Raw genomic sequence first — 55,027 nt, forward strand, 5'->3', positions numbered from 1 at the left:
AATTGACTACTATATTTGGACATAAGAAAACCCCACAATCGTTAGATTTATCTGTCTAACAATTGTAGGGCACTTCAGCCGATCAGTCTTTTTATAATTGTCATTTATTTATGGTAGCGTTGTGCCAGAATTTTAACGCTGGCACCTTGCCAAGGACGGCCCACAATAAAGCGATTGACCTTAACCTTCATGGTGTTATCACCATCGCTGAGCATGAGGGTGTAACTGAGACCAAAACCCTTGAAGGTGATTTTTTCCAAGTCGGTAAACTTAACAAAGGCATTTTCACCGGTAAAGTGTGAAGTAATGTCCAAACCTAGGAAGAGAATCCCGTCGTCTTCAAAGCTAATCATATAATATTCGGTCGCTAGCACCCCGACGACGCCGACGAGCAGGGTCAGCCCGGTGTCGAGCATATAACCGTAAACGACGGGGTTATCGGCACTCGTGTAACCCAGTGCCTCACGGTAACGCTTAATATTTTCGAGGTTGGGGGCTTTACCAAAACTGCGGGGATCGGGGACTTGAGATGGATTTTGTGAGCCTGATTCGGGTGAGTTATTCATAGTAAGGTTTACTCCTAGATTAGATTAGTGAAGCTAATGAAGTAGTTCGATTAGTTTTTAGTATAGCATAAGCAGTCACGCTAGAACCGTGGCATTCATGAATGCCAGCAATAATTATGCTGTAACATAATGGGTTAATAGGATAACCGAATTGTAGACTTAACCGCAATACGTTGGATGGTGTTTCTCAAGGTTGCATGCCGCAAGATTATCGACGTTCGGGGCTGGCAGTGACTGAAAAAAGTCGCCGTGCGCGGGCCTACGATCTCATGGTAAGATAAGCAGTGAAAGCATTTCGGGGAAACGGAGTGTCAGGGTGACCCCGGCCCTTGTTTGGTAAATGTTGTAAAAGAGGTAATGATTCATGAAGAGATTGGCACCCTTGTTTGTTGCGGTTGGGGCGGTAAGTTTCGGGATTTCCGCATCGATTGTGAAGATGGCTGGAAATGCCGGCATCACCAACGGTCCCCTGCTATTCTGGACGTTCTTGAGTTCAGTGGTGTTACTGGGAATCGTTCACGTTGGTCGGCGAAATTGGCTCAGTCACCAACACACGAGTTGGCAACAGGTGGTCGCGGTAATTGCGGCCGGCACGACGTCAGGGATCACGGAAACCCTCTACATCGCGGCTCTCCATCATATTTCGGTAGCGATTGCGGCGGTGATGCTGATGCAATCGGTCTGGTTATCCGTTTTGATCGGAGCAGTGGTCCAGCGTAAATGGCCGTCTCGCCTGCAGGTCATTAGTATCATCTTGGTATTGGCCGGAACGGTCTTAGCGGCAGAACTCTTCCCAATGACCCAGGCCGTCTCACTGTGGGGGCTATTCCTCTGTTTTCTGTCGGCGGTTTCCTATGCTTTAACCATGCAGTTTACGGCCAGTCTCGGGAATAATTTGGACCCACTGACGAAGACTTGGCTGATGTGTATCGGGGCACTAGTTCTGGTCACGGTAGCCTGGGTACCACAGTTGTTAAGCACGCCAGTCACCTGGTCCGCTGTGGGTTGGGGCGCCTTGTCGTCAATCTTCTCGATGACGTTACCCCTGATGTGCTACTCGATCTTTATGCCGATGCTCAAGCTAGGTGTCGGCCCCATCCTATCCTCACTAGAACTACCGGCTTCGGTAGTCTTTGCCTTTCTCTTATTAGGTGAGGGCGTCACCTGGCTACAGATTGTGGGGGTTCTCGTGATTATCGGCGCGGTTATTCTGAGTAACGCTGGAGACAAGGCCGTCACCGAACGTGAACTAGAACAGGCCTCGAATGAACAATGATTGAGGAGACGATGTTTTGAAGAAATTAGCCCCATTTTTTGTCGCCATTGGGGCGATTAGTTATGGGATTCCGGCGTCCTTATTCAAATTAGCCGGACGAGATGGGGTGGCTAATGGGCCACTCCTCTTTTGGTCTTTTCTGACTTCGGCGGTGGTCCTGACCGTCATCCACTTGGTTCGCGGGCACCGCTTGTCGACTCAGGCCACGGGTTGGCGCCAGATCCTCTTGGTGACAGTGGCCGGAACCACTTCTGGATTGACCAATACCTTCTATATCACGGCGTTGCGATCGATCCCCGTGGCCGTGGCGGCGGTCATGTTGATGCAGTCCGTCTGGTTGTCGGTCTTATTGGGAGCGGTCATTCATCATCGCTGGCCGTCACGGTTACAAGTGATCAGTATTGTCTTAGTTCTTGGGGGTACGGTCCTGGCGGCCGGACTTTTGCCGATAACGGGAAGTTTGTCGTTAGCTGGTGTCCTACTGAGTTTCCTAGCCGCCGTGGCCTACGCTGCCACGTTGCAGGCCACAGCTAGTCTGGGCAATAACCTCGATCCCTTGAGTAAAACCTGGCTAATGGCCATTGGGGCCTTTATCCTGATTGCTATTGTCTGGGGGCCACAACTCTTACAGGTTCCCCTGACTGGGACAGCCATGGGGTGGGGTGCGTTGGTGGCGGTGTTCTCAATGATTCTGCCGCTGGCCTGCTATTCAATCTTTATGCCGCGGTTACTTCCGGGCGTGGGTCCCGTCCTATCTTCGTTGGAACTCCCAGCATCGATTGCCGTGGCCTTCCTGTTGCTCGGCGAACGGGTATCGATGAGCCAGTTACTCGGCGTCCTCGTGATTATTGGCGCGGTCACGCTCAGTAATGTTGGATCACGACTCTGGCACCATTAACCATAGAAAAAATAAAAAATGGCAGGCCAGGTGGTCTGTCATTTTGTTTAGAGCTGTATCAGCCAAAGTGGGAGTGCACTGGCGATCGTCCCCCAGTGGCGGAGGCAGATGCTGGCGGTGGCTCCCAGAATGATAATGGCCAAGATGATTTTAATCACCCGTTTGTTCACGACCAGGGCCTCCTTGGAAATTTTGTCTTCAGTATAGCATCTCTGTGGAATAGGGGCTAAATGAAAGGTGACTGACGAGCTGGGTTCACGCGTCAGTCACCTTGTTTTTAAAAGTTAACCACTGATCCCATCATAGCCGATAAATGTGTAGTATTGTTTACCATCAATCAAATACAGACTATTAAAAGTTCCGGCAATGCCGGCATCCTCGTTACCCCAAGTATGTTGTGGGGTATGCAGGTTCTTCAAGGTCAGCTTGTACTGCTGATTACCCGTCTGGGCCACGCGCTTGAGGCGGAGTCCAGTGATCGGTTCCTTGAAATACAGATCACGGTAGGGGTCATGAAAGTTTGTTCGAGTGATTTTAGCCATGCCAGTTGGCCGTTGCATGAAGCCTAGGCCCGGGTTGACTGTACCGTCATATGTGATGTATTCCAGGTAGCCATCCGGGGTAATCCGAATACTCTGGCTGTTGGGTTCTTGGGAACTGAGGGCCGATTTTGCCCCGCCTAAGTAGAGGTCGCCATGGCTATAGGCTGGCATGTAGCGGGGGGCTGGAACCCGTTTGAAGGCCGAGAGCTTATCCGTAGCCTTCAGGGTTACCTGAGCATCATAGGCGCCCGCACCCGGGTCAATCGTGTAGCCCATGGGGGCCTCGCGATGAACCAAGGGGTAGCTGATCCGTGCCAAGTAGAGTTGCAAAGTTGGCACGAGAAAGTCCCCGGACTTGGTCGTTGTGAGAGAACCAGCGACGATTGTGCCTTGGGGCAAGGTCAGAGTTCGCCGTAGCGGATGACCAACTTTGGTGGTCGGAACGTAGTTAACTTTGACCTGCAGTGGGCTGGTCAGCTGAAAGTATTGACTGAGATTAAGAAAATCGGTACTGGCGGCATATCGGCCGACTTTGACAATGGCACTCGGCTTCTCGGTTTGTGCCCGAGCGGCGGACCAGCTCCCAACGAGAGCGATCACGGCTACAATAAGACCGGTGCCAAAGCTGAACCATCGTCGTTTCGTTGTCAAAACCTCCCTTAAATAAGAATCGTTAATGTCTAGTATACCGAATTTTAGGGGCAAATGATCGGTAAAATTGAAAGGATTAGTTGCGGGTCCTCACCACTCACAACCCGGGTTATATTTTGGGAGAATATTTTCCAGTTCGGGAAATTTTCGGGTTAAGATGATTCGACCGTTCGGCTGTTGCAATTAAAGCCACAGATGATACACTGGATAAAATGAGTTGAGAGGAGCGGTTCCCATGAAGTATTCCTACAAGTTGAGTGATGCCGTCCACATTCTGGCATACATCGAGATTGCCCCAACGGTGGCGTTGGATAGCGTGACCATTGCCACAAGTGTGGAAGCCAATCCGAGTGTGGTTCGGCGACTAATGGCTAGCTTGAAGAAAGCCGGGCTGTTGGTCAGTCGAGCCGGAGCGGCGAAACCCCATCTCGCGCGGCCAGCGAGTGAGATTAGTTTACTCGATATTTTTAAAGCAGTAGAGGTGAACAACGACCTCTTACACGTTGATCCCAAAACGAATATGGCTTGCCCGGTTGGAGCGCATATCCAGCAGACGTTGGATCAAGCCTATGATCGGGTTCAACAGGCAGCGGAGGCCGAGATGGCCCAATTGACCTTACAGATGATGATTGATGACTTACGACAGCGGCAAGCAGACACGCCTGTCGTTTAAACCCAATAAAGGTCCACTTCGATTATGAAGTGGACCTTTACTGTTTGGAGGAGTTAGGGGGTCACAGCTAATTTAACGTAATATAGTAGCTAGGCTTCCAATTGGATTGACTGAAGACGCCGATACCATCATTTTCATTCTGTGCGGCGACGTAGGTGCCATTACCGAGAGAAATCCCATCATGGTATGGGGCACTGTCGGACCCCCAGAAGAGAATGGCGCCGTATGGGGCATTTGCCACGTCATAGTGGTGGGTACCCAAGTTGGTTTGTTGGTAAGTGGTTCGGGCACTCAGCCCAAAGACGTATTGAACCAGACCGGAACAGTCGAAACCGGACATTGACGTCCCACCATAGACGTAAGGAACGCCACTTTTGGCGATTGACAGGGCTTCAGTGACGCCACCGCCAGAGGTGCTAGTGGCACTTGAAGTCTGGCCAGTGGATTGGCTAGAACTTGATGAGGTGGCCGCAGAACTACTAGTCGTTTGGCTAGATTGACTGGCCTGCGATGGGGTTGTTCTTGAACTGTGGGCGTAGGAGTTGCTTGCTTGTGCCTGTGAGGTTTGAGTCGCACTAGATGAGCTAGCTTGGGTTGTGCTTGTCGCTGCCTGGGATTGGGTGGCTTGGGAACTAGCAGCTGATGAACTGGATTGACTCGTTGTTGACTGGGCAGTCGAGTCGTCAGAGTTAGTTTGGCTGGCTTCATTCGTCGTCGCAGTAGAAGCTCCTGTGTTGTTGGTAACCTTGGCTGTTGTTTGACCATTGGTTGGAATTTCTAACTTTTGATCGATGTAAATCAGGTTGGCGTCTGCCAGACTGTTGGCCTTCACGATGTCTTTGATGGACACGTGATAGTTTTGGGAGAAGCCCCAGACGGTATCGCCGGCCTGAACCTTAACGGTGTTGGCGGATGCCGTCTGCATGCCGCCTAGAAGTAGGGCAACCGCGCCGGCCGTCCCGAGTAAGAGTTTTGCTGTTGCTGATTGAATAGTGATCACTCGCATTCTTTATGTAATTTGTTTGGTGAACTCCTGAACACAAGATTTAGTATAGGGGTTCGGGATTACATGTCCTTGGCAGCACGGTGACAAATGGCAACGATTTGATGACCAACATGTCATTATTTACAGACTTTCAAGGTGGTTAATGGTGTGCCCACTACGATCCGAGTTGTGGCCTGATCGCGTCAGGTCACGGCGCGAGGGTTACACTAAACCGGGCAAGGGAGAGCGTGATTTTTAGCGGCGTATGTTTCACCCGAGACAATCTTGTAAAAATTGTGGGCTTAACATTATTGGCGATAAATAATTAAAAAAAGAGATGTTTAGGGCTTGCCTTGAAGTGTACATGAAGGTTTAACCTAGGGTCATTCAAGTCGTGAGTGACACAAACAAAGGAGAATAACTGATGACAAAGAAAGTTATGATTTTAGCTGCTAACGGGCAAATCGCCCGGATCGTTGAACACCGGATTTTAACGGAGGACACCTTCGCTGATGTCAACTTAACACTATTCTTGCGAGATGCGAGTCGCTTGGATCAGTTGCAAGATAATCCCCGTGTGACGTTAGTTGAAGGCGATATTACGGATCAGGCGGCAGTCACTGCCGCCATGGCTGGTCAAGACCTGGTCTTCGTTGCCGTGGTCGATCACGACCCACAAAACCGGTTGACGACGGCCGTGATGGCTGGCATGCAGGCTAACCACGTTGACCGCGTGCTCTTTACCAATGTCTTGGGACTCTATAATGAAGTTGGCGGCGAGTTCGGTCGTTGGAACCTTGAGATGATTGGGGCCGGCATGGCACCCGCCCGGAAGTCCGATACGTTATTGGCTGCGTCCGGCCTGGACTACACCACGTTACGGTTGCCTTGGTTGAATGACCGGGACATTAAGTACACGGTGACCACGAAGGACCAAGCCTATGATGGGGTCTCCGGATCGCGGGCTAGCGTGGCCGACGTGGTGTTGAGCATCATTGCTGACCCGAAGCGTTACAGTCGTGATAGTATTGGGATGGCGGACCCCGCAACTGAGGGTCAAGATCGACCAGTTTATTAAGCCAAAGGAGTTAAGCAACGATGAATATTAAAGAAGCCAGTGAAAAAACCGGAGTTTCCTCTGCGGCTATTCGGTACTACGAGAAGGAATCCTTAATTCCTGCGATTGACCGGACGCCAGTGGGAAACCGCGACATTGATGACCGAATCATTCGGCGGATTCGCTTTGTGACGCAAATGCGGGCGGCGGGGATGAGTATTGAAAACCTGCGTCGCTATATCGAACTCTTCGATGCCCAAGAAGACAATACCAAGGAACAAAAGGCATTGCTTCAGGAACAACTTGCTGTGATGGAAGAAAAGCGTGACGATCTCCAGGCTGCCATCGATCACCTGAACTACAAGTTGAATCACTTCTATGACCACATGGAGGCCACGGAAGAGGAGCTACGGCAGTTGGAAAAGGAACACGCCGACAAGATCACTCAGGAAGACGACACACCTGATGGATTTTAACATTTAATAGTATTGATTGTGGTAGTTATCATAGGGGTGGCTACCTTTCTACTTGCCTTCAACCCACTCTAACCCAGTATGATTAGGATGGAAGTTAAATCAAAGGAGATCTTCATATGGCAACAAAAGTTTTAATTGTCGATTATTCATGGTCCGGCACAACCGCTAAGCTGGCTACGGCCCTCCAACAGGTAACGGGGGGCACCAAGGTCGATCTGACCGTGGCCGCCGGAACTTTTCCCAATGACATGTACGCCACTAACGATGTGGCGGGCGAGCAGTTGGCGAGTGGCAAATTACCAGAATTAACCAACACGCTTCCTGATCTGACGGCGTTTGACGTCATTCTAGTTGGGGGTCCAGTCTGGTCGGCTCAGGTGGCGACACCGGTCCGGACATTTATGAAGCAGCTCCAAGGCTTCACGGGCACGGTCGCGCCATTCTACACGGATGCTGGGACGCCGGGGACCTACGAACAGGACTTCGCGAGCCTGATCACCTCGGCCACGGTGGCTCGAGGTGTGGGGATGACGGCTGGTGATCTGGCCAATGCGCAGGATCGTCTGTCCACTTGGTGGGAAAATTTTAAATAATCCCCTTGCCTTGAAGTGAACTTCAAGGGTTACACTCATCTCGAGTTAAAAATTGGAGGATGAATTTATGAAAACAGCTGTCTTTGTTGAACCAGGTAAGATTGACGTTCAAGACTTGCCGAAACCCGAGGTCAAGAACCCTACCGATGCCGTCCTAAAGATTGTGCGGGCCTGTGTCTGTGGCTCCGACCTGTGGTGGTACCGGGGAATCAATCAGCGGCAGGCCAACACCCCGGTCGGGCACGAAGCCATTGGGATCGTCGAAAGTGTCGGGAGTGCCGTAACTAACGTGAAACCCGGGGACTTTGTGATCGCGCCCTTTACCCATGGTTGTGGCCACTGTGCGGCTTGTTTAGCCGGCTTCGATGGCAACTGTGAGAATGCTCGGACCGATGACGAGATCGTCGGCTACCAAGGGGAATACTTACGGTTTAAGAATGCTGATTGGGCCTTGGTTAAGGTTCCTGGTCAACCTAGCGATTACACCGATGACCAACTCAACGACCTGTTAACGCTGGCCGATGTGATGGCTACCGGTTACCACGCTGCCGCTTCTGCCGAGGTTAAGTCAGGCGACACGGTGGTGGTTATGGGCGACGGTGCCGTGGGTCTGTGCGGGGTAATTTCCGCTAAATTACGTGGCGCCAAACGCATCATTGCCATGAGTCGTCACGCCGATCGGCAGGCCCTGGCCAAAGAATTTGGCGCGACCGACGTCGTCGCTGAACGCGGGGACGACGCCGTTAAACGGGTCCTTGAACTGACAAATGGTGCCGGTGCGGATGCCGTGCTGGAATGTGTCGGGACAACGCAGTCCGTGGACACCGCGGTTAAAGTCGCCCGTCCCGGAGCCGTCGTGGGCCGCGTCGGTGTGCCACAGAAGGCTGAAATGAACACCAACAACTTATTCTGGAAGAATATCGGGTTACGCGGTGGAATTGCCTCAGTGACGACGCATGACCGTGAAATCCTGTTGGATGCCGTTCTGAAGGGTGACATTCACCCTGGCAAGGTCTTTACCAAGCGTTTTGACCTCGACCATGTGGCGGAAGCTTACGACGCCATGGATAAGCGTGAAGCCATTAAGTCGTTGTTAGTTATTAGTGACTAATCACACTGAGAATTTAGATTTGAGCAAACGAAGGGGCCGTGACGTCATTGTCACGACCCCTTTTTATAATCTTAAGTGTCAGTTGAGGAGTGTTAAACCCTTAGTTCCCCGTGAAGCCGCGACATAGCGGCGGTTAGGACCGTGCTGGGGGTCGGTATAGAAGGCCGATTGCCAGTGGGTGACGGCAGCAAAGTCGAACTCTAAGCCCTTAGCCAAGGCGAGGGGCATGATATTTAACCCCGGACGAACGGTGTGAAGCGTCTGTTCTTCGAGGAGCTGGGCAGTGGGGTACTGGGTAGCCAATTCGGCGGCAATTTCAGCCGTGGGGGTGATGATCCCCAGACTTTGGGTCGCTGAGAGGGATTGCTTGGTCAGCATCTGTGAGAGCGTGCTAGTCGTCCCCATTTCTGGCGCCGAGCCTTCCTCCTGGACCGCCGAAATTTCATTTTGCCAGTCGCCAGCAAACTGGGCGAAGAACCGGGTGATTTGGCCGGTGGCACGGTAGCTGGTGGTGAGGCGCAACTGCGCGGTCTGGTCCGGGTCGAAGAAGTCTGAAATGGTCGTTGTCTGGCCACTTAGCCGCTGACGATGATCCCCGACGATGGTAATCGCCGTTTTCTGGAAGAGAGTCGCGATAAAGAGCCAGGCATCCGGGCCGTAGTCCTGCGCCTCGTCGACGAAGAGGGCCTGCGTGACGGTTTGCTGGTAAGCGGTGAAGTTCAGCAGGAGGTACAACCGATCGTAGGCCGTGAGGGGCGTGATTCCCAAATCGCGGCCAAATTGGTCCCAGTCTAGCCAGTCATTGAGATCTTCCGGAACTAGATTGACGGCATTTAGCCAGCGCCAAGCGGTCTGCATGCGGTTTAAGAGGGGCTCACGATCGTTGGATTGGTCGTAGGCCCGTTGGAACAGGCCGGCTGGTGTCTGGGGATAGGGTTGCTGGAGACGGGCGGCGAGTTCCACCAGATGATTGTCAGTCGTTGAAATTGTCAAGCCAAAGCGCTGACCCCAAGATTGGACTAAATTGAGATAGGTGGTGCTCAGTGGTTCAGCTTCACCCAAGGCTGGCAACACGCCACGAATGTAGCGACTGAAGGCGGTATTCGGGGTGAGAATCAGAATGTCCGCGGGGGTCCAGCTGTCGCGATGGCGATAGAGCTGGTAGGCCACGCGCTGGAGGAGCACGGAGGTCTTGCCACTCCCGGCGACCCCATCAACAATCACGATGGGGTGGCGGCTTTCTCGGATGATGGCGTTTTGCTCCTGTTGAATGGTGGCCGTGATTTCTTGTAAGCCACCGCTGCGGTTGCTAGCGAGAACTTCCAATAACAAGGGGTCGCCGATAGCGGCATCGGTGTCGACCACCTGGAGCAATTGGTCGTGGTCGATGACAAATTGTTGGCGTTGTTTGATGGTAACGGGGATGTCACGGCCATTGGCACGGTAAGTGGTGGCACCCGTTCGATTGGCGTAATAGGCATCGGCGACGGGCGACCGCCAGTCATAGACCAGATCGCGACTGATTTCGTCGGTGTAGCCCACCTTACCTAAATAGAGTTCTTCAAGGTCATCGTCGCCAAAGTCCAGTTTGAGTTTCGCAAAGTAGGCCTGTGGTAACAGTAATTTAGCGTGATTCAAGCGGGTCACCGCGGTATCATGGCGGGCATTCAGCGTGTCGATCTGCCGATTGTTGGCCTCGATACTGGCAAAAGTTTCCAACTGATCACTGAAAGTCCCGAGATCGAGGTGGCCCTCGCTATTGAGCTGTTGCTTCATGGACCGAGCGGATTGGGCGAGATCGTTCAGTTGTGTTGTGAGCCGGTCGATGTCGCGGGTTAAACGTTGGTAGATTACCTGTAGATGGTGTGCCTCATTTTGTCCCATCCAATCACCTCCGGATTCCCTAGTCTACGCGCTTTAGCAACAATAACCAGTCTGTTTTTAAGGCGCTAGGCATGCTATAATAGATATGGGAAAGAGTTAGTGCATCACAGATGATTTCGGAGTGATAGTAAAAAAGGGCACCGCGTTAACTGATGGTTGACGGGTGTCCTTTTGGGTCTAAAGCTTGAAGTTACGGAGAATCGCTTCCCGTTGGGCCAGGGTCTTCTTTTCCACCTGAGCGAAGTTATGCCATTTGAAGTGCCGGAGTCGGGTCTTGAGGAACGTTCCCCGGAAGAGGAGCTTGGCTAGGGGTGCCCCGAAGATCAGCCGATAAATCCAGTTGGGGGTACTCATGGTGGTTACGATATCGATTCGGGGTTGTTTCGTCAGTTTTGTTTTCATGGTATCGGCTTGGTACAGTTGCCCCTTAGCGTAAACCTTGTCGAGGAAGCCCTTCGTCATGGCCGGCATGACTTCCCACCAGACGGGAAACATGAAGATAATGCGGTCCGCGGCTAACAGGCGTTGCTGATAGTCGGCGACCATGGGATCGGTGCTCTGACCCCGGCGCCAGTTTGTGAGATCGGCGGCGGACATGACGGGATTAAAGCCATCGGCGTGGAGATCGATGAGGTCGACGTCGTTATTTTCCTGGCGCTGTTGGGCCATGACGGCCTTGAGTAAGGCGGCTAGGAAAGAGCGATGGTGTGGCACGTTGTCCCCGGCAGTGGCGGTGTATGGATGATCAAAGATAATAACTGTTTTCATTTTTAAGCCCTCGTTTTTTTAATTGATAAGGTGAGTATAGCCGAGGGTTGGTGGGGCGGCATTAACAAATGTTAATTGCGCGTCGAAGGAGGAGAAAAGATGGCATTGTCGGCCTATTTAGCACAGAAGTTTCCGGAAATTGCGGCGCATTGGGATGAACTGGGTCCACTATTTGTGACGAAGACCGTTCCGGCAGAGACCACGTTACTGGCGGAAGGGGATGTCGCCACGGCGATCTTCTTCGTGACGCAGGGTGCTCTGCGTCTGTGGCACAATAGCGAAGAGCGGGAAGTGACCCTGCAGTTCTTCTTCGAAAATCAGATTGTATCTTCATTTGAGAGTTTCTACCTCGACCAACCCAGTGCCTTTTCGATTGAAAGTTTTGAGGACACTCAGGTATTGATGCTGAGTAAGGCCGACTTCAATCGGCTACGGCAAGCTTATCCGTCGATTGAACCGGCCATCACCCGGTTTATTTGTGAGCGGTTCATTGCCTACCGAAATATCTTTTTTACGCAGCTTCAAGATTCACCAGAAGACCGGTATCGCCAACTAGCGGCCGACGAACCCGAGATTTTAGAGCGCGTGCCGTTGCGGCTAGTTGCCTCGTATTTGGGCATTACCCCGGTCTCGTTGAGTCGGATTCGGACGCGGTTGGGGGAAAATTAGGTTGTAAAATTGCGAGTCTTTGATTGCTAATTAACATCAAATGTATGGTATATTGATGTCACAAAGAGGTGATTTCAATGAGTTCAACGCCAACAACGATTCGACTGGATGATAATCTACGAAAAGAGCTAGATGCGCGACTAGAAGCCGCTGGTATCAGTTTAAATACCTACTTTACGATGGCTGCCAAGCAATTTGTGATTCAAAATCGGATTCCCTTTGATGTGATTACGCCAGAAAAAGAAGAGCCTAACGAAACGACTAAGCGGGCCATGGTTTTAGCGGAAGCGAAGGAACTAGGTTTAGTTCCAGAAGATTCACCACTATTCACTGATGTTGATAAGATGATGGCTTACTTAGATCGCGGGAAATAGGATGTATCGACTAAGTTTCGAACCACAGTTTGTAAAGGATTTTAGAGACTTGAAGCGACATCATCCAGAGTTAATTAGTGAGTTAAGGCGGGCTTTGCTGGAATTAGAAGTCTCAGGGCATGTGCCTGCTACATATTCGCCACATGTTTTACTTAATCGTGGCGGTAATTACAATGGTTACTTTGATTTTCATTTGTCGGATGGAAAAGTTGATGTTTTGGTCTTGTATTTGCCACATAAGTCCCATCCTAAAATTAGATTAGTCAGAATTGGAACACATGAAGATTTATTTCGTGGTGAACTAAAGTAGAGTTAATTATTCAGGACGCTAAAGCATGCCAATGAAGAGGACAATTAGTTTGAATTTACATAAAAATTTACAGTCGCAGGTCCCCACAGACCGCGACTTTTTAATTTCTCAAAAATTAATTCGAAAATCCCCTTGCCTTGAAGTGTAGATGAAGGTCTAAACTCCTAAGCATTCACTTAAAGACGAGGAGCAAATACACAAATGACAAAGAACAAACGCTTTGACTGGATTTTACTGGTCATTCTCATGAGTTACTTTATGATTCTACTAGACAATTCGATTATCTTTACCGGGACGGTCAAAATCGCCCAGGATCTGAACCTCAATCAGGCGACGTTATCTTGGGTCAGCAGTGCCTACTCACTGACATTTGGTGGGTTCCTGTTACTAGGTGGCCGTGCCGGCGATCTATTTGGCCGGCGGCGCGTCTTCCAGATTGGGCTGGTGATCTTCGGTTTGGGCTCACTGCTGGTGGGACTCGCGGTTAATGCGCCGATGATTATTGCTTCCCGGGCCTTTCAAGGAATTGGTTCTGCCATCCTAGCGCCAACCACGCTGGCAATTCTGATGGACACCTATGAGGGAGCCGATCGAACCAAAGCCATTGCTTACTATGGGGCGATGGCCGGTATCGGGGCCAGTGTGAGCCTGGTGATTGGCGGTATCTTTGCCAGTCTCCTGACTTGGCGGGTAGGATTTTTCATTAACGTGCCAATTAGTATCTGGATGTTCTATTTAGCGGTGAAGCATTTACGGACCGACGATGCGCAATCTGGTAAATTAGACTGGATTGGGACATTGACGTCCTTGATTGGTATGAGTGCTTTGGTTTACAGCATTATTGGAGATTGGGCCAAGCTGCCAGCCTTGATTTTGGCTGTCCTTTTCCTGGCAGGTTTCATCTATCAGGAACACCGGACGGGTCAACCCATTATGCCCTTGCGGATTTTCACCGATCGTGAACGTATCGGGGCCTACGTGGGCCGGTTCCTCTATATGGGCGCGATGATGGGCTTCTGGTTCATCACCCCGCAGCTAATGCAGAATCAACTCGGTTTTAGTGCCCTGATGGCCGGTATGGCCTTCTTCCCCTTAACTATCGTGAACTTCATCGTGGCCTTGCAAGTCGCCCGCTTAACGGCAAAATGGGGCAATGGTGGCCTGCTGGTCATTGGGATCGCCCTGACGGCGGCGGGGATGCTTTGGATGAGCTTCTTCACGCCATCCGTGGGCTATTGGTGGGGGATTGCCGCACCAATGGTTATCGTCGGAATTGGTCAAGGTTTCTCACTGAGTCCCTTCACGGCGGCCGGCGTGGCGCATACTCAAGGGGCCGACGCGGGTGCTGCGTCGGGGGTTGTCAACGTAATGCACCAGATTGGTGGATCGGTTGGGCTCTCAATTTTGGTCACTGTTCAAGGCCTCTTTAGTGGGCAGGTCGTGGGATTCCAACACGCTATTCTAGTGGGTGCGGGTCTCCTATTATTGGCCTTATTCGCCGCAATTTTCCTGATTGTTCCGGGAGAGCATCAGCAAGTTTAATGATTTTGAAAATCGGCCTTGCCTTGAAGTAACTGCAAGGGTCTACACTGAATTTATCACCTAAATTAATTGGAGGAATTTAATCATGACAAACGTTTTAATTATTGGCGCAACGGGTTCTGTGGGCAGCGTCACCCGTCAGTATTTCTTAGACAATACAAACGATCAGCTCACCCTGATGGCTCGGAGCACCAGTCGATTAGGTCGTTTGAATGCCGATCGGGAACAAGCCATCGCGGGAAGTGTGACCGATGCCACTGCTTTAAAGGCGGCCTTACAAGGGCAGGATGTGGTCTTCGCCGCTCTGAGTGGTAACCTGGGTGGCATGGCCCAGAGTCTGGTTGCCGCCATGGATGAAGCCGGTGTTAAGCGCCTGTTATTCATCGCGTCGATGGGCATTTATAATGAAATTCCCGCTAGTTTAGGTGCCAGTGGCAATTTGCAAAGTAATCCCATGTTACGGGGCTACCGGGCCGCAGCAGACGTGATTGAAGCCTCTGATCTGAACTATACGGTCATTCGTCCCGGCTGGTTTGACAGTGGCGATGATACCAATTATGAAGTGACCAAGAAGGGGGAACCCTTTGGTGGTCACGATGTTTCTCGCAAGAGTATTGCGGACTTAGTCGTTCGCTTGGCTCATGATAACGCATTGGGTTCCCGTGACAGTCTTGGGATTAATCGGAAGTAGGGAAGTCGACTAATAATGAATGAAGAAATTTTAAACTTATATCGAGCTTACAACGTGGCCATGGCAGCCGATGACGTTGCGGCCTTGGATAAACTACTCGCACCAGACTTCACGTTAACCCATATGACCGGGTATGTGCAGCCCCGGTCAGAATGGTTAGGTGAACTCCAGCGGGGGACGATGCGCTACTTCTCTTCAATAGAAGATCATGTAGAGATGAAGTCCGAGGCCAAGGGTTGGCGCGTCATCGGTCAAAACCGAGTGGTAGCCAGTATTCACGGTAGTGGCCGGCACGAGTGGCCCTTGAATACCGAAATGACGGTTCGCCAGATCGCCAGTCAGTGGCAGATTATGGCAGCCGTCGTGACGACTTATTAGGTCGAAGACAATGTTTCACGTGAAACATAAAAAAGGGCGCTATCGCAGTGGTAGCGCCTTTGCCGTCTCTTAAATTAAGCCTTAATTAAGTGCTTCTTAATCGCCTGGTAAATGGCGTCATAATTAAGTTGGCGATCTTCAATTTGTGCCGTTTCTAAGGCAATTTGTACAAGCTCCTCATTTGTAAACGTTAAATGATAGCCGTTTAGGCCGGCCATGGTCCACAAGGCCGCCACGGCTGTTCGCTTATTTCCGTCTGCGAAGGGGTGAAGATTAATGATCTTTATAAAGACAATACCTAGTTTCCGGTCTAATGTCGGATAGGCGTCGGTTTCAAAGAAGGCTTGTTGTGGAAGAGCAGCAATAGATTCTAAACCAGCGGCATTACGTATGACGGGCTCTTGATGGTGCGCTAACAAAACGCGAGTGGTTAGAGCGATGAGCTCAGTAGCTGTTAGATACCGCACTATTCGTCACTCTTCCGCAACGTTTCCAGGGCCTGATGATATTTTTTGAATCCCTTTTCCATATTTTCGATAAATTCAGGATCTAAACTTGGCTTCTTAGTGACAGTAAAGCCGTTTTCAGTTGGCTGAATTTCGACATTGGCGCCACTAGAGAGTCCCATTTGTTTAACTAAGTCTGCGGGGATTGTAATGCCAATTGATCCGCCAACGCTGATAACTTTTCTATCAATCGGGTTATTTTTCATTTGCATTTGGTTCACCTGATTTCCAATTTTCCTATATTATAAAGTTAAATAGTTTAATATTCTACTTCTTTGCTTGAAATGACACACAAAGGGCGCTACCGCAGTGGTAGCGCCCTTTGTATACTCCCCCAGAAGTTAAGAAACTAGATGAATTGAATCAGTGACATCAGAATTGGCACCACGATGATGAATAATACGGTACTGGTGGTCACGATGTTCGTAGCATATTCCACGTCACCGTGGGCTTCGTTAGCCAGGATTGGTAAGACCGCAAGCATTGGCGTTGCGGATTGCACAATCAAGGTTTGAGAAGCCAAGGTTGGGAAGCTAGCACCGAAGTGACCAGCAGCCAACAGAACCGCTACCATCAAGATTGGTGACATGACGAACCGACCCAAGAGGGCCACGATCGTGTCACGGTCAAAGTGAATACTCTTCAGCCCGGCGTCCGCTAAGACAATCCCAATGTAGATCAGGGAAAGTGGGGTAACCAGATTCCCAACGTAAGTCAACGTCGAGTTAACGAAGCTGATCTTTAAGATTGGGATGTTGAGGAGCAAGAAGATTAAGGCCACTAAGAAACCAACCAGTGGCATGGGGATAACTTTCTTCCAGTCGATCTTGTTGTGATGCTTTTCCTTAGGCAACGTTGGATCGTCGTTGGAGATCAGGAAGACCCCGAAGGCCCAAGTCGAAACGGTGTTGACGATATAGTAAACCAGGAAGTAGGTCATACTCTTATCCCCAAACAGCGCGATGTTCAAAGGCAACCCAATGAAGATGGTGTTGGCGTTGACGATGGCGTTGATGAAGATCCCTTTACGACCGGGCTTCACGTGCATGATGCGAACGAGGCCAAACGCGATGATATAGCCAATGATGACGGCAATAAAGGCGTAGACCAGGTAGCCGGAGAAGGAGACCAGTTGGCCCCGAGTTAACCGACTCAATACCGAAACGAAGATTGATGCTGGCAGTGCAATGTTTTTGATAAATTTAGAGATGGTACCGCCGAACTTGTCGTCGAACCAACCTTGCCGCCGCAGAACATAACCAAGAATCATGATTAAAACAACGACGAGGACACTTTGAATTGAGTTCCATAAAACAGCCACGAGAGACGTCCTTCTTTCAAGTAATGTTTAGATTAACTCACGTGCTGGTCGTCAGCGAGAGGTCGCCAACAAACTAGCACGTGAGGGATTACTATTCAGTTTTGGGTGAACCTAATGCCAGAAACGCGGCGTCTTAGTCGACAGTCTTGTATTCTGGTACCCACTTCATGTCAGCAACAGCTTGCTTGGCATCAGCGATAGGTTCCTTGTTCAGCTTTTGGTCGAGGACGCTTTGGGCCACGATTTCAGCTAACTTTTGTGAGAAGCTGGTTAATTGGGAAACGGGTGGTAAGACAGCGGCACCGGCTTGCGTGGTGTCCACAATTCCACCAAGGGCGTGGCAAGCGGCGGAAAGCGTTTCGCCATTTAAGACCTTGGCAGTTGAAGCAATCAACCCGAAACCTAAACCAGGGTACATCAGGGCGTTGTTTCCTTGGCCGATGTGGTAAGTGACACCCTTGTAGTCAACGTCGCCGGCTGGAATTCCAGTTGCGATGAGAGCTTTTCCGTCGGTCCACTTGATCAGGTCGGCAGCAGTTGCTTCGGCCAACTTGGTAGGGTTAGACAGAGGGAAGATGATTGGACGTTCCGTGTGAGCAGCCATGTCCTTAACGATTTCTTCCGTAAAGGTCCCAGGTTGAGTGGACGTTCCGATCATAACCGTTGGGTGCACCGTCTTCACGATGGCGGCCAGGTTAGTCAGCTCATCAGCGTTGTCGAATTCGCTACGTTGACGAGTGAAGTCCTTTTGAGCGGCCGTTAAGTCAGGGGTGTCATCGAAGAGTAACCCTTGCTTGTCGACAGCGTAGAAGTGCTTGCGAGCTTCTTCGTCAGAAAGACCGGCGCGCTTCAATTCATCGAGAATTTGATTGGCAATCCCCATGCCGGCAGTCCCAGCACCGAAGGTTAAGAACTTTTGGTCTTTGATGTCTTCCTTAGAGATGTTCAGGGCACCTAGGATTCCGGCCAGAACGACCATCCCAGTTCCTTGAATGTCATCGTTAAAGGTCGCAAATTGGTCCTTGTACTTGTCCAAGATAACTTGCGCGTTGGAGCGTCCGAAATCTTCCCAGTGCAAGAGTGATTCAGGGAATAACTTCTGTTCTGCGGTTACGAAGCGGTCAATCACGTCGTAGTAAACGTCACCGTAAACCCGCTTGTGGTGGTTACCCAAGTAGAGTGGGTCATCTAATAGGGTTTGGTTGTTGGTCCCGGCGTCGATACTTACAGGTAACACTTGGGCAGGGTCAATGCCGGCGGCGGCGGTGTAAACCATCAGTTTACCAACGGCGATATCAACCCCATTGACACCCCAGTCACCCATACCGAGGATTCCTTCGGCGTCGGTTACAACGACCAGACGAATGTCGCGGCCATCAGCGGCGTTCTTCAGCGTTGCTTCAATGTTGTCAGGGTCATCGATTGAGATGAAGGCGGCGTTTTGAGGATCGGTGAAGAGGTGGCTGTATTGTTCAATAGAATCTGCAACCGTTGGGTCATACACGATTGGCATGAATTCAACGACGTGTTCGTCCATCAAACGGAAGAATAACGTCCGGTTTTCATTGAATAAGTTCATTAAGAAAAGGCGTTTTTCTAAATCACTAGCTTTGTTTTGGAATTGTGCGTAGGCTTGGGTTGCCTGTTCGTCCAAGGTTTGGACGTGGCTAGGAAGCGTCCCGACGATTCCGAGGGCCTTACGTTCGGCCTGAGTGAAAGCAGTTCCCTTATTTAAGAAGGGGTTATTTAAAATTGAAGCAGTGGTTGTCATAAATTGTTTCCTCCAATCGCGAATTAAGTTTACGAGTCATACTATAAATCGCTAACAAAAGTATAGTCAAATGTGGCATCCGTTATAAAATTAATTTATAATAGGCACATAAATGCCGATCTAGAGGGGATAAATTGTGAACACAAAAGACTTGGCCTATTTCGACCAATTAATAAAACAAAAAAACTTTTCCAAGGTGGCTGCCTCATTTGGGGTAACGCAACCCACAATTACCATGGCCGTCAAGCGTTTGGAGACGGAATTCAACACCAAACTCTTTTTACGTGATCGCGCCCATCACGAGCTGATCGTGACGGACAGCGGCCAACAATTGGCGGTTCATGCCCAGTCCATTCTGGGAGAGTTAGACATTGCGCACCAGGAGCTGGATCACCTGACGCAACAGCGGATTATCTTGGGCTTGCCGCCGATTATTGAAAATCACTACTTCCCCCGGGTGGCGGCGCGGCTACAGGAACTGGGAATGCTCGAGAATATTCAGACGTTAGAGGGCGGTTCCGTGTGGCTCCGTAACGCGTTGCGAGATGGTCAGGCCGACATTGCTCTTTTGGGGTCGGCCGAACCCTTGTCCTACCAGACTTTGTTAGCCGAAGAGTTCGATCGCAAGCCTTTCAATATCTTCGTTTCGGCCCAGCATCCGTTGGCGAAGCGTAAACGGATCTACTTTAGTGAACTCAAAGGCGAAAAGTTTGTCTTGTTTACCAGTAGTTTCGTGCATAACACGGCCTTCAATAAGCTAACTCGCCGGAATCATTTCCGTCCCGATGTGGTCTTCCGGGCCGCCGATACCCACGTCATCATGAACCTGGTGGCGGAGAACGTCGGGGTGAGCTTCCTGACGGATATCGTGGACCAACACCGGCATGACGTGGTGCGATTGGAGTTACTGGATGACGAGCAACCGGCCTTTATTACCAGCATTGTCACCCGGACCTCACATGTCTTAACGGGAACGCAACAACGGGTGCTGAAGGTCCTACGTGAAACGCTGGAAGAGTGATCCCGGCTTAAATGTAGCAAACCAAAATTCAAAAAATTTGCCAAATAAAAACCGTTCGATCAACAGTGTTGTTGGTCGAACGGCTTTTTTACAGTTAATGTTTGGTCGTCCAGAGGTGGTGGCCGTTCGCGAAGGCGAAGAGGTCAGCCATGGCCTGACGATTATGGGCCGTATCGCTCAGGGCGAGGGTGAGATTCGCCTCATCTAGGAAATAGCGAAAGTCACGGATGCCCAGTGTCTGTTGGGCGGTGCGGTAGGCCCGACCCGAGATGATGCCGAGCACGTGATCTTGGAGGGTCAGGTGTGCGAGCTGTTGGTCACCAGTTAATAACCGGAGATCCGTCAGCTTCAGCGTGACCCGATCGGGACGCCGCGATCGGACGTTGGTGCCGGTTAGCGTTAGGGTGGAGATTGACATGGGGGGCCTCCTTGAATGTTTCACATGAAACATGTCTTTCTATAGTAGAATTAATAATCCAATTCCAATGAAGAGGAGCGGTGACAGCCAGGCCCCGAAGCGCGCGAAGAAACGGCTGGCGATGGTTGACTTGGCCAACTGATGACTTAGCAGGAGCCACAATCCCACCATAATCAGGAAGATCAGACACACATTGGCAAATTGCGGCGTGGTGAGGTGGGTGAAGTAGGGAATATAGATACTGAGATTGTCACCACCATTACTGACGGTAAGGGCCCAAACGAGAGGCCAACGAATGGATTTCGTCAGCTGTGGGGGAAGACCGGTGGCATCGCGATGCTGCCACCAGGTCTTTAGACCCCAGATCCCGAGAAATAGGGGGATGAGGCCAAACCAACGGGTCCAATGGACGACATTAAAGTGGATGATTCCTCGGCTGATAATCCAGGCGACGGCAATGAGGGTCATGATTCCCAGATATTGACCGATCACCACGGCATGTTTCTGCCGGGCATTCTTGGCCGTCAGCCAAAGCAGGAGTAAGACGATGAGGTCATCGGTGTCGGTAACGAAGAAGACGCCAATGCTGGTGAGGAGAAACGTTAGAGACATGGCTACACGGTCCTTCTGTTCGGAATATCTTCTATCATACACCAGTTAACAGGTTGATTTTATACAAAAATTGAATAAAAAAACCGAGGCCAGATGGTCTCGGTTTTGACGATTAAATTTAGTCGGCAGGTGCGGGTTGGTTCTTGAAGACCAACTTCTTGGAAACGAAGAAGTTCAGAACTAACGCGATAATGTGGCCGATAACCTTCACGATGGTCTTGTTGCCACTGAGGACGGAAACACCGAACCACAGGAGGACCGTTTCAATTAAGAAGGTAATAATCCGGGTCATGTAGAACGTTCCCATTTCCTTCATTGGCTTGTCTGACTTGTGCATGAAGACGAACTGCCGGTCTAACCAGAAGGAAACCTGAACACTAATTAACCAGTCAATAAAGTTGGCGATTTGGTATTCGATACCCATGGTGTGATAGAACAGGTAGAACAAGACGATGTTGACGACCACTGAGACGGCACCGAACAAGAGATACCGGGAGACTTGTCCCTGGACCTTCTGCTCAACCTTTTGGAGCTCGGCAGCGTGTTCGTTTTCTGTTTCGGTCAATTCGGCTTCATACTCCGCTTTCGTCGTCGGGTAATGGTCGTGGCGTAGAGGGGTTTGATTATCCATAACTTTAGGAACCTTTCTGTAACGTTTTTTCGCCGGGTGAAACCGTATAGGAAAAACGTCAGCGGCCCACCGAAGTTATGAAAACGCGTAATTGTCGTATCACACTTAATTATACCGTAATTTACGGTCACTGCAATGCAACGCCCCTCTAATTTTGGTGGTTATTTGGCAATAGAAGCGGTCCGATAGTCCGCACTCCCGTTAAATTGATTATAGACGACACCTTTTAGCTTAGGATTGACCAGAACGCCGGTCCGTCCCTCATAGAGTGGGGTGACGGCTTGGTCCTTGAGCGCGATGTGGGCGGCCTTAACTAGGTCGGCGTAGCGCGCTGTTGGTTTGAGGGCGTCGGTGCCTTCAGCGGCGTCTAAGGCACTGTCGTAGGCCTTGCTGCTGTAGTGACCCATGTTGGAGTTGTTCGTCGATTCCAGAATCTGTAAGGACTGAATCGGGTCGGCGTAGTCCATGCTCCAGCTAGTCAGGTTGATCTGGAAGTTCCCCTTGGAGACGTTGCTGAGCATCGAGGTAAAGGGCATGGATTGCACAGTAACCTTTAAGCCCAACTTGGTGGATAAGGCACTCTGGATGAATTCGGAAAGTTTCTTGCTGGCGTCATCGTCGCCACAGGTGATAGTAACCGTCAGACTCTTCTTGCCCAACTGCTTTAAAGCCTGTTGGTACAGGGATTTGGCCTTGGTAGGTTGATAGCTCACGGTACTGGTTTCCGCAGCGTCTTGGGTGAAGTCGGCGCCGGTCTTAGGGTTCTTGAGCATGCTCTTAATCCCAAAGGTCTTGGCGGGAAGTGACCCGTTCTTTAAGACTTGGTCGGCCAGTTGTTTCCGGTTAATGGCCAATGAAATGGCAGTTCGGAGGTCGCGGTTAGCGGCGACCTTGTCCTTTTCGTTGTATTGCATGAACCCAATCCGACCTTGCGAGAGAGATTTCAAATTAGGATTGTTCTTGTTCTGGGTGGTTTGTTCCCCATCCAGGGTGACGGCGTCCAGGCGCTTGGACTGGTAAAGGTTGTAGGCCGTTGTCGTTGATTTAATGACCTTGTAGTTGAGCTGTTGCAGCTTAACTGCCTTGGCATTAGCGTAACGGGCGTTTTTCTTTAAAGTCCAAGTGTCGCTAGTGCCAGTCCAGTTGGTCAAGACGAATGGCCCATTGTAAACGGTGGTCTTAGCGGATGACCCGTACTGTTTGCCGTACTTGTTCACGGCCTTTTTATTCAAGGGGTAGTAGGTGGTGCTGGCCAGCATTTGTTTGAAATAAGCAGCTGGTTGGCTGAGGGTGATCGCGAGGCGATACTTGCCCACGGCCTTAACCCCGAGGGATGATGGGGATTTCTTGCCAGCGGCGATGGTCGTGGCATTCTTAATGTTGGCAAATTGGTAGGTGAACTCCGACTTGGATTGCGGGTTCAGGGTTCGTTCCCATGAGTACACGAAGTCCTGGGCGGTTACCGGGTCGCCATTGCTCCATTTGCCGTCGTGACGCAGGTCAATCGTGTAGCGATGACCGCGATCGGAGACCGTGGTCTTGGTCGCTAAGGCGTTCTCTGCTTGGCTCTTGGCGTTCAAACGGTAAAGGCCTTCGCCCACCTGACTCAGGGCGGTACTGGAGACACTGTCGGTAATCTTGGCAACATCGAGACTGGTGATTGGCGCTGTTTGTGATAGGTTCAGGGTCTGTTGAGTTGCCGACTTAGTAGTCTTAGAGTGTGCTGTGACGGCGAAGATGCCGCCCCCGACTAGGATAACGCCGCAAAGAAGTAAGACTTGTTTCTTGGTTAATAGACTCATTATAAATTCCTCCAAAAGTTAGTTTAGTTGGGTTTAGAAAGAATAATGAGCTTTGCCATCGTGTCAACATAAGTGAATCCCCCTCGGTTAAATTTGGATACAAAAAACCGTCCTCAACAGCCAATGTGTTAAGGACGGTTTTAACCGCGGTGCCACCTTAATTAGACGGGTCCCGAAAAAGAGACCGCGCCCCTCTCCACAGGAAACTAACATTTCCCTGACAACTGACGTATGTCGCACGTCTTCCCGTACTTCTAATGGTTCGGGGAAGCCCTCGGTGGTCCATTTAACTATCTGCGTTCGGCCGTACTCTCAGCAACGACGGCTCTCTTGACGTGCACGATAATCTTGATCTCCACCTCAATGGTTTGTTTCGGACGATTTATTGAATTGAGGCTAGTGTACCGCTGAGAAAAAATGCTGTCAACTAGAAATCTTAAAATTTGATCGTGGCCGTGCCTTCCGGGCGGCGCAAATGGGCTGGAACGCTGTGAGGAGGACGGTAAAAGCCTGGGGGGCGGTCTTTTACCTCGCTTTGAACCGCCAAGAGCGCGTTTCAAAGACGCCATTCTTGGGAGTTAGGAACTCCCAAGAATCCCACGGCTGAGCCCATTTGCGCCACCCTCCAGGCTGAGATTGGTCGTGATAAATTAAGTTTCATTTTTTCTGGTGAGACACAGCGTGTGGTCTGGCCTGATGACTTTGTATTAGTGTAAAGTTGTGTCTAAATACGAATTAATAATTATAACCGTTTAATTATTAATATTTAATAACTGATTGATAACTACTGTCCAGTAGCTGGAAAAGTGAGTCGTGATCCGTGTTTTGATCCAGAATAATTGAGATCCAGTGTTCCTTGTTCATGTGGTAACCCGGGAGGTAGCCGGGCTTACTGCGTAGGATGCTGCCAAGTTCAGGATCGACCTTGACGTCGAGGATGTCAACCTCCTCGGTGCCTTCCAGTCCCAGCTTATTTAGGGGGACATTCATGACTAGCCCAAACCATTTGCCCTGACGATTCTTGAGGGCCGCGTACTTCGGGAAAGACTTGAAGGTGTACTCTGGGGTCACGCCGTAGTTATCTTCTGTATAGGTGAAAATTTCTTTACGAGTAACCATCTCAAAACCTCCTCATGAGATTAACTAACTCTAGTTTACCGCCCAGATAGGGGGAAGGGCAATGAAACGAGAGGAAACAAAAACTGGCGGCCAGGTGGTCGTCAGTTTTTAATAAATTACTTTTTAGGTTTAGGGGTGACATCGGCCAGGCCGCTCTTCAGTGCGGCGCCGATGGCGGGAATCTGACCCAGATCGGCGACGTGATCACTTGGAACGACCACGACATTGGCCGGTGAATTAGCAAGGTCACTGAAGGCCGAGATCGATTGATTTTCGAAGAATTCTTTGGTTGCTGAGCTCAGACTAGAGTTCACTGTGTCGATCCGATATTTTTCGGCGTCGGCGCGGGTCCGCGTCGCGGTGGCTTGGGCCGTGGCGGTGGCCATCAGGGCATCGTTCTTGGCCTTGGTGGTCAGCTCGATGGATTTGGCTTCCCCTTCAGCCTTAGCAATGGCAGCGATTCGTTCCCGGTCGGCCGTCAGTTGCTTGTCCATGGCGGATTGGATGGCCTTGGATGGCGTCAATTCGTCGATATTGGTTCGATCGACGTTGATGCCATAGGTATCGGTCAGATCCCCAATGGCCGTGGCTAACTCCTGGTTGATTTTGGCCGTGGACCCCAGCGCTTGGTTCAGGTCCATCCGCCCGATGATATCCCGCAGGTGGCCCCGGACCAACTGGGCCATGGATTCGACGGAGTCAGTATTTTCGTATTGGTATTTGACGGCGTTCGTGACGTGGTAATTCAGCGTCAGGCTGGCCGAAACGTCCGCGTTATCCTTGGTGATGACCGAGTAGTTTGGCAGGGCCAATGGTGACATGGCCAGGCTAACGGTCCGGATCTTTTGGACACCGGGGATGTAAAAGTGAATCCCTGGTAAGACGGTGTGTTTGTACTTCCCCAATGTTTCTACTAAGCCTTCGTTATTTTGTCGAACAATTCGAATACCGAACATGTTCATTCCCCCTAGATTTTTTTCAACGTCAAAATATTCCCGTGGCTCTCGATGATTGTATACTTTGCGGCTTTATCTGGTTTCTCCGGTGACTCCAACAGATACCGATAGTAAATTCCGGCGACTAAGACCAGGCCAGATTTAACGTCTAATTCCTTGCCTGGGATAGCGCGGCCGATTAACTGCCGCTGTTCCCAGTTCCCCGCTGGAGCGGCCTTAGAGAGCACCTGAACGATGTAGGCGTTGATGCTCCGGCCATCGGCGTCTGCGGCTTCCGAAATTCGGTTAAAAAGACCTTCATCTAGCCGTAAGAGAAACCGCTTCTGTGATTCTTTTGCCATGATAAGTGCCTCCTGATGATAGCTTTATGATATCACCGTGATATCATAAGAACAAGATTTTAATTCGATTTTTTTGCATTATTGTCGGCATTGTAAAAATAACAAGGCCAATAATTCCTTACGTTTGCCTTTACCTTACGATCAATGAGCCGGTATACTCATTGAAAATAGATGTGGGGGATGACGGTGAAGTGATCGTGGAACGTGAACAGCCAGATGAGTTTTGGTCAGTCGTCGAGAAGCAAGAAAAAATTTATGGAAATCTCTCGACACCGGAACCGGACTGGGGCACAGACGTCGGTGCGGAGGAATTTGATTGATGCAATTACATCAAGGAGACATTGCTTATTTTGATTTGAACTCTGCGGATGACAAAGAACGGGATACCTGGTAGGGCTTCCCGTTTTTTGTCATCTAAGTTTAGAAAAGGGGTCCGGTAGCCCATTGGCAGTCTTTTCTTTCCGGGCGGCCGCCAGTTCCAGACCAACCAGGTCGGTGGCCATCGGCGAGTCGTAGAGACTGAGTTTGCGGTCGACCTCTTGGAGATTGCGGGCAATCGCCCGTTGTTGTGCCAGAACTGCGTCGCGGTGGGTCCGCAACAACTGTTGACGCTGGGGGATCGAAGATGGTCCCTGCATGACCAGGGTCATGTACTGACGAATATCACTGATCTTCATACCGGTATCCTTGAGGCAACTGAGGGTGTGGAGGAGTAGGAGATCACCATCGGTGAAAGCCCGGTAGCCGGACTGATCGCGGCTAACAAAGGGGAGCAGTCCCTGTTTATCATAAAAACGGAGGGTGTAAATCGATAAGTGGGTCTTCTCTGCCACCTGTTTGATGGTATAAGTCACAAAAATTCCTTCTTTCCGGTTGCCCTAGAGCATGGTCTAGGGTTTATGCTGAGCTTAATCAAAATTAGCGAAATAAGCAAATAAGGAGATTTAACTATGCAGCCATTGATCTTAGTTACCGGCGGAAATGGGTTCTTAGCTCGCCACATTATTCGCGAATTATTACGTCAGGAATACGCCGTACGGGCAACGCTCCGGTCCTTGGATCAGGCGGAAGCGGTTCGAACGGATCTGGGAATTGCCGGGACACCCCATCTCGATCGATTGACCTTTGTGCCCGCCGATCTCACTCAGGATGCCGGCTGGGCGACGGCGATGGCCGGGGTGACAACAGTTATGAGCGTGGCCGCACCAGTCTTTGTCAATGAGACTAACGTGACCGATCAGGTGGCGACAGCGGCTGAAGTCGGCACGAAACGAATCTTACGGACCGCAGAAGCTGCCGGTGTTAAGCGAGTGGTCATGACGGCCAACCTGGGTGCGGTGGGCTTCAGTAGCTTTGGCGATCACGTCGTTACCGAGGCAGATTGGACGGATCCCGAACAGCCGGGCCTTTCCGCTTATGAACGGGCCAAACTACTCGCGGAACGGGCGGCCTGGCAGTATACCCAACACCATCCGGCATCCCCCGAGCTGGTCACGGTTAATGCCGGTGCCATGCTAGGACCGGCATTGGGTGGTCACGTCACCAGTAGTTTTGGCCTCTTGACGCGGCTGATAGCGGGTAAGCCCACACCAAATCTCGTGGTCAACGTCGTCGATGTTCGTGATGTGGCCGACATCCACGTCCGGGCCATGCAAACCCCCGAAGCCGCCGGACAGCGAATCCTGGCTGTCGAAGAACCTGCAATTTCTATGCAGGCGATCAGTACCCTAATTCGAAACCAATATCCGGAAATGGCAGGAAAGTTGCCTCACCGGCTATTGCCAACCTGGCTGGTAAATGGCCTGGCACCCTTTAACCAAGCGGTGAAGGAGGCCCAACTGATGATGCGGGTGAGTCATCGCGTCAGTAATCAGCGAGCGCGACAACTGTTGAAATGGCAGCCAGTTAGTAGCAGTCATCAGGCAGTTTTGTCAGCTTTAGCTAGTATGCAAGAAATGAATTAACAATTGAATAAGTGAACTAAAGGTTGAAAGCACAAAAATAGATCACACTTCTTGAGCCACTTGGGATGTGGGACGAATTTACAATTGAAGTGCAACACTCTATAGAACATAAAGGAAGACTCATATATATTGGTTTCAGCGACTTAATTATAAGAATATGAGTAAGCTCATGTCTATTTTTGTACAATAAAGCCCCAGCATGCCGGGGTTATTGTGTGATATTCAACTTTCAACCTTTAGTAAGTGAATTTAAAAGATCACAAAAAAACGAGATACCTCACAGGATATCCCGATTTTTTGTGACTATTTTTTGCGATTATTTACCAGGAACGTAACTGTCATCAATGACCAGAATTGGTTTGATGGTCTTCCCAGAAACGGAGTCTGCATTGGCTTCGTTGATTTGACTGAACTTGTAGAACTTTTCAGTCTTGTCAAAGTCGAACATGCCGAGCTTGTAGAATTCGATCAAGCGAGGAATGTCGATCTGAGGGATGGAGTCACCCATGTTAACCCCGATGACACTCTTGTCGTTGACACAGAGGTCATTCCAAGTGTCGAGGTCAATGTGGTGGTTGGTAACGGCAATAGCAGCCGAAGTCCCACCTTGAGCCAAGGCAGCGATGGAGTTGGAGATGACGCTGGCAACACCAGTCGTGTCAACCGCGTAGTTAACCCCGTAGCCGCCAGTCAAGTCTTGAACAGCCTTGACCACGTCGTCAACGTTCTTACTGTTGATGACATCGGTAGCGCCAAGTTCCTTCGCTAATTCCAAACGAGAATCAACGATATCGATGGCAATGACCTTGGTACAGCCGGAAATCCGGCCGGCCATCATGGCAGCTAACCCAACGGCACCCGTCCCGAAGACGGCGATAGTGTCACCAGGCTTTGGCTTCAAGGTGTTGAGCACAGTCCCGGAACCGGTAACGTACCCACAGCCCAGAGGCCCAAGTTTCCGTAAGTCGAGGTCCTTATCAACCTTGACGGCGTTCCGTTCACGAACCACGGTCGTGGAGGTGAAGGAACTTTGGTCAAACATGTCGGCCACTTTCTTGCCGTTTTCCGTAAAGTGCGCACTGCCGTCGGGACGAACCCCAGAGAGGTTGTTAGCCGCGTAGTTTTCACACTGGGTTGGAATCCCCTTGAGACAACTCTTACAGTTCCCACAGCCGTAGAAACTCAGAACGACGTGGTCGCCTGGCTTGAACTGGGTAACTTCAGGGCCGACCTTTTCGACGATCCCGGAACCTTCATGCCCTAAGACGATTGGGTAGTCGATAACGGCAACCCCGGTCCGTAAGGCTTCATCGGAGTGGCAAATCCCACTAGCAACCATGTGGACCTGAATATCATCAGGACCCATGTCCGTCAGTTCAACGTCATCACGAATTTCAAAATCAGCATTTTGCTTATCAACAACTGCAGCTTGAATCTTCATAATTGGCACCTCGTTTAGTAGATTTTAATGTTTGCCTGTACAATGATCATTATCAAACAAACAGGTGAAAAAGCAAGCGCTTTCAAAATGGCTTTCAGCACTTAAATTGACGGTGAACACCGCCGTTATCACGTTTATATCGATTGGAATTTAATGAGAAAAGTTCACGAACTCACCGTAAAGCCCTCATTTTCACAGAAAAAGTTTGGGCATGAATCCCAAACTTTTTGATAAGACAGATTAGCCTTGCGCTTTCTCAGGATGACCTTGCAGGTAGATGACGTGGGTGTTCAGGAATTCTTCGATCCCATGCTTCCCATCGTCCCCACCAATGCCGGATTCCTTCCAGCCAGAGTGGGATCCATTCATGGCTTCGAAGTTGAACCGGTTGATATAGGTTTCCCCGTCTTCCAGCTCGTTAGCGGCGCGCATGGCGTTGTCGAGGTTCTGGGTGAAGATGGACGAGGTCAACCCGAAGTCGCTGTCGTTGGCCATGTTAATGGCGTCATCTAAGGTCTTAAACGTCAGGACTGGGAGAACCGGTCCGAAGATTTCGTCTTGGACGATCTCGGAATCCTGGGTCACATTGGTAATGACCGTTGGTTCGTAATAGAAGCCATTGGCAATGTTTAAGACGTGGCCCCCGGCGACGATCTTCCCACCGGCTTCGACGGCTCGGTCAACCATTCCAGCAACCTTATCTAAGGCGGCTTGGTTGATCAGAGGTCCCATACCAACAGACTCGTCAGCCATGGGATCACCCACCGTAACGGCGGCCATCTTGGTGGCTAATTTCTGGGTAAATTCTTCGGCGACATCCTCCTGAACGTAGATCCGTTCACAGTTGTTGCAGAGCTGCCCGTTGTTGTCGATCCGGGAGTCGATAATGGCTTGGACGGCCAAGTCGATGTCGGCATCCTTGCAGACGATGGCTGGCGCTTTCCCACCGAGTTCCAGGGAAACCTTGGCCATGTGGGTTGCGGCCGCAGTCATGACACGCTTTCCGGAATTGACGGACCCAGTCAGGCTGATGATACCAATCTTTTTGTTCTTGGAGAGTTCATCCCCAATGACCGCACCAGGACCGGTGATGATGTTGACGACCCCTTTAGGGATGCCGACACGATCACAAATCTTCCCGAATTCCAGGCCTAAGTTTGGTGTATCGGTACTTGGTTTCATGACGATAGTATTCCCAGTAACCAGAGCGGGTCCCATCTTTCTGGCGATGAGGAAGAATGGGAAGTTCCATGGGAGAATCCCGGCGGCAACTCCGATTGGTTGTTTAGCAATCATGATATTTTCATTGGCGTTGTCGGACTGAACGATTTCCCCTTCATAGTTCCGAGATGCGCTGGCCATGTAATCGAAGTAGTCCGCGGAGAAGAGAATTTCAGTGGTGGCCAGCGACTTAATCTTGCCTTGTTCCTCTTGGAGCATGGCGATCAGGTGGTCTTGGTCCTTACGAATCTCAGTCGCGCAGTCGTGGAGATACTGTCCCCGAGTCGCGGCTGGCACTTGCTTCCAGGTCTTCTGAGCCTCGTAGGCGGCATCGATGGCCTCCCGAGCTTCGGCGACCGTCGCACTGGGAACCGTCGAGATCGGTTCTCCAGTAGCGGGGTTAATGACGGTGATGAGATTGCCGGAAGTGGAGTCTCTGAATTCACCGTTGATGTACATTTGATAGTGTTTTAACGATACGGAATTTTGTGACTGTGACATAAGCGAGAAGCCTTCCTTTCCAAAATTGAGAACGAAAACGACTGCCAACAGGATCACTCGGAACGAATAGGTTGATTTGAGTGATCGGGTGAAAAATCGAGCAATTAGAGTTGTTAATAAATTACCCGTCTATTTGCTTACCCATAACTAGTTATAACGTGAAAAAGGATAGATTGCCAAATATATCACAAGGAATTGTTTCCCAATAATTTGTTGAGCATGTGTGTCGCCCGGGGGCCTAGACGTGAGCGGCTTCGGTAAGAAACTTACTAAACTCAACGACATAAGGCGCATCACGGGTGGTGATGGTTGTGGGTGAAAATGAGGATGACTGCCAATGGTGAAACACTTGACAGATCAAACAGCCGTGATCAATGAACACAATTTCACAATTACTTTCAAAAAAATCCCCTGATCAATTTTGATCAGGGGATTTCTGACATATTGTGACAGGTCTACTTGATAGTCTCATTGGTGATAGCTTCGATATAAGCTTTCGCAATCTTAGCTCGGTTCTTCTTGAGGTGCTTGAAGTTGGACTTGTTGGTAATGAAGCCCATTTCGACCAGGCTGTAGTCGATGTGCCGGTGGCGCAACACGTTACAGTTCTTGAGGTCGGTCCGGTAGCTGTAACCATTGTAGGCGTGGTTCAAGCCAACGGACTTCTTGATGACCTTGGCCATCCGCTTGTCACGAGCCGTCGGGTGCTTCTTGTGAATGATGACGTGACCACCGCGACCGTATGGGGCATCGAGATGGAACATGATGACCGTTGTCTTCTTATTAATCTTGTATGACCCCTTGTGGTGAACCAGGGTATCACGAACGATGTCGTGCTTTGAGTTGTAGAAAACGACCTTGCTGTTCTTGATCTGCTTGGCGTACTTCTTTAATTGCGGGAGGTAGTACTTCCGTAAGAACTTGGCTTCGTTGGTCCCATTCCCATGAGCACCGGGATCGCCGGCACCGTGACCCATCACGATGAGGTAGGTATGCTTAGCCTTCTTCTTTTTCGTGACCTTCTTGGTTGTCTTGGCTGTCGACGTGCTAGCGGCTTTGACCGCCGTTTCGGGTGTCGTGGCCAGAGTGGCCGGTAAAAGTAGTAGAGCAGCGGTGAGCAAGCTTAGTTTCCATTTCAAACGCATATTTAACTCCTCCGGATATGTATTGTCTTAACTAGTTCAATCATACATCAATCTAGTGTTGACCGGTAGCGGTATTTATAACGAAAACCAGTCTTTAGATAGCGGCAAACGATGGGGTTGGAAAAATATTCATAGAACTTATGGTGGTAAAACGGTGAGCTAATCATCGGCGTCTCCAGATTAATGCCGTGGAAGCAAGCTGCTCGATTGGCGATAGACCGCCGAATAAAGGGTCTCAAGATTTAAATGTTTAGCTCGGCGACAATGCCAAAACGTTGATTATTTGAGGTGATATAGACATTTGTCGTGAAAAGGTCAACAGAAATGGCCAACTCAACCGGGTAAGCTAATCAGTAATAGAACCGCGCCGTAGCACAGGTTGAGTCGCGCTGTTAAGTGTTCCAGAGATAAAAGAAAGGGGTCGTGAGAACGCCTTTTTCGGTGACATAATTCAGATTTCTAATGTGAAGTAAGGGTGGTTAAGAAAATATGGAAAAGACGGAAAATTGGCAAACACTTTACCAGGAGATGGCTCGGATCATCGGAGCGGCGGCAACGGAGGAACTTTTTAAGCACTTCACGGGGTCCCAACTCTACTTTCCCACCCGATTACTCGACCCTAAGAAAGAAGCCGAGATGATTTGGCAGGAGCGACAACACGGCGTTCCGGTCGATGTCTTGGCCCAGTCTCACGGTTACTCGGCCCGACATATTCGCCGATTATTGAAAGAAATTGAATCGGAGAAAAACGATAATCAGCACTAATAATTAAATACTTATAATTAATCATACGGAGATCCTAAAAAGCGTCACAACCGAGATTTAACGGTTGTGACGCTTCTATTTTTCGTTGGCGTGGGTCCACTGAAAATATAAAAACGTCCCCACTACTGATTGGTAGCGGCGACGTTTAGTTAGGTTTAATCTTCTGCTGATTCGGTTTCCATTTTGGCTGCCTTGGAAGCAGTCTTCTTTTGAACAGCGCCCAGGATTGCCCGAGCGATGGGGCCGACCACGATAAGTTGCAGTGGTAAGGCCATAAATAAGTTAAAGATCCAGGTGTGCAGGTAGGTCAGGAAGAAGTTCCCACCAAAGTTCTGGGTCACGATGATCCCAAACAGGGACATCAACGTAACCATACCGGCAACCATCATGACGGAGATTGTCAAAGCAATCCGGATTTGTTTCTTTTTCATGTAATCATTAATAATGAAGTGGAAAAAGATGTATTTAACCCCGGGGCCGATAATCCCCAGGTCGCAGATAGCGGCCACCAGTAAGGCCAGCGGATATCCCGTCAGGACCTCACGGATGAAGTGGTTGGAAAAGCCATCGGCTAAAGCGATGTTGTAGCCAGCCATGACCAGGACCATCAGTCCCGCCATAACGGCAGTGAAAAGTAATTCTTCTTTGAAATTTTTAGGCATTGTGTTGCTCCTCGTTTAAATTTCCCACGAGATGCTAGCATAACACGTTTCCAAAATTGTCGTAAGGATTATTTTTGATTTATTGGCGGCTAAAACGATTTCATTTGAAATGAGTGGCTTGAGTGCGGGTCACTCATACGTTTATAGCACGTCATGAAGTTCAGAACGGGGCGTTAGTACCGATCCAAGGTTCGTTGTAGTTCAGCCCGGATATCCGCGACAAAGTCACTGGGTGCTTGAACCTGAACCAAGGAACCTTGGCTCAGCAACCACATCTTGGCCCCGCGATCGAATGCGGTGGCTTCAATCAAAACAGCCCCTTCGTCGGGGTAACGGTCCATCACTTCGGCCGTCGGAAAACGGTCGAGGGCGGCCTCCACGATTCCCCAGAACTTAAAACGTACCGTGATTCTCTTCCCTGGTTGCATGTAGTGAACCAGCCGGCGGAGTTCACCATCCTCGACACGTTCCGCGTGGGTCCGGGTGATCGGCTGTTGATTATTGACTTGAATGTGGCGAATCCGGTCGACGCGATAGAAGAGGTTGCTCTTGTATTTGGCATTATAAGCCACCACGTAGAAGTAATATTCGGAGAAAATGATAGCCTCGGGCAGGATGGTCCGCGTCACAATTTCGCGGTGTTGCCGTTGATAGGTAATGGTGATTGTTTGGCGTTGGCTGATGTAGCCGCTGAGTTGCCAAACGATGTCGAGTAGCGGCTGGCCATGATGGACCGGCTGGTAGTAGAAGCGTTCGTTCTTGATGATGGGGCGAATCTCATTTTGATCGGTGATGGGGATGAGTTGGAGGAGGCCGTCGATGGTCTTATTCATTTCATCCGTCGTGAGGGCCCGACTGGCTAGGACGATCTTTATCAAGAGGAGCAAGGCTTGCTTGGAAACGGTGGCCTGAGTGGTTTCTAACTGGTAGCCTCCGGATTGGCGGTTATAAGCCAATTGATAGAAGAGGTGCTGGTCGGTAATAAACTGACGAATCTGGCTGATATCACGTTGAATCATGCGGGGGCTAACGTTGAACCGATCGGCCAGCGTGGCCTTTTTGACGAGATGATTGGTTAATAATAATTGAAAGATGGTTAGTTGACGATAGGCGGCATTCATTTGGCGGCCTCCTTTTTTGTAGGTGGACATATATTGTCTATTTGTCATTGTAAACTCAAGTCAATTAGGAAGCAATGGAGTTGATGACAGTGGATGACACTGAAAATTGGCACGCGGTCTATCAGAGACTAGCACAAGTCGTCGGAGTTGTGGCTACGAAAAAAATATGTGCTTACTTTGGCGGATCACAGATCACCTTTCCGAGACGGTTGTTGGACCGGAAGAAGGAAGCTATGGCGATTCGGCAGGCCTATAACCAGGGCGTTAGCGTGGCGATGCTGGCTCACGATCACAATTATTCGAGCCGCACCATTCGCAGAATCTTAGCAAAACCGGAGGCATAGTGCGGGGAAGATTGCCGGTATCGTGTACGGCTAAGGCCATTTTAGCAAAACGTGCACGTTTGCTACTCTGTGAAGTGTAGAAGTCAATGAAGGAGGAGTTTTAAGTGAAGATGCGCGTGGATTTATTACAGGATACGTACGCCCAGTTGGTGGATTTGGTTGGGGAGGATCTGACCGAGAAAATTTATCAGTTATATCGTGGTCAGCAGGTGTCGTTTCCCATGCGGCTCTACAATCGGGACAAGGTGGCCAAGCAAATCCTAACGGAATACAACGGCCATAATATTGCGGAGTTAACCAGAAAATATGATTATTCGCAGCGTTGGGTACGGCAGATGATTCAGTTAGGGCGGGGAAAGAAAAAATAATGTTAAATATAGGGATTATGAAAAGTAGATAGCTAAAAATAAAACTAGGATGGCAGACTTTGCGGTAATATACTGGAAATAAGAGCATAGCGTTGACCTGAATGTCCTTGAATAATTCGCAACAAAAAATGCAAGGGAGTGTCATCATATGGAATTTATTTTAATAATTGCAATTATTGCGATTGCCGCAACTGTTGGGAAAAAATATTGGAAATGGATTGTAGGAGTGCCCATAGCTTTAGTTGTGGTTGCTTTGCTTAGAAATTATCCACTCAGTCTTTTAGTTGTAGCTGCTGTCGCAGGTATTTGGATTTATGAGAATAGCGAGACTGTTCAAAAGCAGCGAATAGAACGTCGATTTAATGCATGGGTAAATCAAAAGTCCGAGTTTAATTATAACTATGATCAAGTAACACAAAGAATGGACAAAATTGGCCAGGCCTTGCCTTTTGCGAAAGATGAGATTCCTTTTGGACGTGCGGAGTATTTCGCTAGTTCATTTGAAAACTTATTTAGTAATGGTGATGTTGTATATGGGTACTATCCAATTAGGAGTCTAATTGATTCGGAATTACGTGAATATGGTATTGTCGTGACTAATCGTGGTATTGGAATTGCAACGCAAAGTCTTACAAAGGATGAAAAAAACAAGCAAACAAGGTCAATTGTTAAAAGCGTTGAACTCTTATTTTCTGGTATGTGGTTTATTAATTATGATGAAGAAAAACAAGTTATAACGATTCGTTCAAAATTAAAGGAAGTTCAAGTATTATTAGAAGACTACCCACTCCTCAATTACGGATTGTTAGTTGCTAATGTAGACCGGCTTATTAGCTCTGGATTTACTCGCGCTCTATATACAGGGGCGATTGATGAAGGGTTTCAAGAGGGGTTAGATAATGATCTAGCAAATCTTGAGGTGGTAGAAAAAAACAATAAGAAGACTATGTTTGACGAGTACAGTCATGAGGCTGAAAAAAATTTAAATGCTAGTGCTGATGCTAGTGCAATTATTACTGGATCACGTGCACAATCTGGCATTGCAGCAGCTGGTAACTTACATAATATTCAAATAAATCAGATGGTAAATGGGCGTCAAGGACACGGTGTTGCGGCAGAATATGCGAATTCGGTTTTGGATGGTGGTTTCTTAACTAATAGTGGTTTGCGAGGCCAAGACAATGCTAAACATGGACCCGATCGCTTGAGTTTTGGGAAAAAGGTTCAGGTAAAAACGTCTATTAAACTGGATAGTAACGGACAATACGCAGGAAAGAATACAGCTGATAGTATTAAGCTTTCATTTAAAGATGGAAAAACTCAAAAAATGGGTAAATATCAGTATGGTGATATGCCAACAGAGGTTCCGAAGGATCAGTACCGTAGTTCTGTTGAGTATATGAGAAAGCAAATTGAAAAAGGAAATGTCGAAGGACATACTAATCCCAATGATGCTGAAAAAATGGTCAAGTGTGGACCATTAGACGGGGGACAACTTGCTAGAATTGCCAAGGCAGGAACTATTGAATCTCTTACAGTAGACTCTTTAAATGCTGTGGAGATGTCGTTACCAACAGTCGGTATCACTTTTATAATGACGTATGCTTCTGCAAGATGGCAAGGGGCTGACAAGAAGGATGCCGCAAGAATTGCCGGCGGGTCAGCCCTCTCAGCTGGGGCTATGTCGGCTGTTGTTATATTATTCTCTAGTCAGACAGCCAAGTCTCAAATTGGTAAGAAGCTAGTAAGTTCTGGATTGGCTAAGAGTATTGGATTGAAGCAAGGGGCAGAGGATATTGGCAGATATGCGGGTAACGTCTTCATGGTGGGGATTACGTTTGGACCACTAGTCGTAGATGCCCTTCGCGGTCGAATCTCAACAGGACAATTATTTAAAGGATCCGTTGTTGGTGGCGTTTCAATTGCTGTTGGGGTTATTTCTGGTCCAGCTGGATTAATTACTGCCCCAGTTGCGGGTTACTTCACCAAAAAAGTCTTGGATATTTTTGTTGAAGATGATGCAAAAGAAATGTATCAAGTATTCAAAGAAGAGTTCTTGGACGTCGTTATGTCATCGGGACTGACCCATGAAGAATTCCAGAAGGTGTTAGAGATGACATTTCAAAATAAAAAACTTGGTTCGTGGTTAAAAGATATGTTTGCGGCAAATGATTCTAGAAACTTTGCGCGAAATATCTTGGTGGGTGAAGCAGTTACCAGTGTACTGAGTAAGCGTGAAACGATTACTGATGAAGAAATTCTAGATGCGGTTGAAGATGTCAAAAGTGACTACGTAATGGCTTAGTGAAACTGAAGCGTTCTCGGATCTAAAGGTAAAATGAATAGTTTCACTCTGCACTTTGGCGGTATACTAGACTGAACAAAATCCACAGGAGGTCCACACCAAAATGACACCCGAATCCCAAGTCCAAGCCATCGTCACCGCCAACCCAGAACTCATGCAGATTCTACGGATTATCCGCGACTGTCACCTCGAGCAGGGGGCACTGGCGGCGGGGAGTATTCGCAATACGGTCTGGCAATCGTTGAGTGGGCAACCATTTCAACTCCTCAGCGACGTAGATGTGGTTTTCTTTGACCCTGCGCAGCCGGCTAGCGATGACATGAAGATTTACGAACACCTGACCCAGCTAGCACCGCAGTATCAATGGCAGGTGAAAAATGAGGTCTACATGGCACATTACAATTTCAGTGATACGCCCGAGTTCACCTCTGTGGCGGATGCGATTGGCCATTTCGTTGAGGTACCCACCTGTGTTGGGGCTTACCTGGATGGGGATGAAGTCACCTTGATTGCTCCCCATGGAGTGGATGATTTGGTTAATCTCCGGTGTCGGCCAATTCCCTTTTACCAGCAGGACGCCGCGCACTTAGCGATTTATCAGCAGCGGATGGCGGCCAAACAGTGGCAGAAAACCTGGCCCCGGTTGCGGGTCGCAGAACGTTAGTGTCGTTTGCTAAATAAGAATAATTGATTTTTAGGGTCACTTGTCATTAGATGAGTGGCCCTTTTTAACTGAATTTAGCTGAAAGGCCATTTTGAAAGCGAGACCTTTACCAATAAAATACAGAGAATTTGCTGAAAAGCGATCTGAATTTGCTACACTAAGGCTGAAAATGATGTCGGGGCTAAACCTTAGGAGGGGTCTGATGAAAAGTTCAGTCGTACGATCATTGGGATTGGTGTGGGTCACGTTGACATTGGCGGGTTTGGGCGGGCCGCGGGCCTTTATTGCGGCGGCAACTGCTGCCAGTCTGCCACGGCCGACGTCGAGTCCGGCTAGTGTGGCTTTACTGACGCTGACCGCGACGGAATTACGACAACAGTTGGCATTTAGCATGGATGGTCCACATCTATTAGTAGTGAAGGCCCCGATTGCCGCAGAAATGCCGCAACCGATGTCGTTACCTACGGAAGGTAACCGCACAGCTGACAAGCTGGTCAAGCGAGCCGGGCAACTGAAGTTGGGTGCTGAAGACATGACCGATGAGCGGTTAGCACGATAGATCTGAAGGATGCCAGTTATCAAATAAATTATGGAAGAGCTGAGTCGTTTTCAGCTTTTTTTGCGTTTTCACGAATCCGTCGATGGTTTTCATTCTCCGAAAAAAAGGCTAAACTGCTATGAGGAGGTTTTTCTAGTGAATACACATGCAACACTGTCGAAGAAGACAGTCCTACTCATGGCAGTGGTGACCGGGGTCATCGTTGCCAACCTAAACTTTATCCAACCGATTGAGAACCTGATTGCCGCGGACTTTAACCTGTCGAAGGCGGTGGTCGGGACGCTTGCCATGGTGACACAGCTGGGCTATGCGTTTGGCCTGTTACTGATTGTCCCTTTGGGTGACATCTTTGATCGCTATCATCTTATTCAAGTCATGATGCTTCTCTCGATTGGATCCCTATTACTGGCGTTTTGGGCACCGACGGCCGGGGTCTTTGCCATCGCCACGGCCTTGGTGGGGATCACCTCGGTAGCACCGCAGATCATCATCCCCTATGCGGGCTATTTGGCGCCAGCGCTTCAACGCGGCAAGGTTCTGGGCATCGTGCTCAGTGGTCTCTTGACGGGGATTCTGTTATCACGGTCATTCAGTGGTCTTCTCGGGAGCATCATGCCGTGGCAAGATATCTATCTGCTGGCGGCGGGAATCGACCTCGTGTTTCTCCTCATCGTGCATGCCAAACTACCGCGGGATGAACGGGGTCACCAGAACTTGAACTACCTAAAGGTCATTGGGATGTTACCAAAACTCTTTACTAGTCAACGGGCGTTACGGGGGTCGGCGATCAACGGCTTCTGCCTGTTTGGTATGTCGAACGTCCTGTGGTCGACGCTGGTCTTCTATCTGGCAGACACCTATCACCTAGGCAGTAGCGTGGCTGGGCTTCTGGGGCTGCTAGGCATCGCTGGGGTGTTGGCGGCTCCGATGATTGGGAATCTTGTCGATCAGCGCTCACCGCGGCTGACAGTGGGTCTGGGGATGGTCTTCTCGGGGATCGCCTTCGTGATCTTCTGGTTAATTGGCCACTGGATGCTGGGTCTCATCGTTGGCATTATTCTCCTGGATTTGGGAACGCAATTCAGTCAGGTCTCCAACCAGGCCATCGTCCAGTCCCTGAATCGCCGGCAGAGTAGCCGAAACAACTCCGTCTTCATGTTCAGCTACTTCCTGGGTGGGTCGATGGGAACACTATCGGCCACCTGGGCCTGGGGGCATGCGGGTTGGAACGGTGTCTGTGGCGTGGCCATGGTCTTCTTGCTCTTGGCCTTGCTGGGGCACTGGCTGATCGGTGAACCACAGAAATTAGCACAGGATTAGGTTGTTTTCCGGCCTTACCATGACGGTAGGGCCGTTTTTAATGGGTAGATGTTGACACGGTGTCACCTACGTGATAGACTCCTTAATAGTGACACGATGTCACTAACTGGCGAAAGGAGTTTTAATGATGCCATTATCTAACTTTGAAAATTTACCACAACCTAAAAAAGACCGCATTACCGCGGCGTTACTAACCGAATTTTCGGACCACAGTCTAGCCGAGGCCCAGGTCGCTCGGATCGTTACGGGCGCCGACATTGCCCGCGGAGCCTTCTACAAATATTTTGCCGATCTGACCGATGCCTACCAGTACCTCTATGGCGTGGCGCTCACCCATATTCACCACGAGTTTGGCCGGCCGACTGGCGCGGCGTTTAATCCCGATAGCTACTATGAGGCAGTGGCTAGCTTCGTGGACCACGTGGCCGCGAGTCCCTACGACCAGCTGATTAAGCGCCACTACCGGGAGAACGAGAGCTTGCTCCCGACCCGGGCCTTACCAGAGGATTTACCAGTGGCAGATTGGGCGGCGATGACGCTGAGTCACGCGACAATCAAAGAGATTATGTTACAGCCGGACCAGCAAAATACGGCCCTGGCACGCTTCCGTCAAGCCTTAACGTTACTGGCGGGTTAGGAGGGCCTATGTTTTTAGCCTTAAGAGAGATTCGACATGAAAAATTACGCTACGGGCTCATCATTGGCATGATTGTTCTGGTGAGTTACCTGGTGTTCATTTTAAGTGGCTTGGCATACGGTCTGGCGCAACAGAATACCCAGGCTATCAGTAGTTGGCGGGTCGATAGGATTGCCCTGAACAAGGATGCCAACGACAGTCTGTCGCAATCGGTGATGACGAAACAGGTAGCCGATAAGGTCAAGCTGACCAGTCACGAGGCTTACTTGGGACAGACCGGTGTCGTCGCCAAGGCCAAGGGCCAAGCCAAACTTTCGGCTCAATTTCTGGGAATTGACCGCGACCAACTGGTCTACCGGCGCCTCAAGGTTACCGCCGGGCACAAGCCGACCAAGGCCAACCAGATTTTAGTCGACGATAGCTTCAAGGATAACGGTTACCACTTGGGGGACAAGGTGACGTTGAACGCCGCCGATGGCCAGTATCGCATCGTGGGCTTCACGCATAACGCCAAGCTCAGTGTCGCTCCCGTCATATATGGGTCGCTGGGAACTTGGCGTACCCTGAGTCACTTGACTCCAGACTTCCAAGCCAGTGGGATTGTCTCGACTCGAGCCAATTTCAAGGCCAAGGGTCTGAGTACGTTACCGATGAGTAAATTTATCAACAAGCTGCCAGGTTATTCTGCCCAGAACACGACCTTTTCTTTTATGATTGGCTTCCTGATGGTGATTGCCATGGTGGTGATTGCGGTCTTCCTCTACATCCTCACAATGCAGAAGTTACCAAACTACGCCGTCTTACGGGCCCAAGGAATTCCAGCTAAGGTGTTGGTCACGACGACCGTCACCCAAGCGTTGTTGCTAGTGGTAGCGGGTCTAGTCATTGGTGCCGGGCTGACGCTGGCGACCGTTCTGGCAGTGCCAGCGGGTGTCCCGATGAGCTTCAATTTACCCTTATTGGGCGCAGTCAACGGAGGAATTCTGTTAACTGGGGTCGTCGGGGCCTTGATTCCCGTCAAAGTCATTTTAAACGTTGACCCCGTCAGCGTTATGGGAGGTTAGACTATGCCAGCATTAGCGTTACAACACGTCAATAAGGTCTTCGGCCACGCAACCAATGAGGTGACGGTGCTCGATGACATCAATTTCGAAGCCGTCAGTGGCGAGGTCAGCCTGGTCATTGGGCCGTCGGGTTCTGGGAAGAGTACCTTCCTGACGATTGCTGGGGGAATTCAGACCCCAACTTCAGGGTCTGTGATGGTGCAGGGACAGGCACTCGATGACTTGTCCGCCAAGGATCGCGACGCCTTACGGTTGAATCGAATTGGGTTTATCTTGCAAGCCTATAATCTGGTTCCCTATCTGACGGTCCGTGATCAATTTACGTTGGTTGATCGGGTGAAACCGACCGGTAATCTGGACGAGTCAGCCCTGCGGCACCTGCTGGAACAACTGGGGATTGCCGCATTGATTGACCAATACCCGGCGGAGCTGTCTGGTGGGCAAACGCAACGCGTGGCGATCGCCAGAGCGCTTTACCAGAACCCCGACATCGTATTGGCCGACGAACCCACGGCGGCCTTAGACAGTGCCCGGGTAAAGGTGGTGGGGCAGCTACTCCGCGACTTGGCTAAGGCCCACAACAAAGCCATCGTGGTGGTGACTCATGACCTGCGTTTACAGGAATTCGCCGACCGTACCTACGCCATTATGGATGGGCAGATGACCTTAAATTAATAAATGCTCAGTAACTGTGAATTAGCGCGGTTACTGAGCATTTTTGTTTCACATGAAACATCTTAGGGCAGGCTTGCCAATAGGTCGTTGGCGAGTTGACGCAGGTCATTGGTCACCGCTATCGGGGCCATTTCCAGATGCGCGCTTGGTCCCAAGTAGCGGAACCAATTCGAGAAATCACGGACCGCTTGGGTGTCTGTGGGCTCGACGGTGCACTCTAGTAGGGCGGTCTGTTGAAAGGGATCGCGGTACTGGAGAACAGCCGTGGGATGGGGATGATTGTGAAATTGTTGAATGGCGGGGGCAGTCAGGCTGATGCGGACGTTCACGGCCGGTTGGGCCTGACGGATGGCCGCGGTAATGACGTCAGGATCCAACGCCTGTTCCTTAGTAACGGGTTGAACGTCCTGCATATCGGCAACGGCTAATTGGCAGAAACGCTGGGTCGTCAGATCCCACGCGGCAATGTACCAGGTGGCCTGGCGGGTGAAGACGTGTTGGATCCAGACCGTGTGCCGACCGGTGCTATCCGTGATGATCAGCTGACGCGTTCGCAGACAGGTGTTGAGTAAGGGTTTTAAGAGCGCGGGCGCGAAGTCCGTGAGTTCGGTTAATTTCGGATTGCGGGGATTCGTGTGATCAAAGACTAGGAGTTCCTGCAGCGTTAGTAGATCGTCCTGTTGGGTCTGCGAGGCAATGGCCACAAGCTTCTCGGTCAACGTATTTCGATTCTCCAAATAGGGAAGCTGGGTGTTGAGGGTGGCGAGAAAGCTCACGAAGAGGGCTTTCAATTCCTCATTGTTGAACTGCACGGCCGGTAGGAGACGATTGGCGAGAACGGCATAGCCACCGTCACGCCCTACCGTGGCGGTCAGGGGCATCCCCAGCTCCTGAATGCTGTTGAGATCGCGAATCACCGTGCTCCGTGAGACTTGAAATTGGGTCATCAGTTCACGAATGGTAAAGACCTGGCGATTGTTGATATAGCGCATCATGGTATTGATTCGCGATGTTTTTGTCATGATTGCCTCCAAATGGTGTCAGTTTTTGATACGTTTAACGATTATACTCAGTGTATCAAGAAATGGAGGTCACGAACATGACAACTTATGCAATCGAAGAAAAACCAGCTTTTACAGTTTTAGGTATTGGGATGGTGCTGACCGGCGGCTTCTCTGAAATGGGGCAACAGAAGGCAGATTTCTGGCAGAAAATCAACGCGGGCCACGCCTTAGATGATTTGGCCGGGGTCACCGACTATCCCTATGCGGTGAACGAAGCCGTTAATGGGGAATTCCATTACTATGCTGGCAAGCAGGTTGATCCTAGCGCGACGGTAGCGACTGGGCAACGGCTGATTGCCTTTCCAGCCGGGAAGTACCTGGTGATCCAGGGAACGGCCAGCGATCAGATGGGGTTGTATAATGCGTTAGAGGGACCGGCCTTCGGTGAAATTCTCCCGAAACTCGAGGACTACGCTTACGTGGGTGGCCCCAATACCTCCTACATGACGGGACAAGATGCTGACGGTGTGCATGGTGAGATGTTAGTTCCATTGGTGGAAAAATAAGAGTGTGACAAAAGGCGGTTAGCCAGCGAGCATTAACGTCGATAGTCGGACAATCCTGATTTTGGATTGTTTGACTATCGGGGTTAAGCGGAGTTGGCTGCCTTTTGGCACACGTTTCAGCTAGATAAGTTTGGCGCCAATTGAAACGGAGGGTTTCACGTGAAACACGAGTGGCGAAAAGCCGAAAAAGAGTGGTATCTCCCTAAACAACCAACGATCTTAACGTTACCCCAGATGAATTTCATCACTCTGGCGGGGACCGGTGATCCGAACCGTCCCGAATTCAGCGAGCAGATCGGGGCATTATATCCCGTCGCCTATGACTTAAGAATGGCCTTGAAGCGCGGTGAACTGGGCGATCCTTACGAGTATACCGTTTACCCCTTGGAGGGCGTCTGGACGACCGATGATGGGTCTAAGGGGGCCGACCTGAATAAGTCGGCGTTACGTTATCAGATTATGTTGCGCCAGCCAGATCGCCTGACGGAGGTAAATTTCCAGGCGAGTCTGGAACGAGTCATGCACAAGAAGGATAATCCCTGGTTGTCCAAACTGAAATGGACCTCGTACACAGAGGGCCGGGTTATTCAGGCAATGCACCACGGGCCCTTTGATGAGGAACCCGCAACCTTTGCGAAGATGCAGGCCATTGTCAGCGAACAGCATGAACAGGTCATCTCCACGATGGGCGACTACTGGCACCGTGAAATCTATTTGACAGACTCGCGGCGGACAGCGCCAGAGAAGGCTAAGACGGTGTTGCGTTACCGTTTGGCGGCTAAAGATTAAATCAAGACTGTGAAATAAAGAAGACCAGGACAAAAATGTCCTGGTCTTTTTAAATTGGACTAATGTAACCATTGCAGAACCTGGTCCAAGGTTGAAACGGTATGCGTTGGCATGGCTGCGGTGGTTGGCGCCTCGTTATCCCGGTTGACCCAGATCGATGGCCAGCCCAGGTCGTCAGCAGGAACGATGTCACTCAGGTAGCCTTCGGCGATATGCCAGTGATTTTCTGGCGTTAGATCATAGTGCTGGGCAACCGTATTGAAGAAGTGGTGATCCGGTTTGTAGGCGTGAACATCCTCTGCCGTCCAAATGTCGAACGGTACCTGAAGGGCCGCCGCATTAGCCGGGATGATGTCCCAGGAGGAATTCGACATCATAATGAGGTGGTAGCCACGATCCTGTAAGGTCTTCAGCGTGGCGATCACCTCGGGAAAGGGCTTGAGGGTACGGTGGGCAGTTAGAACATCAACGAAGTAGCGTTCAAACTGATGTGTGAGTCCAAACTGGTAATCCAGATGAATCAGATTATTTCGGGTCAGGAGATCGTAGTCTAGGTAAGGGTGCATATTATTTCGGTCGCTCTGATAGGTGGCGAAGCGTTGGCGAGCCAACTGGGGATCGACCTCTAATTTCTGAGCAATTTCGGCAACTTTGGCGTAGGTATCTTCTTCCCGTAATAGGGTGCCATAGCAGTCAAACGTTAAGTATTTAGTCATCGTAAAACTTCCTTCTGACGGATTTGACATGAGGGGGAGGTCGCCGCCTGTTCCAAACAGAAAAACGATGTCCCCGAATGCCTTCAGTATGTAACAAAAAACGCCACCCGGCAAGGTGGCGTTTAAGGCTGGTCCGCAATCCATGGACCTAATGGCTATGTGATTAGTTAGGCGCATAGCTTTCGCATGAGTTGTTGTTAAAATGTCGAACGAAAGGGCTTATTCATCGTCGTAAGCGGCTTGGAAAATCTTGATGATATCTTCCTTCGTCCCCTTACGAGGGTTGGAGAAGGCGTTCCCGTCCTTCAAGGCGTTTTCAGCCATCAGTTCGAAGTCTTCTGGCTTAGCACCGATTTCCTTGATGGAAGCTGGGATACCAACGTCTTGTGACATTTGCTTCATGGCCTTGATGGACAATTCGGCGGCGTCACGCGTGGACAAACCAGTGGTATCTTCACCCATGATTTCAGCTAATTCGGCAAAGCGTTCTGGACAAGCGATGATGTTATATTGTTCAACGTAAGGGAGAAGCAATGCACAGCAGACACCATGTGGGGCGTCGTATTGGCCACCGAGTTGGTGAGCCATGGCGTGAACGTAACCTAAGTTGGCGTTGTTGAAGGCCATCCCGGCTAACATTTCAGCTTCAACCATCTTGGTCCGAGCGTCGAGGTTGTGACCGTTAGCAACGGATTCACGTAAGGAACCTTCAATTAACTTGATGGCTTCGATACATTGTGAGTCGGTGATTGGGTTGTGGTCAACGGACACGTAGGGTTCGATGGCTTGGACGAAGGCGTCCATCCCAGTTGCGGCAGTCAAGTTCTTAGGAATGTCGAGCATTAAAGTTGGGTCGTTGAAGGAAACTAATGGAATGTTCCGCCATGAAACGACAACGAACTTCAAGTGGGTTTCTTCATTAGTGATAACGGCGTGACGGGTTAATTCGGAACCAGTCCCGGCAGTCGTGTTAACGGCAATCAGTGGTGGTAAGGCGTGGTCGAGCGTTTCGATCCCGGCTAACTTGGTAATGTCGTCGCCGTTGGTCAAAATGTCACCGGCACCCTTACCAGTATCGTGAGCGGAGCCCCCACCAATGGTGATGATGGAGTCGGCACCAGAGTCTTCATAAAGTTTCTTAACTTCTTTGATATTCCGGATCTTGGGGTTGGGTTCAACGTTGTTGTAAATAACGTAGTCCACACCAGCCGCTTTAAGAGAAGCAAGGGTTTGTTGAACGGCACCATTTTCCATGTTTTCGAGAATCTTCCCAGTCACGATGACGGGCTTCTTCATCCCTAACATCTTTGCACGTTCACCAATTTTGCTAATTACGCCAGGGCCAAAAAAGTTGACACTGGGCATAAGAAAGTCATAACTACGTTCAGCCATAATTCATTTTCCCTCTTTCAGAAGTTTTGAAAATCTTTAACACCTATTTCACAAAGTAATTATAACGTAGGCACTTACAGTTTGCAATAACTTTTCTAGAAAGATTAGTTCGGCCATTTAACAATTGGAGGTTAGACGTTGGGACAACTCGCTTTTCGGCTATCACTGGAAATAAAAGTAGCCGTTTCCAACGAAAAAATTTAATTAATGAAAAAACGAACAAATTTCATTGCTATCTCGGTCATTGGTGTCATGACCTGCTCGCTTCCGACGAAAAATACTATAATAAGAGTATCGAATTGGGAGCAGGGGGTTAGAACATGAAAGACTTAAAGGCACACCGTCAATCCGAACAGATTGTGTGGGAAGAACGGCAGGCGGCTGAATTGAAGAAGTTAAAGGGCGCGCGCCTTCATCTGTCGATGAACGTTGTGGCCTACGTTGGGATCTCGGTTGTCGAGTTTTATTTGGCGATAGTTGGGCGTTCGCAAACTTTGCGGGCGGATGCCTTGAATAACTTATCCGGAATTATTTCGACGGCGCTGTTATTAATGGGAAATCACATCGCCAGTGATATCGACGACGATGACCTGATCGGACAGCCGTTGTCCGCAGAGTTACAACAGGACGATCAACGTCTACAGCTGACCCGTTTTCGCTACGAGACCGTCTTCACGCTCATCACGGGGATTGTGATGGTGGCCATCGCCGGTAGCGTCATGTTCAGCGGCGTAAAGAGCCTGCTACATACTGGAACCCAGACGATTCCTCAGCCGATTACCCTGGTTGGGGCAGGGATTGCCGCAGTAGTCATGTTGGTTGTCTGGTGGTCCAACCGGCGTGCCGGGCGGAAGTTGCAAAATGCCTCATTGACGGCGGCCGCGCAGGATAGTCTGAGTGATGCCGTGACGAGTGTCGGCACCCTGGTCGCCATTGCCGGTGCACTGCTCTTTCGTTTCGAATGGTTGGATGGTGCCGCCAGTATCGTGGTTGGGATCTTTATCCTGACGGCGGGCGTCAAGATCTTCCGGGAGAGTAGCCTGAACCTGGCAGATTACTTTGACCCCAAGGCGGAGGAACAGTTCCGTCAAGCCGTGTTGGCCTTTCCCGCGGTTCAAGGGGTTCGCGAACTGAATGCACATTACAATGGGAATGTCGTCACGTTAGATCTGATTATTGAGGTGGATCCCCACATGGAGGTTCAAGACAGTTACCGGTTGGGCGAGGAAATTGAGGCCACGATGCGTCGCCAGTTTGGAATTGTGGATACGGACGTCATGGCGGTGCCTAAGGATTAGTGAACGTGTTGAGTTGCTGGGTCTGAGAGGATTCGGCAACTTTTTGGTTACCCACGTTCTCGGTTTAATTATTATTAATATAATAATCATTAATAATAATTAATTTTAAAATGACGAGTCGTGCGTCTTACCATCGAGTTGATGGTTACCAAAAGGTACCTACTACCCAAAAGGTCATTTACCATGTACAATGGGTAAAACTATCAAGGAGGGTCCGCGAGATGAAGAAAATGTACACTTTAGGAGTCGAGGCCACTTTAGCCGTAATCAGTGGGAAATGGAAGCCACAGTTACTCTGCCACTTAAGTGTCCAACCTCAGCGGACCTGTGACTTACGGCGGATGTTACCCGATATTTCGCAGAAGGTGTTGACGCAACAGCTTCGGGAACTAGAGGACGATGGCATTATCGATCGACAGGTTCAGGGTGACCGGGCCCCATTTAAGGTGGTCTACAGTCTGACAGAGACAGGTCGGTCGTTGGGGAAGATTCTCCTCCAGATGTCACTCTGGGGTGAGCAGCGGGCCAATGAGCTGCCAAACGTGGAGATTGAAAATGACCACGCGGGGTTCAATCATCTCTTAGAGACGCTCTAAGACCAACGAAAGTGGGGGATACCCATGGAAACCAGAATTTCGGGGATGCAACGCACGCAACGGATGGTGACCTCGCCAGCGCAGTGGTGCCTGTTGTTACGGTTGGCTGTCGGTCCGGCCACGGGTGGGCAACTACGCTTGCTGGGATCGTGGTATGAGTTATGGCGACTGTGGCAACGCCACTTGATAATGTTTCATGTGAAACAATGGCGCTGGACCCTGACGGCCGACGGTGAGAGTCTGCGACCGGTGTTACGCGCCATTCAGGCTTGTATTACGGACTAAATATTTAAAAATAAAAACGGCGGGGAGTCCTGATTTTTCCGCGATTAAAGGGGACTTAGATATCATCGTTTGATTTCTAAGTCCCCTTTTTGAGTTGATTTACAATTAGTTGGAAATGACAGTTAATGAGAGATCTCAACCTGCAAGAAGCAGATTCGATGGTTCTGATCGAAGCGATAGGTGTCAAAGCCATGAAGCGCAAACAGCTGACCACTTTTCTTGCGACCGGCAACGGCCCATTCGGCGGTATAATTGGCCGCCGAACCGGTAATGACCTGACAAAGATGGCGTAAGTCTTGATTGTCTTTGAAAAAGTGGTCAAAGAAGGTGGCCACCTTAGTCGGATTATCCGCGATAAACCCATTAGCCCCTTCAACGACGGCCTTGCTGGAAAAGAGGCCAACGATGTCACTGAGTGCCTGAGAGTCATGCGAGGCCAAGTCTGATAGCTCAAAGTAGCGCTTAATTGTTGCCACATTTTGATCCATGTCGAATCCTTCTTTCCGTTAAGTGTTTAGTTTAGCCTGAATGGTTAGGAAGTAAAGAAATCAAGTGCGATTTGGGGTCAGTCGGTCATTAAGCTTACTTATTCTGCCGTGGTTAGTTTCACTTGCCCGTTTCCACTACGAATCATAAGGGGGTGTTGCCCAGCCTGATGGTAGGATTGGTGATTGCTAGCGACGCGCTGGCCGTTGAGCTTGGCCTGACCGTTCTTGACGGAAACCTGAAGGCCTTGTGTGGTCAGGTCGGTGAGTGTCGTGGCCCCATTCCGTTTGATGAGGGCCCCGCCTTGACGAACAGTCAGGTGATCGGCAGTGGTCGTGCCATTCTGATGGGTGATCTGGACCGTGTTAATGGTCAATCCATGTAGGTTTAGTGTGCCGTTAAGCTGGTTGATTTGTAGGCGATCCACCTGGCTAGTTGGGAGGGTAATCGTGATGGTTGGGGTGTGACCAATCGCTAATTGGTGCTGATGATCCAAAGGTTCGGTGATGCTGAGGCGATCGGTTGTCGCTACCACCTTGTATTGGGCTTTGGCGACTTGATTAAGGGTAATGGCCGGGGTAGATCCAGTCCGAATCGTCACCCGAGCGGTTCGAACGGCCAGTTGTAATTGGCGTGGTTGCTTCGTTAAGGGAATGGTCTGATGGGTGAGGTGTTCGAGGTGACCAGTGTTGATGGTGAGTCGGCGTTGACTAGCGATGATACCGAGGGTACCAGCAATAAGGACAAGAATGATAATAGCGAGGATGAGGAAGAATTTTTTCATGGGTGGAGACTCCTTTGATTTGAATGAATACTTATTAAATTCATTCATTTTTGTTTTAAAAAAATAACCGAAACGGCTATTTTAGGATAAACAAGAGAATGCTAGCGATGAGGTCGTTAAGCAGTTGATAGTAGCTGTCGGTTTGGATCTCGCTCTGGTGGAAATCGACTACTGTGAGGGCGTTGAAGAGGCTGATGATGCGGTCCTGATCCAGGCCCTCCTTCAGCTTTCCCGTTCGGCGCCACTGGTCGATGAGCTTCATCAGTGTGGCGTAGACTAGGCTTTCCTCGACGGCGGACTGATTCGTCTGTGCGATGATATTGTTGAGTTTGGGATTGGTGAACCACTCTTGGAGAATTTGGTTGTCGGCCGAGCAGGTGAAAATCTCCTGAACCACCGTTTTCACCACGGTGGCGGGGTCGTCGGTGAGGTCGACGCGGGCTAATATTTCCGCCTTGACGCGTTCATTTTCGGCGTTGTAGATGCGAACAAAGATATCATCCTTGGACGCATAGAAATTGTAGAAAGTCCCCACGGCAACGTCGGCGTGCCGGGCGATCTGTGCGATGCTGGTGTGCTTAAAGCCTTGTTGCAGAAAGAGGTCATGTGCACTATTAGCTAAACGCCGTTCCTTATCGTCCATCTTAAATCGCTCCTTTTGATGATGAATGAATATTATAACGGTTCGTTCATTTTGTCAAGCCTGATGTTTATCTAGTTAGCAGATCCCACGAAAAAACCGATTGCCAGGGGCAACCGGTGAGGGATTAATTTTGTTGATTAAGTTTTTCGTGAAGTCGCTGATCATAGGTCCGAACACTAGGCATGACCAACATCATAAGTCCACAGAACAGCGCCCCGATACCCCCGATGATGAAGAGTTTTTGGACCCCAATATTATCGGCGAGGGGACCGGCAAAGATTAAGCCGACCGGCCCGGTAAGACTCATGATTGAATTTAACACACCGAGAACTCGGCCGAGTTCGGCGGCAGGGAAGGTCTGTTGAATCATGGCCATGAGCAGGGTGTTAAAGAATGGTCCCATGAGGCCCGCCAGTGCATTGAAGGCGACGAACCAAATGAAGCTTCGCTGATTACCGGGGAGAAAGCCGCCGGCACCGAATGCAATTCCCAGAACAATTGTGGACCAGATAATGGGCCTCATACGATCTTGCCAGTTCCCAAAAATCCCAATGATCGCGCCGCCGGCTAACATGCCTGCCGAGAAAACGACTTCGATAAGGCCGGCTTGGCCCACGGTGCCATGGAAGTAACTCATGGTCATCAGTGGATAGAGGCTGGCCGCTGGCATGAAGAACAGGGTGAAGAGGGCGCCGAGTAAGGTGATGGCCCACAGGCCACGAGTGTTCCGGAGTCGGGTCAGACCAAATTTGGCATCGCTGAGAACACGAACAGGGTCGTCAATGACGGGATGTTCGGGAATTCGCACAGCCCAGAGGATACTGATGCCAATGATCGCGCCGACCACATCCAACAGAATCAGATAATTAATGGGGATGAGGGCGAACAGGAAGGCTCCCAGGGCGGGGGCAATAATCATGTTGGCCGATTGGACCATACCCAGCTGACCGTTAAGTTTGGTCAGTTGGTCCGCTGGAATCATGGTGGGCATAATTGCCTGAACGGTTGGCATCTGGAAGGTCTGAGCGACCGCTCGAACGAACAGGGAGACGAAGACTAACCACAGGGGGAAATGACTCTGAATGGTCCCGGAGATGGAAAGAATAATGGCAAAAATGGCAGCGACGACGTCTGGCACAATCAACAAGAGTTTCTTATTGAGCCGATCGACGAAGGGGCCGACAAAGGGACTGAGAACCACCATGGGAATCATCCCCAACAGGGTGGCAAAACTTAGGACCGTCGCCGATCCCGTCTGTTTGGTAAGGTACCAGATGATGGCGTACTGGACCACCATACTGGTGATACCAGAGAGAAACTGGCTGGTTAGAAACAGGTAGATGTTGCGCCGCCAATGCGGCAGTGTTTGGGTCATACATAACCCCCCTAATAAAATGTTCGTCGGATAATTTATATTAGCATGCTAGTTAAGGGGGATCAAGATACAGTGGCTGTTTCTTTGGCCGATAAAAAAGACCAAGGAACGCGTCCCTGGTCTAAATGCAATGACAAGTTATTTGCCAACCGCTTCTGTTCGCAGGTTGGATGGCACGAAACTATCGGGTTCGTTGTTTTCAAGAATGCTGGCATAGTGGGCGACCTTGTAGTTGATGGTGTCCAGATGCTTCTTCAAGTCGGCAATTTCGGCCAAGGTTTGTTCCTGTTGGGCGCACATCATGGCGTAGCGCTCGTTGACCGTGTCGTCTCCCTCTTGGATCAGATCCTGATAGTGTTTGATACTCTTCACGGACATGCCCGTCTCACGGAGGCAGACGATCATATTCAGCCATTCGAGGTCGGTGTCGTGGAAAATACGGTTGTTATTGGCATCGCGTTGAACGAACGGTAACATCCCGTGATCGTTGTAGTAACGGATGCTATAGGTCGAGATGCCGAGCTTTTCGGCAACTTCGTGGATGGTATAAGTCAAGTTGAGATCCTCCTTAAACGCAGGCCTTCGTCTAACATGAAGGTAAGTAGTCCTAGCATACGGTAAAATACCCGTTGCCGCAAGGATTTGGCTCTGATTTTGGGAATGTTGTGGGGCCTGAACGAATTTGAGGGAAGAAGGTTCGTAATTTTAAATATATGCGAATTTAATAAGCAAAATTATACCGAATGTTCGTCTAACGAATGATAATCATGGACTATGCCCGGGATATCCCGTATGATGTTGATTGAAAGACGAATATCAAGACAATTGAAGTGGGGGACAAGTCTATGCATTGGCTAGCCGATCTGTTAGCAGCCATCGGAGTTGTATTAAACGGCATTCCACAAGGGATCATGGCGATGTCGTTAGGATTTGCTATTTTTCCAACCATGTTTTCATTTCTATTCGCATCCGCGGTCAATGGGGCCTTTGGGGCCGTCGCACCGCTCTCTTTTCAAGCGGAGTCGCTGGCCTTAACCGGGAGCCTCGGTCGTGACTTACGCGAACGAACATCCATCATTCTTGGTGGATCGATCGTGATGTTGCTGATTGGGGTGACGGGGACGCTGACCAAGATCGTCGACGTCCTCGGTAACGGGATCATGGCGGGGATGATGGCCGGGGTTGGCCTGATGCTCGCTAAGATTGCCCTGGGTATGGCCAAGAAGGAACGACTTACGGGCTGGGTTTCCGTCGGACTAGCGGCGACGACCTACCTGATCAGTAAGGACTTGGTGTGGACGATCGTGATTTCCGTGGTTGGGTCCAGCCTGGCCGCCGTCTTCATCGAACACTACCGCGCAGAACTACCGGAACACGTGACCGCGCGACGCTTCGTCTTCACCAAGCCGACAGTGAATGTGCGGGTGGTTCGTGGGGCACTGAGTCTGGCGTGTTTAAACGTTGGGGCCAACATCTCGTACGGCCTGATTACCGGACAGATGACGGGAATCAAACCCAATCCGGTAAACTTGAACCTCTTGACGATCACCCAGTCCGTTGCGGATATGGGAACGAGTCTCTTGGGTGGGGCGCCGGTGGAAGCCATTATCTCGGCGACCGGAAGCGCCCCGGAACCAGTCGTGGCGGGAATCATGATGATGCTCATCATGGCCGCTATCCTGGCGCTGGGCTGGTTGCCCAAGCTAGGGAAGTATGTGCCAAGTGCCTCCATCGCGGGGTTCCTGTTCATCTTGGGAACTGTCGTGATCTTCCCGGTTAACGCGACCACCGCGCTACAAGGACCAACGGGAACCATCGCGGCCATTACGCTAGTGATTACCGCGATAGCCGATCCGTTCGCAGGTCTATTGACGGGTGCCGTCTTGAAATTTATTTTGCCACTTCTGGGACTGGGGGTCTAAGTCATGCAAAAGTATTTTGAACTACAGGTGGGGCCACTGACGCGGCAATTGCCGATCATGCCCATCAGCGACACGCTGGCGATTGCCTCATTCGTGTTATTGGGCGATGCCGAACTCACCGACTATGCTGCCAGCGAGCTGGCTAAACGGGTGCCCACGGACTTCGATTACTTGGTAACTTTGGAGAGTAAGGGGATTCCGCTAGCTCAGGAACTCAGTCGTTGTACCAATCACGCGCAGTACGTGGTGTTGCGTAAGAGCGTCAAGGACTACATGCGTGCGCCACAAACGGTGCCGGTATCGGCCATCACAACCAGTGCGCCACAACAGCTGGTCCTCGATGGAACGGATGCTGATCGCTTGGTGGCCAAGAAGGTAGTTATCGTGGACGACGTGATCAGTAGTGGTGGATCGCTTCAGGCCGCCAAGACATTGGTTGAACGCGCCGGGGCCACCGTTGTTAGCCAGGTCGC

At 50.1% G+C, this 55,027-nt stretch carries 64 protein-coding genes (1 of these 64 cut by a window edge); 33 read left to right on the top strand and 31 right to left on the bottom strand.

The features are described from left to right. Nucleotides 1–104: 104 nt before the first annotated feature. Entirely contained in the window at nucleotides 105–566 is a 462-nt protein-coding gene (locus OCU14_RS06570) for a hypothetical protein (protein ID WP_261810331.1), read from the bottom strand. A 364-nt stretch (nucleotides 567–930) separates the two neighbouring features. Between OCU14_RS06570 and OCU14_RS06575 the strand changes: the two genes are divergently transcribed. Both OCU14_RS06575 and OCU14_RS06580 read left to right on the top strand, forming a co-directional pair. Continuing rightward, entirely contained in the window at nucleotides 931–1,842 is a 912-nt protein-coding gene (locus tag OCU14_RS06575; RefSeq protein WP_261810332.1) for an EamA family transporter, read from the top strand. Nucleotides 1,843–1,858: 16 nt separating this feature from the next. Further along, nucleotides 1,859–2,740, top strand: coding sequence for an EamA family transporter (locus OCU14_RS06580; protein WP_261810333.1), 882 nt, complete (start codon nucleotides 1,859–1,861; stop codon nucleotides 2,738–2,740). Between the two features lie 47 nt (nucleotides 2,741–2,787). On the opposite strand, the gene OCU14_RS06585 is transcribed toward OCU14_RS06580, so the two are convergent. Both OCU14_RS06585 and OCU14_RS06590 read right to left on the bottom strand, forming a co-directional pair. After that, nucleotides 2,788–2,910 (bottom strand): hypothetical protein, encoded by a 123-nt coding sequence (locus OCU14_RS06585; protein ID WP_261810334.1) that lies wholly within the window; start codon nucleotides 2,908–2,910, stop codon nucleotides 2,788–2,790. A gap of 114 nt (nucleotides 2,911–3,024) precedes the next feature. Beyond that, entirely contained in the window at nucleotides 3,025–3,933 is a 909-nt protein-coding gene (locus OCU14_RS06590; RefSeq protein WP_261810335.1) for a hypothetical protein, read from the bottom strand. Between the two features lie 235 nt (nucleotides 3,934–4,168). Between OCU14_RS06590 and OCU14_RS06595 the strand changes: the two genes are divergently transcribed. Then, a complete protein-coding gene (locus OCU14_RS06595) occupies nucleotides 4,169–4,606 on the top strand; it encodes an Rrf2 family transcriptional regulator (protein ID WP_261810336.1) in 438 nt (145 codons plus the stop codon). Between the two features lie 67 nt (nucleotides 4,607–4,673). On the opposite strand, the gene OCU14_RS06600 is transcribed toward OCU14_RS06595, so the two are convergent. Next, a complete protein-coding gene (locus tag OCU14_RS06600) occupies nucleotides 4,674–5,606 on the bottom strand; it encodes a C40 family peptidase (RefSeq protein ID WP_261810337.1) in 933 nt (310 codons plus the stop codon). A 409-nt stretch (nucleotides 5,607–6,015) separates the two neighbouring features. Between OCU14_RS06600 and OCU14_RS06605 the strand changes: the two genes are divergently transcribed. The 4 genes from OCU14_RS06605 to OCU14_RS06620 all read left to right on the top strand — a co-directional run bounded on the left by OCU14_RS06605 (nucleotide 6,016) and on the right by OCU14_RS06620 (nucleotide 8,828). Then, nucleotides 6,016–6,669 (top strand): NAD(P)H-binding protein, encoded by a 654-nt coding sequence (locus OCU14_RS06605; protein ID WP_261810338.1) that lies wholly within the window; start codon nucleotides 6,016–6,018, stop codon nucleotides 6,667–6,669. Nucleotides 6,670–6,689: 20 nt separating this feature from the next. Beyond that, nucleotides 6,690–7,124 (top strand): MerR family transcriptional regulator, encoded by a 435-nt coding sequence (locus OCU14_RS06610; RefSeq protein WP_261810339.1) that lies wholly within the window; start codon nucleotides 6,690–6,692, stop codon nucleotides 7,122–7,124. 116 nt (nucleotides 7,125–7,240) lie between these two features. Beyond that, on the top strand, nucleotides 7,241–7,717 hold the full coding sequence (locus tag OCU14_RS06615) for a flavodoxin family protein (RefSeq protein WP_261810340.1): 477 nt from the start codon (nucleotides 7,241–7,243) through the stop codon (nucleotides 7,715–7,717). A gap of 67 nt (nucleotides 7,718–7,784) precedes the next feature. After that, entirely contained in the window at nucleotides 7,785–8,828 is a 1,044-nt protein-coding gene (locus tag OCU14_RS06620) for a zinc-dependent alcohol dehydrogenase family protein (RefSeq protein ID WP_261810341.1), read from the top strand. 78 nt (nucleotides 8,829–8,906) lie between these two features. On the opposite strand, the gene OCU14_RS06625 is transcribed toward OCU14_RS06620, so the two are convergent. Further along, entirely contained in the window at nucleotides 8,907–10,712 is a 1,806-nt protein-coding gene (locus OCU14_RS06625; protein ID WP_261810342.1) for a UvrD-helicase domain-containing protein, read from the bottom strand. 177 nt (nucleotides 10,713–10,889) lie between these two features. Continuing rightward, nucleotides 10,890–11,480, bottom strand: a complete 591-nt coding sequence (locus OCU14_RS06630) for an NAD(P)H-dependent oxidoreductase (RefSeq protein ID WP_261810343.1) — start codon at nucleotides 11,478–11,480, stop codon at nucleotides 10,890–10,892. 99 nt (nucleotides 11,481–11,579) lie between these two features. On the opposite strand from OCU14_RS06630, the gene OCU14_RS06635 reads away from it, so the two are divergent. From OCU14_RS06635 to OCU14_RS06660, 6 genes are all read left to right on the top strand, one after another. Next, complete coding sequence (locus OCU14_RS06635) at nucleotides 11,580–12,149, top strand: Crp/Fnr family transcriptional regulator (RefSeq protein ID WP_261810344.1); 570 nt, start codon at nucleotides 11,580–11,582, stop codon at nucleotides 12,147–12,149. A 77-nt stretch (nucleotides 12,150–12,226) separates the two neighbouring features. Beyond that, nucleotides 12,227–12,523 (top strand): type II toxin-antitoxin system RelB/DinJ family antitoxin, encoded by a 297-nt coding sequence (locus tag OCU14_RS06640; protein WP_261810345.1) that lies wholly within the window; start codon nucleotides 12,227–12,229, stop codon nucleotides 12,521–12,523. A 1-nt stretch (nucleotide 12,524) separates the two neighbouring features. Continuing rightward, nucleotides 12,525–12,833, top strand: a complete 309-nt coding sequence (locus OCU14_RS06645; protein ID WP_261810346.1) for a type II toxin-antitoxin system RelE/ParE family toxin — start codon at nucleotides 12,525–12,527, stop codon at nucleotides 12,831–12,833. Between the two features lie 201 nt (nucleotides 12,834–13,034). Then, on the top strand, nucleotides 13,035–14,375 hold the full coding sequence (locus tag OCU14_RS06650; RefSeq protein ID WP_261810347.1) for an MFS transporter: 1,341 nt from the start codon (nucleotides 13,035–13,037) through the stop codon (nucleotides 14,373–14,375). A gap of 85 nt (nucleotides 14,376–14,460) precedes the next feature. Continuing rightward, nucleotides 14,461–15,066 (top strand): NAD(P)H-binding protein, encoded by a 606-nt coding sequence (locus OCU14_RS06655; protein WP_261810348.1) that lies wholly within the window; start codon nucleotides 14,461–14,463, stop codon nucleotides 15,064–15,066. A 15-nt stretch (nucleotides 15,067–15,081) separates the two neighbouring features. Beyond that, on the top strand, nucleotides 15,082–15,444 hold the full coding sequence (locus OCU14_RS06660) for a nuclear transport factor 2 family protein (protein WP_261810349.1): 363 nt from the start codon (nucleotides 15,082–15,084) through the stop codon (nucleotides 15,442–15,444). A gap of 74 nt (nucleotides 15,445–15,518) precedes the next feature. On the opposite strand, the gene OCU14_RS06665 is transcribed toward OCU14_RS06660, so the two are convergent. The 4 genes from OCU14_RS06665 to OCU14_RS06680 all read right to left on the bottom strand — a co-directional run bounded on the left by OCU14_RS06665 (nucleotide 15,519) and on the right by OCU14_RS06680 (nucleotide 19,042). After that, nucleotides 15,519–15,911: a type II toxin-antitoxin system death-on-curing family toxin gene (locus tag OCU14_RS06665; protein WP_261810350.1), complete on the bottom strand. Its 393-nt coding sequence runs from the start codon at nucleotides 15,909–15,911 to the stop codon at nucleotides 15,519–15,521. Continuing rightward, nucleotides 15,911–16,162 (bottom strand): AbrB/MazE/SpoVT family DNA-binding domain-containing protein, encoded by a 252-nt coding sequence (locus tag OCU14_RS06670; protein WP_261810351.1) that lies wholly within the window; start codon nucleotides 16,160–16,162, stop codon nucleotides 15,911–15,913. The genes OCU14_RS06665 and OCU14_RS06670 overlap by 1 nt, the downstream gene beginning before the upstream one ends. A gap of 137 nt (nucleotides 16,163–16,299) precedes the next feature. Further along, nucleotides 16,300–17,271 carry an AEC family transporter gene (locus OCU14_RS06675; protein ID WP_261810352.1) on the bottom strand — a complete coding sequence of 324 codons (972 nt, stop codon included), beginning with the start codon at nucleotides 17,269–17,271 and terminating at the stop codon, nucleotides 16,300–16,302. A gap of 133 nt (nucleotides 17,272–17,404) precedes the next feature. Then, nucleotides 17,405–19,042, bottom strand: a complete 1,638-nt coding sequence (locus tag OCU14_RS06680) for a malolactic enzyme (protein ID WP_261810353.1) — start codon at nucleotides 19,040–19,042, stop codon at nucleotides 17,405–17,407. Between the two features lie 136 nt (nucleotides 19,043–19,178). On the opposite strand from OCU14_RS06680, the gene OCU14_RS06685 reads away from it, so the two are divergent. Next, nucleotides 19,179–20,063 carry a LysR family transcriptional regulator gene (locus tag OCU14_RS06685; RefSeq protein ID WP_261810354.1) on the top strand — a complete coding sequence of 295 codons (885 nt, stop codon included), beginning with the start codon at nucleotides 19,179–19,181 and terminating at the stop codon, nucleotides 20,061–20,063. 94 nt (nucleotides 20,064–20,157) lie between these two features. Here the strand turns inward: OCU14_RS06685 and OCU14_RS06690 are convergent, their stop codons facing one another. The 7 genes from OCU14_RS06690 to OCU14_RS06720 form a co-directional block, all read right to left on the bottom strand. Then, entirely contained in the window at nucleotides 20,158–20,481 is a 324-nt protein-coding gene (locus OCU14_RS06690) for a hypothetical protein (protein ID WP_261810355.1), read from the bottom strand. Nucleotides 20,482–20,520: 39 nt separating this feature from the next. After that, the gene (locus OCU14_RS06695; protein ID WP_261810356.1) at nucleotides 20,521–21,093 is read right to left on the bottom strand and encodes a cadmium resistance transporter; all 573 of its coding nucleotides are present in this window, start codon (nucleotides 21,091–21,093) and stop codon (nucleotides 20,521–20,523) included. 118 nt (nucleotides 21,094–21,211) lie between these two features. Then, complete coding sequence (locus OCU14_RS06700) at nucleotides 21,212–21,724, bottom strand: GtrA family protein (RefSeq protein ID WP_261810357.1); 513 nt, start codon at nucleotides 21,722–21,724, stop codon at nucleotides 21,212–21,214. Between the two features lie 161 nt (nucleotides 21,725–21,885). Then, nucleotides 21,886–23,526, bottom strand: a complete 1,641-nt coding sequence (locus OCU14_RS06705; RefSeq protein WP_261810358.1) for a peptide ABC transporter substrate-binding protein — start codon at nucleotides 23,524–23,526, stop codon at nucleotides 21,886–21,888. A 759-nt stretch (nucleotides 23,527–24,285) separates the two neighbouring features. Beyond that, nucleotides 24,286–24,645 (bottom strand): MmcQ/YjbR family DNA-binding protein, encoded by a 360-nt coding sequence (locus OCU14_RS06710; protein WP_261810359.1) that lies wholly within the window; start codon nucleotides 24,643–24,645, stop codon nucleotides 24,286–24,288. Between the two features lie 116 nt (nucleotides 24,646–24,761). Then, nucleotides 24,762–25,601, bottom strand: coding sequence for an SPFH domain-containing protein (locus OCU14_RS06715; RefSeq protein ID WP_373875079.1), 840 nt, complete (start codon nucleotides 25,599–25,601; stop codon nucleotides 24,762–24,764). A gap of 11 nt (nucleotides 25,602–25,612) precedes the next feature. Further along, on the bottom strand, nucleotides 25,613–25,942 hold the full coding sequence (locus tag OCU14_RS06720) for a toxin-antitoxin system HicB family antitoxin (protein WP_261810361.1): 330 nt from the start codon (nucleotides 25,940–25,942) through the stop codon (nucleotides 25,613–25,615). 161 nt (nucleotides 25,943–26,103) lie between these two features. On the opposite strand from OCU14_RS06720, the gene OCU14_RS06725 reads away from it, so the two are divergent. Further along, nucleotides 26,104–26,262 (top strand): AbrB family transcriptional regulator, encoded by a 159-nt coding sequence (locus OCU14_RS06725; RefSeq protein WP_261810362.1) that lies wholly within the window; start codon nucleotides 26,104–26,106, stop codon nucleotides 26,260–26,262. 90 nt (nucleotides 26,263–26,352) lie between these two features. Here the strand turns inward: OCU14_RS06725 and OCU14_RS06730 are convergent, their stop codons facing one another. Further along, nucleotides 26,353–26,796 (bottom strand): MerR family transcriptional regulator, encoded by a 444-nt coding sequence (locus tag OCU14_RS06730; RefSeq protein ID WP_261810363.1) that lies wholly within the window; start codon nucleotides 26,794–26,796, stop codon nucleotides 26,353–26,355. Between the two features lie 96 nt (nucleotides 26,797–26,892). Between OCU14_RS06730 and OCU14_RS06735 the strand changes: the two genes are divergently transcribed. Next, nucleotides 26,893–27,906: an NAD-dependent epimerase/dehydratase family protein gene (locus tag OCU14_RS06735; protein ID WP_261810364.1), complete on the top strand. Its 1,014-nt coding sequence runs from the start codon at nucleotides 26,893–26,895 to the stop codon at nucleotides 27,904–27,906. Between the two features lie 316 nt (nucleotides 27,907–28,222). Here OCU14_RS06735 and OCU14_RS06740 read toward each other — a convergent pair whose 3' ends face one another. The 3 genes from OCU14_RS06740 to OCU14_RS06750 all read right to left on the bottom strand — a co-directional run bounded on the left by OCU14_RS06740 (nucleotide 28,223) and on the right by OCU14_RS06750 (nucleotide 32,214). Further along, nucleotides 28,223–29,347: an NAD(P)-dependent alcohol dehydrogenase gene (locus OCU14_RS06740; RefSeq protein ID WP_261810365.1), complete on the bottom strand. Its 1,125-nt coding sequence runs from the start codon at nucleotides 29,345–29,347 to the stop codon at nucleotides 28,223–28,225. A 240-nt stretch (nucleotides 29,348–29,587) separates the two neighbouring features. Then, entirely contained in the window at nucleotides 29,588–31,069 is a 1,482-nt protein-coding gene (gene aldA / locus OCU14_RS06745) for an aldehyde dehydrogenase (RefSeq protein WP_261810366.1), read from the bottom strand. Between the two features lie 455 nt (nucleotides 31,070–31,524). Continuing rightward, nucleotides 31,525–32,214, bottom strand: a complete 690-nt coding sequence (locus OCU14_RS06750) for an N-acetylmuramoyl-L-alanine amidase (RefSeq protein ID WP_261810367.1) — start codon at nucleotides 32,212–32,214, stop codon at nucleotides 31,525–31,527. 489 nt (nucleotides 32,215–32,703) lie between these two features. Here OCU14_RS06750 and OCU14_RS06755 point away from each other — a divergent pair, with 489 nt between their 5' ends. Then, on the top strand, nucleotides 32,704–32,979 hold the full coding sequence (locus OCU14_RS06755) for a Mor transcription activator family protein (protein WP_261810368.1): 276 nt from the start codon (nucleotides 32,704–32,706) through the stop codon (nucleotides 32,977–32,979). A gap of 155 nt (nucleotides 32,980–33,134) precedes the next feature. Here OCU14_RS06755 and OCU14_RS06760 read toward each other — a convergent pair whose 3' ends face one another. Beyond that, the gene (locus OCU14_RS06760) at nucleotides 33,135–33,641 is read right to left on the bottom strand and encodes a DUF2798 domain-containing protein (protein ID WP_261810369.1); all 507 of its coding nucleotides are present in this window, start codon (nucleotides 33,639–33,641) and stop codon (nucleotides 33,135–33,137) included. Nucleotides 33,642–33,814: 173 nt separating this feature from the next. After that, entirely contained in the window at nucleotides 33,815–34,762 is a 948-nt protein-coding gene (locus tag OCU14_RS06765; protein WP_261810370.1) for a helix-turn-helix transcriptional regulator, read from the bottom strand. Nucleotides 34,763–34,845: 83 nt separating this feature from the next. On the opposite strand from OCU14_RS06765, the gene OCU14_RS06770 reads away from it, so the two are divergent. The 9 genes from OCU14_RS06770 to OCU14_RS06810 all read left to right on the top strand — a co-directional run bounded on the left by OCU14_RS06770 (nucleotide 34,846) and on the right by OCU14_RS06810 (nucleotide 42,698). Then, entirely contained in the window at nucleotides 34,846–35,106 is a 261-nt protein-coding gene (locus tag OCU14_RS06770; RefSeq protein ID WP_261810371.1) for a Mor transcription activator family protein, read from the top strand. Nucleotides 35,107–35,216: 110 nt separating this feature from the next. Then, nucleotides 35,217–35,474, top strand: a complete 258-nt coding sequence (locus OCU14_RS06775; RefSeq protein ID WP_261810402.1) for a Mor transcription activator family protein — start codon at nucleotides 35,217–35,219, stop codon at nucleotides 35,472–35,474. Between the two features lie 148 nt (nucleotides 35,475–35,622). Further along, nucleotides 35,623–37,779 carry a YeeR family protein gene (locus OCU14_RS06780; RefSeq protein WP_261810372.1) on the top strand — a complete coding sequence of 719 codons (2,157 nt, stop codon included), beginning with the start codon at nucleotides 35,623–35,625 and terminating at the stop codon, nucleotides 37,777–37,779. Nucleotides 37,780–37,882: 103 nt separating this feature from the next. Further along, the gene (locus OCU14_RS06785) at nucleotides 37,883–38,443 is read left to right on the top strand and encodes a nucleotidyltransferase family protein (RefSeq protein ID WP_261810373.1); all 561 of its coding nucleotides are present in this window, start codon (nucleotides 37,883–37,885) and stop codon (nucleotides 38,441–38,443) included. A 202-nt stretch (nucleotides 38,444–38,645) separates the two neighbouring features. Further along, a complete protein-coding gene (locus OCU14_RS06790; RefSeq protein WP_261810374.1) occupies nucleotides 38,646–39,002 on the top strand; it encodes a hypothetical protein in 357 nt (118 codons plus the stop codon). A 177-nt stretch (nucleotides 39,003–39,179) separates the two neighbouring features. Beyond that, nucleotides 39,180–40,322, top strand: a complete 1,143-nt coding sequence (locus OCU14_RS06795) for an MFS transporter (protein WP_261810403.1) — start codon at nucleotides 39,180–39,182, stop codon at nucleotides 40,320–40,322. A gap of 127 nt (nucleotides 40,323–40,449) precedes the next feature. Then, complete coding sequence (locus tag OCU14_RS06800) at nucleotides 40,450–40,959, top strand: TetR/AcrR family transcriptional regulator (protein ID WP_261810375.1); 510 nt, start codon at nucleotides 40,450–40,452, stop codon at nucleotides 40,957–40,959. Between the two features lie 8 nt (nucleotides 40,960–40,967). Next, on the top strand, nucleotides 40,968–42,023 hold the full coding sequence (locus OCU14_RS06805; protein ID WP_261810376.1) for an ABC transporter permease: 1,056 nt from the start codon (nucleotides 40,968–40,970) through the stop codon (nucleotides 42,021–42,023). Between the two features lie 3 nt (nucleotides 42,024–42,026). Beyond that, entirely contained in the window at nucleotides 42,027–42,698 is a 672-nt protein-coding gene (locus OCU14_RS06810; protein WP_261810377.1) for an ABC transporter ATP-binding protein, read from the top strand. A gap of 62 nt (nucleotides 42,699–42,760) precedes the next feature. Here OCU14_RS06810 and OCU14_RS06815 read toward each other — a convergent pair whose 3' ends face one another. Further along, a complete protein-coding gene (locus OCU14_RS06815; protein ID WP_261810378.1) occupies nucleotides 42,761–43,720 on the bottom strand; it encodes a helix-turn-helix transcriptional regulator in 960 nt (319 codons plus the stop codon). Between the two features lie 77 nt (nucleotides 43,721–43,797). Here OCU14_RS06815 and OCU14_RS06820 point away from each other — a divergent pair, with 77 nt between their 5' ends. Next, nucleotides 43,798–44,268: an effector binding domain-containing protein gene (locus OCU14_RS06820; RefSeq protein WP_261810379.1), complete on the top strand. Its 471-nt coding sequence runs from the start codon at nucleotides 43,798–43,800 to the stop codon at nucleotides 44,266–44,268. Nucleotides 44,269–44,427: 159 nt separating this feature from the next. Beyond that, the gene (locus OCU14_RS06825) at nucleotides 44,428–45,057 is read left to right on the top strand and encodes a GyrI-like domain-containing protein (protein WP_261810380.1); all 630 of its coding nucleotides are present in this window, start codon (nucleotides 44,428–44,430) and stop codon (nucleotides 45,055–45,057) included. Nucleotides 45,058–45,116: 59 nt separating this feature from the next. Here OCU14_RS06825 and OCU14_RS06830 read toward each other — a convergent pair whose 3' ends face one another. Further along, nucleotides 45,117–45,773, bottom strand: coding sequence for an HAD family hydrolase (locus OCU14_RS06830; RefSeq protein ID WP_261810381.1), 657 nt, complete (start codon nucleotides 45,771–45,773; stop codon nucleotides 45,117–45,119). A gap of 219 nt (nucleotides 45,774–45,992) precedes the next feature. Beyond that, the gene (locus tag OCU14_RS06835; protein ID WP_261810382.1) at nucleotides 45,993–47,165 is read right to left on the bottom strand and encodes an iron-containing alcohol dehydrogenase; all 1,173 of its coding nucleotides are present in this window, start codon (nucleotides 47,163–47,165) and stop codon (nucleotides 45,993–45,995) included. Between the two features lie 320 nt (nucleotides 47,166–47,485). On the opposite strand from OCU14_RS06835, the gene OCU14_RS06840 reads away from it, so the two are divergent. The 3 genes from OCU14_RS06840 (at nucleotide 47,486) to OCU14_RS06850 (ending at nucleotide 49,344) form a co-directional block, all read left to right on the top strand. After that, complete coding sequence (locus OCU14_RS06840) at nucleotides 47,486–48,463, top strand: cation diffusion facilitator family transporter (RefSeq protein WP_261810383.1); 978 nt, start codon at nucleotides 47,486–47,488, stop codon at nucleotides 48,461–48,463. 221 nt (nucleotides 48,464–48,684) lie between these two features. Continuing rightward, nucleotides 48,685–49,059, top strand: coding sequence for a winged helix-turn-helix transcriptional regulator (locus OCU14_RS06845; protein ID WP_261810384.1), 375 nt, complete (start codon nucleotides 48,685–48,687; stop codon nucleotides 49,057–49,059). 24 nt (nucleotides 49,060–49,083) lie between these two features. Continuing rightward, a complete protein-coding gene (locus tag OCU14_RS06850; RefSeq protein ID WP_261810385.1) occupies nucleotides 49,084–49,344 on the top strand; it encodes a hypothetical protein in 261 nt (86 codons plus the stop codon). A gap of 122 nt (nucleotides 49,345–49,466) precedes the next feature. Here the strand turns inward: OCU14_RS06850 and OCU14_RS06855 are convergent, their stop codons facing one another. The 5 genes from OCU14_RS06855 to OCU14_RS06875 all read right to left on the bottom strand — a co-directional run bounded on the left by OCU14_RS06855 (nucleotide 49,467) and on the right by OCU14_RS06875 (nucleotide 53,187). Further along, complete coding sequence (locus OCU14_RS06855; protein WP_261810386.1) at nucleotides 49,467–49,832, bottom strand: nuclear transport factor 2 family protein; 366 nt, start codon at nucleotides 49,830–49,832, stop codon at nucleotides 49,467–49,469. 98 nt (nucleotides 49,833–49,930) lie between these two features. Then, nucleotides 49,931–50,614, bottom strand: coding sequence for a DUF4097 family beta strand repeat-containing protein (locus OCU14_RS06860; RefSeq protein ID WP_261810387.1), 684 nt, complete (start codon nucleotides 50,612–50,614; stop codon nucleotides 49,931–49,933). Between the two features lie 76 nt (nucleotides 50,615–50,690). Next, the gene (locus OCU14_RS06865; protein ID WP_261810388.1) at nucleotides 50,691–51,257 is read right to left on the bottom strand and encodes a TetR/AcrR family transcriptional regulator; all 567 of its coding nucleotides are present in this window, start codon (nucleotides 51,255–51,257) and stop codon (nucleotides 50,691–50,693) included. Nucleotides 51,258–51,381: 124 nt separating this feature from the next. Further along, nucleotides 51,382–52,632 carry an MFS transporter gene (locus OCU14_RS06870; protein WP_261810389.1) on the bottom strand — a complete coding sequence of 417 codons (1,251 nt, stop codon included), beginning with the start codon at nucleotides 52,630–52,632 and terminating at the stop codon, nucleotides 51,382–51,384. A gap of 138 nt (nucleotides 52,633–52,770) precedes the next feature. Beyond that, a complete protein-coding gene (locus OCU14_RS06875) occupies nucleotides 52,771–53,187 on the bottom strand; it encodes a MerR family transcriptional regulator (RefSeq protein WP_261810390.1) in 417 nt (138 codons plus the stop codon). Nucleotides 53,188–53,477: 290 nt separating this feature from the next. On the opposite strand from OCU14_RS06875, the gene OCU14_RS06880 reads away from it, so the two are divergent. Both OCU14_RS06880 and OCU14_RS06885 read left to right on the top strand, forming a co-directional pair. Then, nucleotides 53,478–54,554, top strand: coding sequence for an NCS2 family permease (locus tag OCU14_RS06880; protein ID WP_261810391.1), 1,077 nt, complete (start codon nucleotides 53,478–53,480; stop codon nucleotides 54,552–54,554). Between the two features lie 3 nt (nucleotides 54,555–54,557). Next, a protein-coding gene (locus tag OCU14_RS06885; protein WP_261810392.1) for a phosphoribosyltransferase family protein crosses the window boundary here: on the top strand, nucleotides 54,558–55,027 show its 5' portion. The gene runs 82 nt beyond the window's last position; only the first 470 of its 552 coding nucleotides appear in the window; the start codon lies at nucleotides 54,558–54,560; its stop codon lies beyond the right edge, outside the window.

The organism is Levilactobacillus humaensis, from assembly GCF_024345185.1.
Lineage (GTDB): Bacteria > Bacillota > Bacilli > Lactobacillales > Lactobacillaceae > Levilactobacillus > Levilactobacillus humaensis.

Excerpts from the sequence above, each read along its gene's own strand:
- OCU14_RS06570 (WP_261810331.1), bottom strand. The coding sequence starts at position 566 with ATGAATAACTCACCCGAATCAGGCTCACAAAATCCATCTCAAGTCCCC.
- OCU14_RS06575 (WP_261810332.1), top strand. The coding sequence starts at position 931 with ATGAAGAGATTGGCACCCTTGTTTGTTGCGGTTGGGGCGGTAAGTTTC.
- OCU14_RS06595 (WP_261810336.1), top strand. The coding sequence starts at position 4,169 with ATGAAGTATTCCTACAAGTTGAGTGATGCCGTCCACATTCTGGCATAC.
- OCU14_RS06605 (WP_261810338.1), top strand. The coding sequence starts at position 6,016 with ATGACAAAGAAAGTTATGATTTTAGCTGCTAACGGGCAAATCGCCCGG.
- OCU14_RS06610 (WP_261810339.1), top strand. The coding sequence starts at position 6,690 with ATGAATATTAAAGAAGCCAGTGAAAAAACCGGAGTTTCCTCTGCGGCT.
- OCU14_RS06615 (WP_261810340.1), top strand. The coding sequence starts at position 7,241 with ATGGCAACAAAAGTTTTAATTGTCGATTATTCATGGTCCGGCACAACC.
- OCU14_RS06620 (WP_261810341.1), top strand. The coding sequence starts at position 7,785 with ATGAAAACAGCTGTCTTTGTTGAACCAGGTAAGATTGACGTTCAAGAC.
- OCU14_RS06625 (WP_261810342.1), bottom strand. The coding sequence starts at position 10,712 with ATGGGACAAAATGAGGCACACCATCTACAGGTAATCTACCAACGTTTA.
- OCU14_RS06630 (WP_261810343.1), bottom strand. The coding sequence starts at position 11,480 with ATGAAAACAGTTATTATCTTTGATCATCCATACACCGCCACTGCCGGG.
- OCU14_RS06635 (WP_261810344.1), top strand. The coding sequence starts at position 11,580 with ATGGCATTGTCGGCCTATTTAGCACAGAAGTTTCCGGAAATTGCGGCG.
- OCU14_RS06640 (WP_261810345.1), top strand. The coding sequence starts at position 12,227 with ATGAGTTCAACGCCAACAACGATTCGACTGGATGATAATCTACGAAAA.
- OCU14_RS06645 (WP_261810346.1), top strand. The coding sequence starts at position 12,525 with ATGTATCGACTAAGTTTCGAACCACAGTTTGTAAAGGATTTTAGAGAC.
- OCU14_RS06650 (WP_261810347.1), top strand. The coding sequence starts at position 13,035 with ATGACAAAGAACAAACGCTTTGACTGGATTTTACTGGTCATTCTCATG.
- OCU14_RS06655 (WP_261810348.1), top strand. The coding sequence starts at position 14,461 with ATGACAAACGTTTTAATTATTGGCGCAACGGGTTCTGTGGGCAGCGTC.
- OCU14_RS06660 (WP_261810349.1), top strand. The coding sequence starts at position 15,082 with ATGAATGAAGAAATTTTAAACTTATATCGAGCTTACAACGTGGCCATG.
- OCU14_RS06670 (WP_261810351.1), bottom strand. The coding sequence starts at position 16,162 with ATGCAAATGAAAAATAACCCGATTGATAGAAAAGTTATCAGCGTTGGC.
- OCU14_RS06680 (WP_261810353.1), bottom strand. The coding sequence starts at position 19,042 with ATGACAACCACTGCTTCAATTTTAAATAACCCCTTCTTAAATAAGGGA.
- OCU14_RS06690 (WP_261810355.1), bottom strand. The coding sequence starts at position 20,481 with ATGTCAATCTCCACCCTAACGCTAACCGGCACCAACGTCCGATCGCGG.
- OCU14_RS06695 (WP_261810356.1), bottom strand. The coding sequence starts at position 21,093 with ATGTCTCTAACGTTTCTCCTCACCAGCATTGGCGTCTTCTTCGTTACC.
- OCU14_RS06700 (WP_261810357.1), bottom strand. The coding sequence starts at position 21,724 with ATGGATAATCAAACCCCTCTACGCCACGACCATTACCCGACGACGAAA.
- OCU14_RS06705 (WP_261810358.1), bottom strand. The coding sequence starts at position 23,526 with ATGAGTCTATTAACCAAGAAACAAGTCTTACTTCTTTGCGGCGTTATC.
- OCU14_RS06710 (WP_261810359.1), bottom strand. The coding sequence starts at position 24,645 with ATGGTTACTCGTAAAGAAATTTTCACCTATACAGAAGATAACTACGGC.
- OCU14_RS06715 (WP_373875079.1), bottom strand. The coding sequence starts at position 25,601 with ATGTTCGGTATTCGAATTGTTCGACAAAATAACGAAGGCTTAGTAGAA.
- OCU14_RS06720 (WP_261810361.1), bottom strand. The coding sequence starts at position 25,942 with ATGGCAAAAGAATCACAGAAGCGGTTTCTCTTACGGCTAGATGAAGGT.
- OCU14_RS06735 (WP_261810364.1), top strand. The coding sequence starts at position 26,893 with ATGCAGCCATTGATCTTAGTTACCGGCGGAAATGGGTTCTTAGCTCGC.
- OCU14_RS06740 (WP_261810365.1), bottom strand. The coding sequence starts at position 29,347 with ATGAAGATTCAAGCTGCAGTTGTTGATAAGCAAAATGCTGATTTTGAA.
- aldA (WP_261810366.1), bottom strand. The coding sequence starts at position 31,069 with ATGTCACAGTCACAAAATTCCGTATCGTTAAAACACTATCAAATGTAC.
- OCU14_RS06750 (WP_261810367.1), bottom strand. The coding sequence starts at position 32,214 with ATGCGTTTGAAATGGAAACTAAGCTTGCTCACCGCTGCTCTACTACTT.
- OCU14_RS06755 (WP_261810368.1), top strand. The coding sequence starts at position 32,704 with ATGGAAAAGACGGAAAATTGGCAAACACTTTACCAGGAGATGGCTCGG.
- OCU14_RS06760 (WP_261810369.1), bottom strand. The coding sequence starts at position 33,641 with ATGCCTAAAAATTTCAAAGAAGAATTACTTTTCACTGCCGTTATGGCG.
- OCU14_RS06765 (WP_261810370.1), bottom strand. The coding sequence starts at position 34,762 with ATGAATGCCGCCTATCGTCAACTAACCATCTTTCAATTATTATTAACC.
- OCU14_RS06770 (WP_261810371.1), top strand. The coding sequence starts at position 34,846 with ATGACAGTGGATGACACTGAAAATTGGCACGCGGTCTATCAGAGACTA.
- OCU14_RS06775 (WP_261810402.1), top strand. The coding sequence starts at position 35,217 with ATGCGCGTGGATTTATTACAGGATACGTACGCCCAGTTGGTGGATTTG.
- OCU14_RS06780 (WP_261810372.1), top strand. The coding sequence starts at position 35,623 with ATGGAATTTATTTTAATAATTGCAATTATTGCGATTGCCGCAACTGTT.
- OCU14_RS06785 (WP_261810373.1), top strand. The coding sequence starts at position 37,883 with ATGACACCCGAATCCCAAGTCCAAGCCATCGTCACCGCCAACCCAGAA.
- OCU14_RS06790 (WP_261810374.1), top strand. The coding sequence starts at position 38,646 with ATGAAAAGTTCAGTCGTACGATCATTGGGATTGGTGTGGGTCACGTTG.
- OCU14_RS06795 (WP_261810403.1), top strand. The coding sequence starts at position 39,180 with ATGGCAGTGGTGACCGGGGTCATCGTTGCCAACCTAAACTTTATCCAA.
- OCU14_RS06800 (WP_261810375.1), top strand. The coding sequence starts at position 40,450 with ATGCCATTATCTAACTTTGAAAATTTACCACAACCTAAAAAAGACCGC.
- OCU14_RS06805 (WP_261810376.1), top strand. The coding sequence starts at position 40,968 with ATGTTTTTAGCCTTAAGAGAGATTCGACATGAAAAATTACGCTACGGG.
- OCU14_RS06810 (WP_261810377.1), top strand. The coding sequence starts at position 42,027 with ATGCCAGCATTAGCGTTACAACACGTCAATAAGGTCTTCGGCCACGCA.
- OCU14_RS06815 (WP_261810378.1), bottom strand. The coding sequence starts at position 43,720 with ATGACAAAAACATCGCGAATCAATACCATGATGCGCTATATCAACAAT.
- OCU14_RS06820 (WP_261810379.1), top strand. The coding sequence starts at position 43,798 with ATGACAACTTATGCAATCGAAGAAAAACCAGCTTTTACAGTTTTAGGT.
- OCU14_RS06830 (WP_261810381.1), bottom strand. The coding sequence starts at position 45,773 with ATGACTAAATACTTAACGTTTGACTGCTATGGCACCCTATTACGGGAA.
- OCU14_RS06835 (WP_261810382.1), bottom strand. The coding sequence starts at position 47,165 with ATGGCTGAACGTAGTTATGACTTTCTTATGCCCAGTGTCAACTTTTTT.
- OCU14_RS06840 (WP_261810383.1), top strand. The coding sequence starts at position 47,486 with ATGAAAGACTTAAAGGCACACCGTCAATCCGAACAGATTGTGTGGGAA.
- OCU14_RS06845 (WP_261810384.1), top strand. The coding sequence starts at position 48,685 with ATGAAGAAAATGTACACTTTAGGAGTCGAGGCCACTTTAGCCGTAATC.
- OCU14_RS06850 (WP_261810385.1), top strand. The coding sequence starts at position 49,084 with ATGGAAACCAGAATTTCGGGGATGCAACGCACGCAACGGATGGTGACC.
- OCU14_RS06855 (WP_261810386.1), bottom strand. The coding sequence starts at position 49,832 with ATGGATCAAAATGTGGCAACAATTAAGCGCTACTTTGAGCTATCAGAC.
- OCU14_RS06860 (WP_261810387.1), bottom strand. The coding sequence starts at position 50,614 with ATGAAAAAATTCTTCCTCATCCTCGCTATTATCATTCTTGTCCTTATT.
- OCU14_RS06865 (WP_261810388.1), bottom strand. The coding sequence starts at position 51,257 with ATGGACGATAAGGAACGGCGTTTAGCTAATAGTGCACATGACCTCTTT.
- OCU14_RS06870 (WP_261810389.1), bottom strand. The coding sequence starts at position 52,632 with ATGACCCAAACACTGCCGCATTGGCGGCGCAACATCTACCTGTTTCTA.
- OCU14_RS06880 (WP_261810391.1), top strand. The coding sequence starts at position 53,478 with ATGCATTGGCTAGCCGATCTGTTAGCAGCCATCGGAGTTGTATTAAAC.